Source organism: Bisbaumannia pacifica, assembly GCF_007989625.1.
Lineage (GTDB): Bacteria > Pseudomonadota > Gammaproteobacteria > Pseudomonadales > Halomonadaceae > Bisbaumannia > Bisbaumannia pacifica.
Genome location: NZ_BJUK01000003.1, coordinates 112,753 through 158,755, shown reverse-complemented (window position 1 = coordinate 158,755; position 46,003 = coordinate 112,753). Strand labels below are relative to the sequence as shown.

Annotated in this window: 41 protein-coding genes and 1 riboswitch (1 of these 42 cut by a window edge); of the genes, 33 read left to right on the top strand and 8 right to left on the bottom strand. The window is 66.4% G+C overall.

What is annotated here, in order from left to right:
• Positions 1–167 precede the first annotated feature (167 nt).
• A complete protein-coding gene (locus HPA02_RS02165; protein WP_146801429.1) occupies positions 168–749 on the bottom strand; it encodes a cupin domain-containing protein in 582 nt (193 codons plus the stop codon).
• Positions 750–984: 235 nt separating this feature from the next.
• On the opposite strand from HPA02_RS02165, the gene mobA reads away from it, so the two are divergent.
• The 7 genes from mobA to HPA02_RS02130 all read left to right on the top strand — a co-directional run bounded on the left by mobA (position 985) and on the right by HPA02_RS02130 (position 6,181).
• Positions 985–1,623, top strand: a complete 639-nt coding sequence (gene mobA / locus HPA02_RS02160; protein WP_146801428.1) for a molybdenum cofactor guanylyltransferase MobA — start codon at positions 985–987, stop codon at positions 1,621–1,623.
• Positions 1,610–2,191, top strand: a complete 582-nt coding sequence (gene mobB / locus HPA02_RS02155) for a molybdopterin-guanine dinucleotide biosynthesis protein B (protein ID WP_146801427.1) — start codon at positions 1,610–1,612, stop codon at positions 2,189–2,191. Before mobA ends, mobB begins: the two co-directional genes overlap by 14 nt.
• Positions 2,188–3,435 carry a molybdopterin molybdotransferase MoeA gene (gene moeA / locus HPA02_RS02150; RefSeq protein ID WP_146801426.1) on the top strand — a complete coding sequence of 416 codons (1,248 nt, stop codon included), beginning with the start codon at positions 2,188–2,190 and terminating at the stop codon, positions 3,433–3,435. The genes mobB and moeA overlap by 4 nt, the downstream gene beginning before the upstream one ends.
• A gap of 13 nt (positions 3,436–3,448) precedes the next feature.
• Positions 3,449–4,249, top strand: a complete 801-nt coding sequence (gene moaC / locus HPA02_RS02145; RefSeq protein WP_146801425.1) for a cyclic pyranopterin monophosphate synthase MoaC — start codon at positions 3,449–3,451, stop codon at positions 4,247–4,249.
• 2 nt (positions 4,250–4,251) lie between these two features.
• Positions 4,252–4,707 carry a molybdopterin synthase catalytic subunit MoaE gene (gene moaE / locus HPA02_RS02140; RefSeq protein ID WP_146801424.1) on the top strand — a complete coding sequence of 152 codons (456 nt, stop codon included), beginning with the start codon at positions 4,252–4,254 and terminating at the stop codon, positions 4,705–4,707.
• The gene (gene moaA, locus HPA02_RS02135; protein WP_146801423.1) at positions 4,704–5,696 is read left to right on the top strand and encodes a GTP 3',8-cyclase MoaA; all 993 of its coding nucleotides are present in this window, start codon (positions 4,704–4,706) and stop codon (positions 5,694–5,696) included. Before moaE ends, moaA begins: the two co-directional genes overlap by 4 nt.
• 197 nt (positions 5,697–5,893) lie before the next feature.
• A complete protein-coding gene (locus tag HPA02_RS02130; RefSeq protein WP_146801422.1) occupies positions 5,894–6,181 on the top strand; it encodes an H-NS family histone-like protein in 288 nt (95 codons plus the stop codon).
• Between the two features lie 69 nt (positions 6,182–6,250).
• On the opposite strand, the gene HPA02_RS02125 is transcribed toward HPA02_RS02130, so the two are convergent.
• A complete protein-coding gene (locus tag HPA02_RS02125; protein ID WP_146801437.1) occupies positions 6,251–7,834 on the bottom strand; it encodes a ribonuclease J in 1,584 nt (527 codons plus the stop codon).
• A 233-nt stretch (positions 7,835–8,067) separates the two neighbouring features.
• Here HPA02_RS02125 and purU point away from each other — a divergent pair, with 233 nt between their 5' ends.
• The 3 genes from purU to HPA02_RS02110 all read left to right on the top strand — a co-directional run bounded on the left by purU (position 8,068) and on the right by HPA02_RS02110 (position 10,442).
• Complete coding sequence (gene purU, locus HPA02_RS02120) at positions 8,068–8,922, top strand: formyltetrahydrofolate deformylase (protein ID WP_146801421.1); 855 nt, start codon at positions 8,068–8,070, stop codon at positions 8,920–8,922.
• Positions 8,923–8,934: 12 nt separating this feature from the next.
• Positions 8,935–9,606: an energy-coupling factor ABC transporter permease gene (locus HPA02_RS02115; RefSeq protein ID WP_146801420.1), complete on the top strand. Its 672-nt coding sequence runs from the start codon at positions 8,935–8,937 to the stop codon at positions 9,604–9,606.
• Between the two features lie 47 nt (positions 9,607–9,653).
• Positions 9,654–9,773: riboswitch (yybP-ykoY riboswitch) on the top strand.
• A gap of 84 nt (positions 9,774–9,857) precedes the next feature.
• On the top strand, positions 9,858–10,442 hold the full coding sequence (locus tag HPA02_RS02110; RefSeq protein WP_146801419.1) for a TMEM165/GDT1 family protein: 585 nt from the start codon (positions 9,858–9,860) through the stop codon (positions 10,440–10,442).
• 123 nt (positions 10,443–10,565) lie between these two features.
• Here the strand turns inward: HPA02_RS02110 and dinB are convergent, their stop codons facing one another.
• Positions 10,566–11,609, bottom strand: coding sequence for a DNA polymerase IV (dinB, locus tag HPA02_RS02105; protein WP_146801418.1), 1,044 nt, complete (start codon positions 11,607–11,609; stop codon positions 10,566–10,568).
• Positions 11,610–11,615: 6 nt separating this feature from the next.
• Positions 11,616–12,263, bottom strand: coding sequence for a transcriptional repressor LexA (gene lexA / locus HPA02_RS02100; RefSeq protein WP_146801417.1), 648 nt, complete (start codon positions 12,261–12,263; stop codon positions 11,616–11,618).
• 252 nt (positions 12,264–12,515) lie between these two features.
• Here lexA and HPA02_RS02095 point away from each other — a divergent pair, with 252 nt between their 5' ends.
• From HPA02_RS02095 to HPA02_RS02075, 5 genes are all read left to right on the top strand, one after another.
• Positions 12,516–13,172 carry a TetR/AcrR family transcriptional regulator gene (locus HPA02_RS02095; protein WP_146801416.1) on the top strand — a complete coding sequence of 219 codons (657 nt, stop codon included), beginning with the start codon at positions 12,516–12,518 and terminating at the stop codon, positions 13,170–13,172.
• Complete coding sequence (locus HPA02_RS02090; RefSeq protein ID WP_146801415.1) at positions 13,173–13,685, top strand: L,D-transpeptidase; 513 nt, start codon at positions 13,173–13,175, stop codon at positions 13,683–13,685.
• Positions 13,686–13,751: 66 nt separating this feature from the next.
• Positions 13,752–14,771 (top strand): beta-N-acetylhexosaminidase, encoded by a 1,020-nt coding sequence (gene nagZ, locus HPA02_RS02085; RefSeq protein WP_146801413.1) that lies wholly within the window; start codon positions 13,752–13,754, stop codon positions 14,769–14,771.
• A gap of 51 nt (positions 14,772–14,822) precedes the next feature.
• A complete protein-coding gene (locus HPA02_RS02080; RefSeq protein WP_146801411.1) occupies positions 14,823–15,401 on the top strand; it encodes a hypoxanthine-guanine phosphoribosyltransferase in 579 nt (192 codons plus the stop codon).
• Positions 15,402–15,540: 139 nt separating this feature from the next.
• Positions 15,541–16,278: an S-methyl-5'-thioinosine phosphorylase gene (locus HPA02_RS02075; RefSeq protein WP_146801409.1), complete on the top strand. Its 738-nt coding sequence runs from the start codon at positions 15,541–15,543 to the stop codon at positions 16,276–16,278.
• Positions 16,279–16,336: 58 nt separating this feature from the next.
• Here the strand turns inward: HPA02_RS02075 and HPA02_RS02070 are convergent, their stop codons facing one another.
• Together HPA02_RS02070 and HPA02_RS02065 are read right to left on the bottom strand one after the other, a co-directional pair.
• On the bottom strand, positions 16,337–18,022 hold the full coding sequence (locus HPA02_RS02070) for an AMP-binding protein (protein WP_146801407.1): 1,686 nt from the start codon (positions 18,020–18,022) through the stop codon (positions 16,337–16,339).
• An 89-nt stretch (positions 18,023–18,111) separates the two neighbouring features.
• Complete coding sequence (locus tag HPA02_RS02065) at positions 18,112–18,567, bottom strand: MerR family transcriptional regulator (RefSeq protein WP_269750139.1); 456 nt, start codon at positions 18,565–18,567, stop codon at positions 18,112–18,114.
• Between the two features lie 229 nt (positions 18,568–18,796).
• Between HPA02_RS02065 and HPA02_RS02060 the strand changes: the two genes are divergently transcribed.
• The 5 genes from HPA02_RS02060 to HPA02_RS02040 all read left to right on the top strand — a co-directional run bounded on the left by HPA02_RS02060 (position 18,797) and on the right by HPA02_RS02040 (position 25,092).
• Positions 18,797–19,963 (top strand): acyl-CoA dehydrogenase family protein, encoded by a 1,167-nt coding sequence (locus tag HPA02_RS02060; protein WP_146801405.1) that lies wholly within the window; start codon positions 18,797–18,799, stop codon positions 19,961–19,963.
• Between the two features lie 64 nt (positions 19,964–20,027).
• Positions 20,028–21,137 (top strand): enoyl-CoA hydratase/isomerase family protein, encoded by a 1,110-nt coding sequence (locus HPA02_RS02055; RefSeq protein WP_146801403.1) that lies wholly within the window; start codon positions 20,028–20,030, stop codon positions 21,135–21,137.
• Between the two features lie 115 nt (positions 21,138–21,252).
• Positions 21,253–22,599 (top strand): MATE family efflux transporter, encoded by a 1,347-nt coding sequence (locus HPA02_RS02050; RefSeq protein WP_146801401.1) that lies wholly within the window; start codon positions 21,253–21,255, stop codon positions 22,597–22,599.
• A gap of 90 nt (positions 22,600–22,689) precedes the next feature.
• A complete protein-coding gene (locus HPA02_RS02045) occupies positions 22,690–23,868 on the top strand; it encodes an acyl-CoA dehydrogenase (RefSeq protein ID WP_146801399.1) in 1,179 nt (392 codons plus the stop codon).
• 24 nt (positions 23,869–23,892) lie between these two features.
• Positions 23,893–25,092, top strand: a complete 1,200-nt coding sequence (locus HPA02_RS02040) for a CaiB/BaiF CoA transferase family protein (protein ID WP_146801397.1) — start codon at positions 23,893–23,895, stop codon at positions 25,090–25,092.
• Positions 25,093–25,282: 190 nt separating this feature from the next.
• Here HPA02_RS02040 and HPA02_RS02035 read toward each other — a convergent pair whose 3' ends face one another.
• Complete coding sequence (locus HPA02_RS02035; RefSeq protein ID WP_186809902.1) at positions 25,283–26,203, bottom strand: helix-turn-helix transcriptional regulator; 921 nt, start codon at positions 26,201–26,203, stop codon at positions 25,283–25,285.
• A gap of 309 nt (positions 26,204–26,512) precedes the next feature.
• Between HPA02_RS02035 and HPA02_RS02030 the strand changes: the two genes are divergently transcribed.
• From HPA02_RS02030 to HPA02_RS01970, 13 genes are all read left to right on the top strand, one after another.
• Positions 26,513–28,405: a TonB-dependent receptor gene (locus HPA02_RS02030; RefSeq protein WP_198056713.1), complete on the top strand. Its 1,893-nt coding sequence runs from the start codon at positions 26,513–26,515 to the stop codon at positions 28,403–28,405.
• Positions 28,402–29,442 (top strand): class I SAM-dependent methyltransferase, encoded by a 1,041-nt coding sequence (locus tag HPA02_RS02025; RefSeq protein ID WP_146801391.1) that lies wholly within the window; start codon positions 28,402–28,404, stop codon positions 29,440–29,442. The genes HPA02_RS02030 and HPA02_RS02025 overlap by 4 nt, the downstream gene beginning before the upstream one ends.
• Positions 29,439–30,767, top strand: coding sequence for an MFS transporter (locus HPA02_RS02020; protein ID WP_146801389.1), 1,329 nt, complete (start codon positions 29,439–29,441; stop codon positions 30,765–30,767). The genes HPA02_RS02025 and HPA02_RS02020 overlap by 4 nt, the downstream gene beginning before the upstream one ends.
• Positions 30,768–30,789: 22 nt before the next feature.
• Complete coding sequence (locus HPA02_RS02015; protein ID WP_146801387.1) at positions 30,790–33,207, top strand: decarboxylase; 2,418 nt, start codon at positions 30,790–30,792, stop codon at positions 33,205–33,207.
• Positions 33,208–33,232: 25 nt separating this feature from the next.
• On the top strand, positions 33,233–35,743 hold the full coding sequence (pigE, locus tag HPA02_RS02010; RefSeq protein ID WP_146801385.1) for a prodigiosin MAP biosynthesis aminotransferase PigE: 2,511 nt from the start codon (positions 33,233–33,235) through the stop codon (positions 35,741–35,743).
• Between the two features lie 148 nt (positions 35,744–35,891).
• Positions 35,892–37,064 (top strand): molybdopterin-synthase adenylyltransferase MoeB, encoded by a 1,173-nt coding sequence (gene moeB, locus HPA02_RS02005; RefSeq protein WP_146801383.1) that lies wholly within the window; start codon positions 35,892–35,894, stop codon positions 37,062–37,064.
• 37 nt (positions 37,065–37,101) lie between these two features.
• Positions 37,102–37,533 carry a M67 family metallopeptidase gene (locus HPA02_RS02000; RefSeq protein ID WP_146801381.1) on the top strand — a complete coding sequence of 144 codons (432 nt, stop codon included), beginning with the start codon at positions 37,102–37,104 and terminating at the stop codon, positions 37,531–37,533.
• 59 nt (positions 37,534–37,592) lie between these two features.
• The gene (locus HPA02_RS01995; protein ID WP_146801379.1) at positions 37,593–37,865 is read left to right on the top strand and encodes a MoaD/ThiS family protein; all 273 of its coding nucleotides are present in this window, start codon (positions 37,593–37,595) and stop codon (positions 37,863–37,865) included.
• 229 nt (positions 37,866–38,094) lie between these two features.
• Positions 38,095–39,807: a CoA transferase gene (locus tag HPA02_RS01990; RefSeq protein ID WP_244945839.1), complete on the top strand. Its 1,713-nt coding sequence runs from the start codon at positions 38,095–38,097 to the stop codon at positions 39,805–39,807.
• Positions 39,804–41,453 (top strand): class I adenylate-forming enzyme family protein, encoded by a 1,650-nt coding sequence (locus tag HPA02_RS01985; RefSeq protein ID WP_146801375.1) that lies wholly within the window; start codon positions 39,804–39,806, stop codon positions 41,451–41,453. The genes HPA02_RS01990 and HPA02_RS01985 overlap by 4 nt, the downstream gene beginning before the upstream one ends.
• Positions 41,454–41,463: 10 nt before the next feature.
• Positions 41,464–42,678: an acyl-CoA dehydrogenase family protein gene (locus HPA02_RS01980; RefSeq protein WP_146801373.1), complete on the top strand. Its 1,215-nt coding sequence runs from the start codon at positions 41,464–41,466 to the stop codon at positions 42,676–42,678.
• Positions 42,679–42,691: 13 nt separating this feature from the next.
• Positions 42,692–43,924, top strand: coding sequence for an MFS transporter (locus HPA02_RS01975; protein WP_146801371.1), 1,233 nt, complete (start codon positions 42,692–42,694; stop codon positions 43,922–43,924).
• 761 nt (positions 43,925–44,685) lie between these two features.
• The gene (locus tag HPA02_RS01970) at positions 44,686–45,021 is read left to right on the top strand and encodes a hypothetical protein (protein ID WP_146801369.1); all 336 of its coding nucleotides are present in this window, start codon (positions 44,686–44,688) and stop codon (positions 45,019–45,021) included.
• A gap of 358 nt (positions 45,022–45,379) precedes the next feature.
• On the opposite strand, the gene ppsR is transcribed toward HPA02_RS01970, so the two are convergent.
• A protein-coding gene (gene ppsR, locus HPA02_RS01965; RefSeq protein WP_146801367.1) for a posphoenolpyruvate synthetase regulatory kinase/phosphorylase PpsR crosses the window boundary here: on the bottom strand, positions 45,380–46,003 show its 3' portion. It continues 210 nt past the right edge of the window; only the last 624 of its 834 coding nucleotides appear in the window; the start codon falls outside the window, past its right edge; its stop codon occupies positions 45,380–45,382.

Below are 46,003 nucleotides of genomic sequence, written 5' to 3'. Positions count from 1 at the left end.
CCGCTGTCGGAGAAGGAGGGCGGCGGGCTTGTGTTAGCGGCGCTGATTCCGCGCGAGACCCCAGGTGTGGTCAGGCGTGATGCTGCTCGGTGCCGCCGTCGGAGCAAGGGGCGGCGAGGTGGTATCGGCGGCGCTGACTCAGCGCGCTACCGCCGATACTGCCGGACTCAGGCATGATGCTGCTCGGTGCCACCGTCGGAGAAGGAGGGCGGATTGTTCGCGCTGACGATCACGCACTCGTTGTCGCTCTTGTTGCGGAAACGGTGAGGCAGGCGGGAGTCGAAGTAGTAGGCATCGCCGGCGGTCAATAGCTGGACCTCGCCGCCCACGGTGAGCTCGATGGTGCCGGAGATGATCACTCCGCCTTCTTCCCCCTCGTGCTCGAGCATTTCCTCGCCGGTATCGGCCCCCGGGGGGTAGCGCTCATGGATGATCGACATGCTGCGATTGGGGCGGCGCGCCCCCACCAGCTTCCAGGAGAGGGTGCCGTCGCCGATCTCGGTGAGCTCCTCGGCCCGATAGAAGACCTGTTCCTGGCTGAGCTCCTCGCCGGCGAAGAATTCGCTGATGGAGACCGGCAGCGCATCGAGAATCTTCTTCAGGGAGCTGACCGAGGGGCTGACGCTGTTCTGCTCGATCAGGGAGATGGTGCTGTTGGTCACGCCGGCCCGCTTGGCCAGTTCTCGCTGGGAGAGCTGGCGGGCCAGGCGCAACTGTTTGAGACGCTCGCCGACGTCGAATCCGCCCATGGATTGGGGTCCTTATGTTGAAGATCTTTTACATAGCATACCCGGTTACGTGAGCGAACTTAAGCGCCGCGCGCCAGTGCATGGATTTCATGGGAAAAGTCGCCTGCGGTGATGAGTCCAACGGTGCCATGGGGTAGGCTGAAGTCAGCAGTCCGTCGGCCGCGGGATTTCCTCATGAGTGATTCCGTTCGACGGGCGCCTAGCCAGATGATGCCTTGGATGCTAAGTTGACCAAATGGACAAGTTTTCGCAGGTCCCCCCCCGTCATCAGATAACCGGCTTGATCCTGGCCGGCGGTCAGGGGCGGCGCATGGGCGGGCTCGACAAGGGGCTGGTGGAATTCGCCGGTCGCCCGCTGGTCGCCCATGCTCGCGCGCCCCTGGCGGGGCGGGTGGCCGAGTTACTGATCAATGCCAATCGCCACCCGGCGGCCTATGCGGCCTGGGCGGATCGGGTCGTCGCCGACCGCGAGTCCGGCTACCAAGGGCCGCTGATGGGTATCTGGAGCGGACTCTGTGCCGCGACCACGCCCTGGGTGCTCGTCGTGCCCTGCGACAGTCCTAGGCTACCGATGGACTTGCTCGAGCGGCTCTGGGCGGGACGCGGCGAGGCGGCCATCGCCACTGCCTTCGATGGCCAGCGAGATCACCCGGTGGTGGCGTTGATCCGCCGTGACCTAGCCGACGACCTGGGCCGGGCACTGGCCGCCGGCGAGCGCAAGATCGATCGTTGGTATGCGTGCCACTCCTGGGGCCGGGTGCCCTTCGACGAGGGGCCCGAGGCCTTCGCCAACCTCAATACCGAAGAGGAGCGACGATGCCTGGAGGCGCGGCGCGCGGCCGGCGACCGGGAGGTGCCCCATGAGTCGCCTTGACCGAATTGGCTTCGCCGACGAGCCCCTGCCGCTGCTGGGCATCGCCGCCTGGAGCGGCACCGGCAAGACCACGCTGCTGGAGGCACTGCTGCCGCGGCTGGCCGAGCGCGGCCTGCAAGTGGCGGTGATCAAGCACGCCCACCACGAGTTCGAGGTGGATCGCCCCGGCAAGGACAGCCATCGCCTGCGCCAGGCCGGTGCCGCGCCCATGCTGGTGGCCTCGCGGCGCCGGGTCGCCCTGATGTACGAGACCCCGGGGCAGGAGGAGCCGGAGCTGCTCGAGCTGATCGACCTGCTGCGCCCGCGTCGTCCCGACCTGGTGCTGGTCGAGGGCTTCAAGGCCTGGCCGTTGCCCAAGCTGGAGCTGCATCGCCCCGAGCTCGGCAAGCCGCTGCTGGCCCCCCAGGATCCCTGGGTCCGGGCGGTGGCGAGCCCGGCGCCGCTGGCCCTGCCGGCGGCTGTCGAGGGGCTGGATCTCAACGATCACCAGGCCCTGGCCGACTGGGTGGCGGCCTGGCCGGCCCGCTGGCCCGTGGCCGCACGCCCGGGCACGGAGGTGTCGCCATGAGCCTCTCCTGCTTCGATCTCGGCGAGCGCATGCTCGCGGTCGACGAGGCCCAGCGCCATCTCGAAGGCCTGGTCGCGGCGCCCCTGGCGAGCGAGTCCTGTCCCCTGGTCGAGCTGCCGGGACGGGTGCTGGCCGATGCCATCCGCTCGCCCATCGACGTGCCCCAGAATACCAATGCCGCCATGGACGGCATCGCCCTGGCCTGGCCCGCCGCCGCCGAGACCCTGGCCCTGGTCGGGACGGTGCTGGCGGGAAGCCACGCCGAGCGCGGCCTGGCGGTGGGGGAGGCGATGGCCATTACCACCGGTGCGCCCCTGCCCCCGGGGGCCGATACCGTGATCATGCAGGAGCAGTTGGCGTTCCCCGACGATGACCGGGTGAGGGTGACCCGCCCCGACACGGTGCGTCGCGGCCAGCATGTGCGCCAGGCCGGAGAGGATGTGTCCCGCGACAGCCTGGCCCTGGTCGCCGGCACCCGCCTGGGCCCGGCCCAACTGGGCCTGCTGGCCTCCCTGGGAGTGGCCGAGGCGCGGGTCCATCGCCGCCCGCGAGTGGCGATCTTCTCCAGCGGCGACGAGGTCACGGCACCCGGGACGCCGCTGCCCATGGCGGGCATCTATGATGCCAACCGCTACTCCCTGCGTGGCCTGCTCGACGCGCTCGGCTGCGAGATCATCGATCTGGGCATCCTGCCGGATGATCGCGAGACCATGGCCGCCGCCCTGAGTGGTGCCGCCTCCCGGGCCGATATGGTGATCACCAGCGGTGGCGTCTCGGTGGGGCGTGCCGACTGGATCAAGGCGGCCCTCGGCGAGGTCGGCGAGCTGGGCTTCTGGCGCATCGCCATGCGCCCGGGTCGGCCCCTGGCCTGCGGCTGGCTGGGGCCGGAGCGCACCCCCTTCTTCGGCCTGCCCGGCAACCCGGTGGCGGTGATGGTCACCTTCCTGCAGTTCGTGCAGCCGGTGCTACGCCGGCTGATGGGGCAGCCCGGGTGGCAGCCGCGGCGCCTCACCGCCCTGGCCACCACGCCCCTGGCCAGCCGTGTCGGGCGGGTCGACTATCTGCGCGGCAGCTACCACAGTGACAGTCAGGGACGACTCTGGGTGACCCCCACCGGCCGCCAGGGCTCGGGCATCCTCACCTCCATGGTGTTGGCCGACTGCCTGATCGAGGTAGGCGCCGAACGCGAGGGGGTGGCCGAGGGCGAGCCGGTTACCCTGCAACTCCTCAACGATTTCAGCTAGACAGGAAACAGCCATGAGCCTGACCCATCTCAATGCCCGCGGTGAAGCCCATATGGTGGACGTGGCCGACAAGGGCGAGACCCGCCGCGAGGCGGTGGCCAGCGGGCGCATCACCATGCGCCCCGAGACCCTGGCGCTGCTGGCACAGGGCGGGCTGCCTAAGGGCGACGTCCTGGCCACGGCGCGGATTGCCGGCATCCAGGCCGCCAAGCGCACCCATGAGCTGATTCCGCTCTGCCATGCGCTGCCGCTCTCCAAGGTGGCGATCGATTTCCACCTGAATGAGGCGGCCGCCTGCGTGGAGGTCACCGCCACTTGTCGCCTCAACGGCCGTACCGGGGTCGAGATGGAGGCCCTGACCGCGGTCTCGGTGGCCTGCCTGACCCTCTATGACATGTGCAAGGCAGTGGACAAGGCGATGCAGATCGAGGCGCTGCGACTGGAGTCGAAGAGCGGCGGCCAGTCCGGCGACTACCGCCGCGGGGTGACGCCCCCCGCGCCCATCGTCACCGGCAGCGGCGAGCCCGGGGTGGTGGCCCTGGGGGAGGCGGCCCAGGGTAGCCTGCTGAGGGTCAAGTGCCTGGCGGAGCTGCGCGAGCGCCTCGAGGTCAGCGAGGTGGAGATCGCCCTCGATGCGCTGCCCAGTGCCGATGTCGCCGGGCTCAAGGCGGCTCTCGAGGCGCGTGATGCCGGTTTCGCCCTGCTCAAGGAGGCGCGCATCCTGTGTGCCGTCAACCAGGTGATGGGAGGCGATCAGACGCCCCTGACCGAGGGCGATGAGGTGGCCTTCTTTCCCCCGGTAACGGGAGGGTGACGATGATTCGTGTGCAGCAGGCGCCCTTCGATGCCGGGGCGGAAATGGCGGCCCTGAGCGAGGGGCGTACCGATATCGGCGCCCTGGTCAGTTTCGTGGGCCAGGTGCGCGATTTCAATGAGCGCCCCGAGGTAGAGGGGCTGACCCTCGAGCATTATCCCGGCATGACCGAGGCCGCCCTGGCCGAGATCGTCACCGAGGCCGAGGCGCGCTGGCCCCTGCAAGGGGTGTGCCTGATCCATCGGGTGGGCCACCTGACGCCCGGCGACCCCATCGTCCTGGTGGTGGTGGCCAGCGCCCATCGCCGCGCCGCCTTCGAGGCCTGTGATTTCATCATGGACTACCTCAAGACCCGGGCGCCTTTCTGGAAGAAGGAACACACCGCCAGCGGCCATTACTGGGTGGCCGAGCGCCACAGCGACCACCAGGATGCCCAGCGCTGGGAGGAAACACCATGAGCCCATCCCTGATCGATGACTTCGGCCGGCGGGTCGACTATGTGCGGCTCTCGGTCACCGACCGCTGCGACTTTCGCTGCGTCTATTGCATGAGCGAGGAGATGACCTTCCTGCCCCGGGCCCAGGTATTGACCCTGGAGGAGTTGGCCCAGGTGGCCCGGGCCTTCGTCGAATTGGGCGTGGCCAAGATTCGTCTCACCGGCGGCGAGCCGTTGGTGCGGCGTGGCATCGATACCCTGGTGGAGGAGGTGGGGGCCCTGGATGGTCTCAGGGACTTCGCCATGACCACCAACGGGGCCGGGCTGCGCAAATGGGCGCCGGCCCTGCGTCGCGGCGGCCTGGGGCGGCTCAATATCAGCCTCGACTCCCTGGATGCCGACAAGTTTCGCCGCCTGACCCGCACGGGTGACCTGCACAAGGTAATCGATGGCATTCATGCCGCCCAGGATGCCGGCTTCCAGGGGATCAAGCTCAATGCGGTGATCCTCAAGGGGCGCAACGACGACGAGGTGCTCGACCTGGTGGAATTCGCCCGTCGCGAGTCCCTGGATATCAGCTTTATCGAGGAGATGCCCCTGGGTCAGGTCTCCGACCATGGTCGCGACGAGACCTACTGCTCCAGCGACGAGGTGCAGGCGCTGATCGAGGCGCGTTACCCCTTGATGCCGACCGCGGAAGTCACCCCGGGGCCCTCGCGTTATTTCCGCATGGCCGATCACGCCAGCCGCATCGGTTTTATCTCGCCCCATAGCCACAACTTCTGTGCTAGCTGCAATCGGGTACGTGTCACGGTGGAGGGGCGCTTGCTGCTCTGCCTGGGCAATGAACACTCCGTGGATCTACGGGCGGTGCTGCGCCGCTATCCCAGTGATCTGGAGCGACTCAAGGCGGCCATCGTGGCGGCCATGCCGCTCAAGCCGGAGCGCCATCACTTCACTACCGACGGTGACGTTCAGGTGGTGCGCTTTATGAATATGACCGGCGGTTAATCGTGTCGCCGGGTCTCGAGGAAGAAGAGACGGGGAGGCCAAGGCCTCCCTTTTTTCTTTCGCCAAGCAGAGAGAATTCCTTCTGTCATGGGCGGCTTTTCCACGGCCATATTGCTTGCTAAACCACCATAGGCGCATATACTGCCAAGTTAGTAAGGCTAACAACCCCACCCGGATTCCTGAAATGGAGGAGGCCAATGTCCGCCGAGTCTCTGGAAAAAATCGCTCGCAACAAGAATGTCGCCCGAGCCGCGGCGCGTCAGCTCAGCATGGAACAGCTGCATAAGTTGGCCGAGGTGATCGGGGAAGTCATCGAGCAGAAGCAGGAAGATGAATTGCGTCGCCAGCAGGAAGAGGCGATGAAGGAACGCAAGCTGGCCGAGATCCGCGAGGCGATCAACGAGGCGGGGCTCTCCCTGGATGACCTGGTCTCCGAGCAGCCCAAGCGCCGGGGGCGTCCGCCGAAAAAGAAGTCGGGCGCCTGAGGCCTGATGCGAGCATCGCGATCGATGAGTCACCAAGGCGAGCCACGGGCTCACCTTGGTGTTTTTGGCTCAGTCGCTCTGGGGTTCGGCGGCGAAGAGTTGCAGGTGCAGGGCGACGGGGCGGCGCAGATGATCCTGGAAATAGCGCAGCAGCCCCGGCTCCAGCTCGCCGCGCAGCGCCACCAGGGTCTCGCCGCCGGCCAGGGCCAGATGCTCATCCAGCCAGTCGCCGAAGGCCAGCTCGTCCAGGGGGAGCTCCTCCGGGGCGTCCAACAGCAGGCGGCCGATGCGTGCCCAGCCTTGGCCCTCGCGGGGCAGCACCGGCAGGGCCAGGAATAGCGGCGGGTGGCGGGACGATGAGGCGCCGCTGCCCTTCGACGGGCGCGGGCCACCGCCATGCTGAGGGACCAGGCAGGGAGGCTCGGGGTGGCGTGCCTGGCGATGCAGGCCCTCGCTATCCAGGCGAATCAGATCGCCGTTGCTGGGGATCAACGGGGCCTCGATGCCCAGGCCCTCGGCCAGCCGCCGGTGGGCCTCCTGGTGGCGATGCTCGCCATGTACCGGCAGCAGGCGCCGCGGCCTGACCCAGCCGTAGAGGGTGGTCAGCTCCTCCTGGGCCGGGTGGCCGGAGGCGTGCAGCTCGGGGTGGTCGCTCTCGTCGAGGATCGCTACGCCGAGCCGTTTGAGGCCAGCCTGCAGACGCTCGATCAGCAGCTCGTTGCCGGGAATGGCCTTGGCGGAGAAGATCACGCTGTCGCCGGCCGCCAGTTCCAGGTGCGGGTGGCGGCCCTGGGCGAGCCGGGAGAGGGCGGCCCGGGGCTCGCCCTGGCTGCCGGTGGCGATCACCAGTACCTCCTCGGGGGGCAGGTAGCCCAGGTCGCGGGTCGGCACCAGGGGCGGCAGGTCGTCCAGATAGCCCAGGCCCCGGGCCACCCCCACCATGCGCTCCATGGCGCGTCCCATCAGGCTGATGCGGCGACCGCAGCGGGTCCCGGCTCGAGCGATGGAGAGCACCCGGGCCAGGTTGCTGGCGAAGCAGCTCACCACCACTCGACCCCGGCAGTCGGGTAGCAGTCGCTCCAGGGCCTCGGCCACTTCGCCTTCGCTGCGCGAGTGGCCGGGCAGGGGGGCATTGGTGGAATCGCCCACCACCAGGTCCACCGGCGCCAGGGCACGGTAGAGGGCCTCGTCCACTGGGGCGCCGATCACCGGGGCCGGGTCGAGCTTCCAGTCGCCGGTATGCAGGATACGCTGCTGGGGGGTGGTGATCAGCAGGGCGCAGCTCTCGGGAATGGAGTGGGTCAGCGGCAGCAGGCGCAGGGTGAAGGGGCCGCTCTCGTAGGCTTCCCCCGGCTCGATCACTCGAATCGCCTCGCAGGCCAGGCCCTGTTCGACGAACTTGGCTCGCAGCAGGCCGGCGGCCAGGGGCGAGGCATAAATGGGGCAGCCCAGCTTGGGCCATAGCCAGGCGGCGGCGCCGATATGATCCTCGTGTCCATGGGTGATGTAGAGCGCCCTGGGGCTAATGCCCAGGGTGGTCAAGGCCGCCAGGTTGGGCACCTGCAGGGGAGCGTCGGGGAGATCCTGGCGGATCATCATGCCGCAGTCCACGGCGATCCAGTGGTCGTCATGCCCGTAGAGGTTGAGGTTCATGCCGATCTCGCCACAGCCTCCCAGGGGCAGAAAGTAGAGGGGCGGCTGGCTGCGAGGGCGGATCTGGACTCGAGGGCGTGACATGGGCAAGGCGATCGTCTGACGGAATCGTGCATCATACGGGAAGGGCGGCGGGGTCCACAATGCGGGCAGGGCGAGCGTGTTCCGCCGGGTCGGAATTGGTTACACTCTGCGTCCCCTATGGTTTGATTCTAAAGACGGATACGCTGTCCATGTCACACTATTATCGCCTGGTGGTCTCCTGCCCGGACCGGGTGGGAATCGTCTCCCGAGTCTCCGGATTTATCGCCAGCCAAGGCGGTTCCATCACCGAGGCCAACCAGCACTCGGACCTGGAGACCGGTCGCTTCTTTATGCGCTACGAGATCCAGGCCGACTCCATGCCGCTGGATGCCGACGGCTTCCGCGAGGCCTTCGCTCCCATCGCCGAAGAGTTCACCATGACCTGGGCGCTGACCGATACCGCCCAGCGGCGGCGGGTGGTGCTGATGGTCTCCCGGGCCTCCCACTGCCTGGTGGATCTGCTCTATCGCTGGACCGCCGGGGAGTTGGAGTGCGATATCCCCTGCGTGATCTCCAACCATGATGACCTGCGTGCCCTGGTGGAGTGGCATGGCATTCCCTATCACCATGTGCCGGTGGACCCTGTCGACAAGGCCGGCGCCTTCGCCGAGGTGGAGCGCCTGGTGGAGGCCGCCGAGGCGGACTCGGTGGTGTTGGCCCGCTATATGCAGATCCTGCCGCCGGGCCTCTGCGAGCGCTACGCGGGCCGGGTGATCAATATCCACCACAGCTTCCTGCCCTCCTTCGCCGGGGCCAAGCCCTATCACCAGGCCTATGAGCGGGGCGTCAAGCTGATCGGCGCCACCTGCCACTATGTGACCTCCGAGTTGGATGCCGGCCCCATCATCGAGCAGGACATCCACCGGGTCAGCCACTGCCATACCCCCCAGGACCTGGTGCGCTTCGGTCGCGACGTGGAGAAGGCGGTGCTGGCCCGGGGCCTGCGCTGGCATCTGGAGGATCGGGTACTGATCCACGGCAACAAGACCGTGGTCTTCGCCTGAGGAGGTCGGCGCGTGACCTTCACCGAGACGCTGCTGGCCCCCTGGATGCTGGTGGCCGGCTGGTTGTTGTCGGCGGCGGTGCTGGGGCTAGCCCTGGCGCAGCGCCCCTGGCGGGCGCTGGTCGGTCGTCCCGTCGCCCAGCATCGCCTGATGGCCGCCGCCGTGGCGGTGATGCTGCTCTGGCAACTGCGCGCCCAGGCGGTGGACTGGCTCTCCCTGCACCTGATGATGACGGCGCTGCTGACGCTGATGTTCAAGGCGCCGCTGGCGCTGCTGATCAATCTGGCCGTCAACGTCGCCATGCTGGCGGTGGGCAAGGTGGCCTGGCCACTGCTGGGGGTCAATGTGCTGGTCAGTGGGGTGGTGCCGGCCCTGGTGATGGTGGTGGCCTGGCGCCTGGTGGATCGCTGGCTGCCGGATAACCTGGCGGTCTTCCTGTTCCTCTGTGGCTTCTTCGGCAGCGCCCTCGCCACCCTGGCGGCGGGGCTCGGCGTGCTGGCGATCGTGGGACTGGGCACCACCGATCCCCAGGCCTGGTTCCTGGTCACCGAGTACGCCCGCTTCCTGCCGCTGCTGATGCCCTCCGAGGCCTTTATTACCGGCATGCTGCTCAGCCTGATGCTGGTCTATCACCCGGAGTGGGTCGCCACCTTCAACCGTCATCGCTATATCGACACCAAGTAGGGCGGGGCAAATAGGCCTTGGCGACTACCGCCTAAGTGGTTATAGTGACAAGCGTTTTGGGGGAGTAGTCACTTTCCCGCCGCCCCTGGGAGCGGCCCCGGAGAAAGGCCGGCATCAACAGCTTTGGTCACCCTCGACCATGGTGCCGGCGGCCACGTCAGTGGCTCGACGAGACTCAGGACATGGACGCTTCCGAGGCCGGCGGCGATCCATGTTCTGTCCGTGCGAGCCGGCCGTGGAGTCTAGATCCCTTGGAAGCCCTGATCACCTCGACCCTGGCAGTGGGTCTCGCCGAGATCGGCGACAAGACCCAGCTTCTGGCCCTGCTGCTGGTGGCGCGCTTCTCTCGACCCTGGCCCATCTTCTGGGCGATTCTCCTGGCGACCCTGATCAATCACGGCGTCTCCGCCTGGCTGGGTGCCTCCCTTTCCGCCTGGATCGATGCCCAGTGGATGACCCTGGCGGTAGGCCTGGCCTGTGTCGCCATGGGCCTCTGGCTGCTGCGCCCCGATGATGACGATGGCCTGGATGCCGGTGCCCCGGGCCATGGCGTCTTCTTTACCTCCTTCGTGCTCTTCTTCCTGGCCGAGATCGGCGACAAGACGCAGATCGCCACCGTGCTGCTGGCGGCCCGCTTCGAGGCGGTGCTGGCGGTGACCCTCGGGACCACCCTGGGCATGCTGGCGGCCAATGCGCCGGTGCTCTGGCTGGGGGCACGCTTCAGCGAGCGGCTGCCGGTGCGCTTGGTGCATCTGCTGGCCAGTGCGCTCTTTATCCTGCTGGGGCTCTGGGTGGTGCTGGTTGAGGCGCGGGCTTGGGAGCTGCTGCCTGCCTAGGCCGCAGGAGGGGCGGGTGCACTGAGGAGCGGCGTGGCGTTGTTTCAGGCACCTTCTTCGAAGAGTGGGAGTTGGCGTCGCGCCTTCAGGCCTGAGTTGCAGGAGAGAGGGCGGGGAGGGGGCTCAGGGGCCTTCGTCGAAGAGTGGCAGTTGACGGCGCGCCTCCGGTGGGCGCAGGCGCACGCCGACGCCGAGCAGGCGCACCGGGCGGGCGCCGCGTCCCCAGGCTTGGGTCATCAGGGCGTCCCAGGGGGCGCTGCCTTCCAGGGTGGTGAGGCTGAAGTCGTCGAAGCGTACCTTGACGAAGGCCTGGCTCGGCGGCGGATGGCCGTGGCGGGCCAGGCGAGCCTCCAGGCGATCCACCAGCGCCGGCAGGGCGGCCTGGCAGCTGGCCAGGTCCGGCAGGTCGCGGGGAAAGGTGGTCTCCACGCTCACCGACTTGCGCACCCGCTGGGGGCGCACTTCGCGCTCGTCGCGTCCCCGGCAGAGCTCGAAGAGGCGTTGGCCGAACTTGCCGAACCGTTCGATCAGTGCCTCCCGAGGCAGGTGACGCAGCTCATCGCAACGCCGAATGCCCAGGGTCTCGAGCTTGGTGGCGGTGGCCGGTCCCACCCCGGGCAGGCAGGTCACCGGCAGGGCCGCCACGAAGGCTTCCATGGCCTGGGGAGGGATCACCTTGAGGCCATCCGGCTTGTCCCAGTCGCTGGCCACCTTGGCCAGGAACTTGTTGGGGGCGGCGCCCACCGAGAGGGTGATGCCGGTACGGGCCAGGCACTGCGCCTTGAGCCACTCGCCCATCCAGGTGGCGCTGCCCCGGAAGCGGGTCACGGCGCTGATATCCAGGTAGGCCTCGTCCAGGGAGAGCGGCTCGACGCGGGGCGTGAGCTCGTGAAACAGCGCGAGGATCTCCCGGGAGACCGCCCGATAGCGCTCGAAGTCCGGCGCGCGCAGTACCAGGTCGGGGCACAGGCGCAGGGCCCGCGCGGTGGGCATCGCCGAGCGCACCCCGAAGGCCCGGGCGGCATAATTGCAGGTGGCGATGACCCCGCGCCGCTCCTGACTGCCGCCCACCGCCAGGGGCACCTCGCGCAGGGTGGGGTCGTCGCGCATCTCCACCGCCGCATAGAAGCAGTCGCAGTCGGCGTGGAGAATCTTGCGGCTCGCCATGGCGTCCTAGTTGAGGGCCTGGCCGTTGCCGCCGCGGATCACCCCGACGCCGATGCCCTCGATCTCCAGGGCCTCGTTGCGCAGGTCCACCTCGATGGGCGCGAAGTCGGGATTTTCCGCCTCCAGCCAGACCCGCGGCCCCTGGCGGCGGAACCGCTTCACCGTCACCTCGTCCTCGAGGCGTGCCACCACGATCTGGCCGTCGCGGACCCGCTCGGTGCGATGCACCGCCAGCAGGTCGCCTTCGAGGATGCCCACGTCCTTCATCGACAGGCCGCGGACCCGCAGCAGGTAGTCGGCTCGGGGCGTGAAGTACTCTGGCGGCAGCGGGCAGTAGCGATCGATATGCTCGGTGGCCAGGACGGGGCTGCCGGCGGCCACCTCGCCGATGATGGGGAGTCCCTGGGACGGGGGCTCGCCCTCGGGTTCGGCCTGCTCCTGGGCGGGCAGGCGAATGCCCCGTGAGGTGCCCGCCACCATGCGGATCACTCCCTTGCGCTCCAGGGCGCGCAGGTGCTCCTCGGCGGCATTGGGGGAGCGAAAGCCCAGGGCCCGGGCGATCTCGGCACGGGTCGGCGGGTAGCCCTGCTCGTTGAGGGTCTTGACGATAAAGTCATAGACATTCTGCTGGCGGGGGGTGAGGGGGCGGCTCATGGCGGGCTCCACGGCGTGTTCGAGGGTTTGTTCAAGTATACAGCATGGTTTTACATACAGTAAGCATTCTCCCCGGATGCCGCGTATCCTGAGTGTAACAGCGTTTTAAACTATCTCGTTTTATGCCACTATCCCGGCATTACTCGAAGATATAATGTTTTAAACAGCCGTCTTATCCGGGGCAGGCGTGCTCGCCCTCTCCCCGGCCCTCGCGGGGAAACGCCGGAGCGGACGGCCAGGGGAGCCCCGCCCATGGCCCAGACCGATACCGTCACCCGTATTCTCGATACCGCCGAGGTGCTGTTCGCCGAGCGCGGTTTCGCCGAGACCTCCCTGCGCAATATCACCAGCAAAGCCAAGGTCAACCTGGCCGCCGTGAACTACCACTTCGGCTCCAAGAAGGCGCTGATCCAGGCGGTCTTCGCCCGCTACCTGGATCCCTTCACCGAGCGCTTCCACGCCGTCCTGGATGAGCTGGAGGCGGAGTATCAGGGGCGCGAGATTCCCTTGGAGACCCTACTGGAGAGCATGGCCCGCACCGTGCTGGAGGTGCCCGCCGAGCGCAACAGCCTCAAGGTCTTCATGCGCCTGCTGGGGCTCGCCTACAGTCAGGCCCAGGGCCACCTGCGGCGCTATATCCAGGAGCACTATGGCAGCGTCTTCACCCGCTTCACCGAGCTGGTGCGCCGCGCCACCCCGGAGCTGCCGGATGCCGAGCGCTTCTGGCGCCTGCATTTCGTGCTGGGCAGCGTGATCTTCACCCTCTCGGGCCTCGATGCCCTGCGCGATATCGCCGAGCAGGACTATGGCGAGCAGGTCACCGTGCGTGACCTGATCCGCCGCATGCGCCCGGTGGTGGTCTCGGCCATGCATGCGCCCCTGCCGGCGTCCGCCGAATCGGTGGCCTAGATGCCTACGCCACGACTCGATGCCCTGCCGCCCGAGCAGGGGCCCTGGCTCGAGATCGACCTCGACGCCCAGCGCCTGACCCTTTGGCGTGGCCGCGAGGTGGTCTCGACCCATGCCATCTCCAGCGGCGTGGCCGGTAATGGCCAACGGGAGGGGAGTGGTCAGACCCCCCTGGGCTGGCACTATATCCGCGCCGTCATCGGCGCCGATCGTCCCCGCGGCACGGTATTTCGCGGGCGTCGCCCCACGGGGGAGATCTTCGACCCCGAGCAGGCGGTGCCGGATCGCGACTATATCCTCACTCGCATCCTCTGGTTGTGCGGCCTGGAGCCGGGATACAACCGCGGCGGCGACGTGGATAGTCAGCGTCGCTATATTTATCTGCATGGCACCCCGCCGGATCAGCCCATGGGGGTGGCCGCCTCCCACGGCTGTATCCGCCTGCGTGACGATGACCTCCTGGCGCTATTCGCCGCGGCCCCTGCGGGCACGCCGGTGTGGCTCCACGACTGAGTGACCCTGTTGTCGTCTCAGACATTGGTCTAGAATGCCCCACTTCTTCAGCCAAGGAAGATGAACATGACGCAACCTCTCGGCTCGGTGATGCTGGACCTCGAAGGCCCCCGGCTTCGCCCTGAGGAAAGTGACATGCTCAAGCGCCCCGAAGTCGGTGGCGTGATCCTGTTCTCACGAAATATCGAGGATGCCCAGCAAGTACAGGCCCTCTGCGCGGCGATACGCCGCCTGCGCCCCGACCTGCTGCTGGCCATCGACCAGGAGGGCGGACGGGTCCAGCGCCTGCGGGCGGGGGTGACTCGCCTGCCCGCCATGGCGCGTCTCGCCGAGGGCTTCGACAGCGATCCCCAGGCCGTGGTGCAGCGCTGTCAGGACGCCGGTTGGCTGCTGGGGATGGAGATGGCTGCCTGCGCCCTCGACCTCTCCTTCGCCCCGGTGCTCGACGTGGATGGCGGCGACTCCACGGTGATCGGCGATCGCAGTTTCTCCGCTGACCCCCGGGTGGTCAGCCTGCTGGGACGCGCCTTTATCAATGGCCTCCACGAGGCGGGCATGGTCGCGGTCGGCAAGCACTTCCCCGGTCATGGCGGCGTGGCCGCCGACTCCCATCACGAACTGCCGGTGGATTCGCGCCCCCTGGAGGCGCTGCGACGCCATGACCTGCTGCCCTTCGCCGAGCTGGCCGGCGAGCTGGACGGGGTGATGCCGGCGCATGTGGTCTACTCCGCCTTCGACGAGCGTCCCGCCGGCTTCTCACGCAGCTGGCTGGGCCTGCTGCGCGAGGAGCTGGGCTTCAAGGGCACCATCTTCTCCGACGACCTGGGTATGGCCGGTGCTACCGTGGCGGGGACGCCTGGCGAGCGCGCCCTGGCGGCCCTGGAGGCCGGTTGCGACATGGTGCTGATCTGCAATGATCGCGCCGCCGCCCTGGAGGTACTGGACGCCTGCGAGGGACGCGCTAGCAAGCGCCAGGCCAAGTTGCGGTACCGCCGCGCCCGCCCCAGCCTCGAGGCCTTGCCGGCGCTCTCGCGCTGGCGCCGCGTGCACGCCCAACTGGAATCCCTGGCCGACACTTCCCCCTGATAAGCGGTGGCGCCGAGCCGCCACCCGCCGACCCTTTTCGAGAGCGAGCCCATGACGCGACTGGCCCCCGAGCACCATCAATCCCTGACCACCATGCGCGATCTTATGGCCGATGCCGACTGTCTGATCTCCCAGGCGGCGGTGGAGGCGGCCCTGGACCGCATGGCCGAGCAGATCACCGCCGACCTGGGTGACAAGCTGCCGGTCTTCTATTGCGTGATGAACGGTGGCCTGATCACCACCGGTCATCTGTTGCCCCGCCTGGGCTTCCCCCTGGAGGTGGATTACCTGCATGCCACCCGCTACCGGGGCGGCATTCGCGGCGGCGAGCTGTTCTGGCGAGTCTCCCCGGAGATCCCCATGGCCGGACGCCATGTGGTGATCGTCGACGACATCCTCGACGAAGGCGCCACCCTGGCGGCGATCCTCGACTACTGCCGCGAGGCGGGGGCGGCCAGCGTCTCCACCGCCGTGCTGGTGGACAAGACCCACGAGCGCAAGGCGGTACCGGGGCTCCGGGCCGATTACTGTAGCCTCGAAGTCGAGGATCGCTATGTGTTCGGCTTCGGCATGGACTACAAAGGCTACTGGCGCAATGCCCCGGGGATCTTCGCGCCGAAAGGGTTGTAGGTTCCGGAGGCAGGGCTCAAGGCGCTCGATACCTTTCGCAGCGTCAAAGTCGAGGATCGCTATGTGTTCGGCTTCGGCATGCTGGTAAGGATCGACAAGGGCGGCCATCGCGACGCCCGGAGCGCCAAGGAGAGGATCGATGCTGGCAATTATCGGCGGTACCGGCCTTAGCGAGATTCCCGGCCTGGAGATCCTGCGGCGGCATGGCTGCGAGACCCCCCTGGGCAGTGCCTCGGCACCGGTGCTCCAGGGGCGCCTGCAGGATCGTGAGATGCTCTTCTTGGCGCGCCACGGCCAGCCCCGACGCCTGCCGCCCCATCGCATCAACTACCGCGCCAACCTCTGGGCGTTGCGCCAGGCGGGGGCCAGCCGGGTGGTGGGGATCAATGCGGTGGGGGGCATCGATCCCACCTTGCGCACCGGCGCCTTGGTGGTGCCGGACCAGCTGATCGACTATACCCATGGCCGGGAGGCGACCTACTTCGATGGTCGCTTCAAGCCGCTGGCGCATATCGACTTTACTCACCCCTATGACGCGGCCCTGCGCCAGGCGCTGCTGGCCGCCGGGGCCAGGGCAGGGGAGTCCCCGGTGGCCGGGGGCGTTTATGCCTGTACTCAGGGGCCGCGGCTCGAGACCGCCGCCGAAATCGCCCGGCTGGCCCGGGATGGTGCCACCCTGGTAGGCATGACCGGCATGCCCGAGGCGGCCCTGGCCCGGGAGCTGGCGCTGCCCTATGCGAGCCTGGCGCTGGTAGTCAACAGCGCGGCGGGCATCGGCGAGGGCGAGATCGCTATGGCCGACGTGGAAGCCGCCCTCGAGGCCGCTATCGTCCGGGCCCGCGGGGTGATCGAGGCGTTATTGCTCGCCGAGCCTTGAGCCTTCGTTATGAGGGCCCCGCCGTCTCCGGTGGGCTGTCTTGGACCAGGTGGGGCGATTATGCCAGCCCCAGTTCGTGGGTGGCCTCCTCACGCATCTTGAACTTCTGGATCTTGCCGGTGACGGTCATCGGAAACTCATCGACGAACTTCACATAGCGCGGGATCTTGTAGTGAGCGATCTTGCCCTGGCAGAAGGCCTTGAGGCCCGCCTCGTCGAGGCGCTCGCCGTCACTGAGCTTGACCCAGGCCATCACCTCCTCGCCATACTTCTCGTCGGGCACGCCGATCACCTGTACATCGGAGATGGCCGGATGGGTATAGAGGAAGTCTTCGATCTCTCGGGGATAGATGTTCTCGCCGCCGCGGATGATCATGTCCTTGATGCGCCCGACGATGGCCACATAGCCGTCCTCGTCCATGCTCGCCAGGTCGCCGGTATGCATCCAGCCGGCCTCATCGATGGCCTTGGTGGTGGCCTCCGGGTTGTTCCAGTAGCCAAGCATCACGCTGTAGCCGCGGGTGCATAGCTCACCGGTCGCCCCTCGGGGCACCACGGCGCCGGTCTCCGGGTCGACCAGCTTGACTTCCAGGTGGGGATGGATGGTGCCCACGGTGGTGACGCGCTTCTCCAGGGGCGCATCGGTGCGGGTCTGGAAGCTTACCGGGCTGGTCTCGGTCATGCCGTAGCAGATAGTGACCTCCTCCATATGCATCTTGTCGATCACCTTGCGCATCACCTCGATGGGGCAGATCGAGCCGGCCATCACCCCGGTGCGCAGGCTGGAGAGGTCGAAGTCGGCGAAGCCGGGGTGATCCAGCTCGGCGATAAACATGGTCGGCACCCCATAGAGGGCGGTGGCGCGCTCCTCGGCCACCGCACGCAGGGTGCTCTCCGGGTCGAAGCCGTCGCCGGGATAGATCATGGTGGCGCCATGGGTCATGCAGCCCAGGTTGCCCATCACCATGCCGAAGCAGTGGTAGAGGGGCACCGGGATCACCATCCGGTCGGCCTCGCTCAGCTTCATGGTGCGGGCGACGAAGAAGCCGTTGTTGAGGATATTGTGGTGGGAGAGGGTGGCCCCCTTGGGCGCGCCCGTGGTGCCAGAGGTGTACTGGATATTGATCGGCTCGTCGAACTGCAGGCTCGCCTGCACCTCGGCCAGGCGCTCCTCGCCCACCGCGTCGGCCCTTGCCTGGAGGGCCTGCCAGCTCAGCATGCCGGGCAGGGCGCGTTCGCCATCCAGGCAGATCACCCGCTTGAGCTCGGGAAGCCGGGCACTCTGCAGCATGCCGGGGTCGCTATCCCGAAGCTCCGGCATCAGCTCCGCCAGGGTCGCCACATAGTCCGAGTTCTTGAAGGCGCCCTGCAGGATCAGCGTCGAGGTGCCGGATTGCTTGAGGGCATACTCCAGCTCATGGGTGCGGTAGCTGGGATTGATATTGACCAGGATGGCGCCGATCTTGGCGGTGGCGAACTGGGTCAGGGTCCACTCGGCGCAGTTGGGAGACCAGATGCCCACCCGGTCGCCCTTGGCGACACCCAGCGCCAGCAGGGCGCGGGCGGTCTGGTCCACCGCGGCCTTGAGCTCGCGCCAGCGATAGCGCAGGCCCTGATGCAGGCTGAGCAGGGCCTCCCGTTCCGGGAAGCGGGCCGCGGTGGCATCGAAACAGTCGCCGATGGTCTGTCCCTTGAGGGGCGTATCGCTGATTCCACTGACATAGCTGGCAGGCTGAGGCGTCATGGTGGCTCCTTAGATGGCGGGTGCTTGTTATTGTTGCTGGGGCGGCGCGAAGCGCGTCGCCCGGTGTCCATGACGGGAGCGGGTCGGACTCAGGTGACGTCGCGGCGATCCAACTGCTCGAGAACGCTGCGACAGCGGTTCTCCACCTCGTCGAGCTCCTGCTGCATCAGGCGGATGTCCTCCAGGCGCGCCTGCATCTCGGCCCGCTTGGCACTGAGGATCTCCAGCATGCGCTGCAACTGACGGGCATTGCCATCCGGCATGGCGTCGTAGAGCTCGATGACCTCGCGAATCTCCGCCAGGGTAAAGCCCAGCCGCTTGCCCCTCAGGGTCAGCTTCAGGCGCACCCGATCCTTCTCGTGGTAGATGCGGGTCTGGCCGCGTCGCTCCGGGGCCAGCAGGCCCTCCTGCTCGTAGAAGCGAATGGTGCGTGGCGTCACCTCGAACAGCCGCGACAACTCACCGATCGAGTAGCTGCGGCGCTGAGGTTTCAGTGCCCCGGTCGCGCTGGGGGAAGCCATCGCCTCCTGGCGGGGTTTCGGCATCGTTGTCATCCTGTAGTCAGACGGTTGGCAGTGTGTCGCCTATGATCTCGCATCCCGTCCTTGCTTTCCAAAGCCTAGCGCCAAGTTTACGTTAACGTAAAGTGCGGAATCATCGACTTTTGGCGTAGCCCCCGGGGGATGCCAAACAACCTAGCAAGTGCTAGGTTGGTTTCCAGTCGTCGCCGGGAGTCTTGGCCCCGGCGCAACTTACTGCGAAAGGAGTGAAGGCATGGACTTTTCCCTGACCGAGGATCAACGAGCCCTGCAGCAGGCCGCGGCGGATTTCTCCCGCGCCGAGCTGGCCGACAATGCTGCCGACTGGGACGCGCGCTCCCACTTCCCGGTGGAGGTGATCAAGCGCGCCGGCGAAGCGGGCTTCCTGGCCATCTATACCCCCGAGGCGGCCGGGGGCCTGGGGCTCTCCCGCCTGGAGGCCTCCTTGATCTTCGAGCAGTTGGCCAGCGGCTGCATCTCCACCACCGCCTATCTGACCATTCACAACATGGCCACCTGGATGGTCGCCAACTGGGGCGGGGCATCGCTTCAGGAGGCCTGGTTGCCGCGGCTGGTGAGCGGCGAGGCGCTGGCCTCCTACTGTCTCACCGAGCCGGGTAGCGGCTCCGATGCCGCCAGCCTGCGCACCAAGGCGGTACGCGATGGCGACGACTATGTGATCTCGGGCTCCAAGATGTTTATCTCCGGGGCCGGGGCCACCGACCTGCTGGTGGTGATGGCCCGCACCGGCGGGCCGGACAGCGGCGCCGCCGGCGTCTCCGCCTTTGCCGTGCCGGCGGACGCCGCCGGCATCGAGTACGGCAAGAACGAGGAGAAAATGGGCTGGAAGAGTCAGCCCACCCGGCTGATAAGCTTCGACGGGGTGCGGGTCCCGGCGGCCCATCGCCTGGGCGAGGAGGGCGAGGGCTTCAAGTTCGCCATGAAGGGGCTCGATGGCGGTCGCCTGAATATCGCCAGCTGCTCCCTGGGGGCCGCCCAGCAGGCGCTGACCCTGGCCCGGGACTACCTGGCCGACCGCCAGCAGTTCGGGCGCCCACTGAGCGCCTTCCAGGCGTTGCAATTCAAGCTCGCCGATATGGCCACCGAGCTCACCGCGGCGCGGCTGATGGTACGCCATGCGGCCTGGCGCCTCGATCACGGCGACCCCGAGGCCAGCGCCTACTGTGCCATGGCCAAGCGCCATGCCACCGACATGGGCTTCACGGTGTGCAACGAGGCGCTGCAGCTGCATGGCGGCTACGGCTATATCAAGGAGTACCCCCTGGAGCGGCTGGTGCGCGATACCCGGGTACATCAGATCCTCGAAGGTACCAACGAGATCATGCGGGTCATCGTGGCGAGGCGATTACTGGCCGATGGGGTCGTCGAATCCCTGGCCTAAATCGTCACCGGGAATTTCGATACGATGGTACCGTGATGGCGAATAAATCCAGCGAGGAGGGAAGATGAGCGACGAGGTGGTGATTTTCGAGGAGGTCCCGCTGCGCGGCGGGCGTCGATTGGGCCTGGCGCGGCTGAATGCGCCGCGGGCCCTCAATGCCCTCTCCCGGGCGATGATCGAGGCCCTGGACCAGCGCCTCTCGGCCTGGGCCGAGGACGACGCCATCGCGGCGGTCTGGCTGGAGGGGGCCGGAGACAAGGCGTTCTGTGCCGGTGGCGATATCGTTGCCCTCTATCGCGCCATCGGCGAGGGCGCGGAGGCCGCCAGCGCCTTCACCGGCGACTACTTCGCCGCCGAGTATCGCCTGGATCACCGCATTCATACCTACCCCAAGCCGGTAGTGGTGTGGGGCGACGGCATCGTGATGGGCGGCGGCCTGGGACTGATGGCCGGCGCCTCCCACCGCCTGGCCACCGAGACCACCCGCATCGCCATGCCGGAGATCACCATCGGTCTCTACCCGGATATCGGCGCCAGCTGGTTCCTGGGACGCATGGCGCCGGGCATCGGGGCCTACCTGGGGTTGACCGGGGCCCAGCTCAATGCCCGGGATGCCCTGGATCTGGGGCTGGCGGATCGCCTGGTGCCCCGGGAAACCCGCGAGGCGCTGCTGGCGGCCTTGGGCGAGGCAGACTTCACCACCGATGCAGCGGCGGTCGTGGTGGACGGGGTGCTGGATCGTTTCGAGGCCCGCGAGCGCGCCCCGGCGGCCCAGCTATGGCCCCACTTCGATCATCTGCAATCGCTGACCGCCCGGGGCGGCTTGAACGAGGCGGTGGGGCGAATTCTCGCGGACCAGCGCGACGATCCCTGGCTGGTCGCCAACCGTCGGCGCCTGGCCGAGGGTTGTCCGCTCAGCGCCCATCTGGCCTGGGCGATGATCCAGCGTCATCGCCACGGCAGCCTGGCCCAGGCATTTCGCGAGGAGCTGTCGCTATCGGTGCGCTGCTGCGTGGAGGGCGACCTGGGGGAGGGGGTGCGGGCCCTGCTGATCGACAAGGACAAGAACCCGCGCTGGTCCCATGCCGGCTTCGACCAGGTGCCCGAGGCGCAGGTCGAGGCCCTGCTGGCACCCCTGTGGCCCGACGAGAACCATCCGCTACGGGATCTCTAGGTCGAGAGTCCTTCCTCGTCAGGCGGGGGACCGGCCCCGGCCCGGTTCCCCATTTTGCCTCTCGGGGGCCTAAGGGGGCACAATTCGCGCCCCCAGCTCCCGGACACGAGGCCCCATGACGAACGCCAATGCCCTGCTCGAGGCGCCCCTGGCCCCCACCCTGATTCGCCAGACCCTGCCGGTGATCGGCGGCATGCTGGCCATGCTCTCCTTCAACCTGGTGGATGCCTGGTTTATCGCCCGCCTGGGCACCGAGCCCCTGGCGGCGGTGGCCTTTACCTTCCCGGTGGTCTTCGCCGTGGTCAGCCTGGCCATCGGCCTGGGCATCGGTACCTCGGCGGTGGTGGGACGCCTGCTGGGGCGCGGCGAACGGGCACTGGTGGCCCGGCGCAGTACCGACGCCATCCTGCTGGCCGCGCTGGTCGGGGGCCTGGTGACCCTGCTGGGCCTGCCCAGCATCGAGGCACTGTTCGTTGCCCTCGGCGCCGGTCCCGCCCTGATGCCGCTTATCCACGCCTATATGGGCGTCTGGTACTGGGGGGCGGCCCTGCTGATCGTGCCCCGGGTGATCAACAGCGTGCTGCGGGCCCAGGGCAATACCCGCGCCCAGGGGGTGGCCATGGCCCTGGCGGCCGCACTCAATGCGCTGCTCGATTATCTGCTGATCTTCGGCATCGGCCCCTTTCCCGCCCTGGGGGTGGCCGGGGCGGCCCTGGCCAGTCTGCTGAGCTGGGGGGCCATGACCGCGGGGCTGCTCGCCTATCCGCCCCTGCGTCGTTGCCTATCGCTGGGTGGCCTGCGCGTCCATCAGGTCTGGGAGTCCTGGCGGGCCCTGGGACGGATCGCCGTGCCGGCGGCCATTACCAGCCTCTTCACGCCGCTGGCCATGGCCCTGGTAACACGCATCGTCGCCGACCAGGGCCATCATGCCGTGGCCGCCTTCGGCGTCGGTACCCGGGTCGATGCCATCGCCCAGATCGTGGTGCTGGCGCTCTCCATGACCCTCTCGCCGCTGGTCAGCCAGAACCTGGGGGCCGATCAACCCGCCCGGGCCTGGCAGGCGATCCGCGGCTGCTTCGTCTTCGTGCTGGCCTGGCAACTGCTGGTCTGGGGCCTGCTGCAACTGCTGGCACCCTGGCTGACCGGCGGCTATGCCGAGGAGCCGGCGGTGGCGGAGGTGCTGCGCGCCTTCCTGTGGCTGGTGCCCCTGGGGTTGGGTGCCCAGGGCGTGGTGATCCTCAGTGTCTCCTCGTTGAATGCCATGCACCGCCCCCGGGCCGCCATGGGCCTCTCCCTGGTGCGCCTTTTCGGCCTCTTCGTGCCCCTGGCCTGGCTGGGCGGCCAGTTGGCCGGTCCCGTCGGCATCTTCACCGGCATGCTGGTCGCCAACCTGGCCATCGGCCTGATCGCCTGGTGGCGGCTGTGTCGCATCTGGCGGCAGGCTGGTCGTCGCGAGCGTTGAGAGGCCGGATCGGGAGGGGCTGGTAGGCGGCTGGTGTTTGATCTACATTGATTGTGAATGTAGATATTTTGTATTTCTGTGGAGATCACCATGAACCAGCCGACCCCCGTGACCTGGGACGACCCCTTCCGCCTCGTCGATCAATTGGATGGCGAGGAGCGATTGGTCCAGCAGACCGCCCACGACTACTGCCAGGAGAAGCTGTTGCCCCGGGTCCTGGAGGCCAATCGCCACGAGATCTTCCACCGCGAGATCATCAGCGAGATGGGCGAGCTGGGCCTGCTCGGCGCCACCATCGAGGGCTACGGCTGCGCCGGCATGAACTACGTCGGCTATGGGCTGATCGCCCGGGAGGTGGAACGGGTCGACTCCGGCTACCGCAGCGCCATGAGCGTGCAGTCGAGCCTGGTGATGTACCCCATCCATGCCTTCGGCAGCGAGGCCCAGCGTCAGAAGTACCTGCCCAGGCTGGCCAGCGGCGACTGGGTGGGCTGCTTCGGGCTCACCGAGCCCGACCACGGCTCCGATCCCGGCGGCATGACCACCCGCGCCAGGCGCCAGGGCGACGACTGGGTGCTGAGCGGCACCAAGACCTGGATCACCAATGCACCCATCGCCGACGTCTTCGTGGTCTGGGCCAAGGACGACGAGGGGGTGATCCGCGGCTTTCTCCTCGACAAGGGCATGCCGGGGCTCTCGGCGCCCAAGATCGAGGGCAAGTTCAGCTTGCGCGCCTCGATCACCGGCCAGATCGCCCTGCAGGACGTAGTGGTCTCCGATGACCGGCGCCTGCCCGGCGTCACCGGCCTCAAGGGGCCCTTCTCCTGCCTCAATCGGGCCCGCTTCGGCATCGCTTGGGGCGCCATGGGGGCCGCCGAGGCGTGCTGGCATGCGGCCCGGGACTATACCCTGGAGCGCCGGCAGTTCGGACGCCCCTTGGCCGCCAACCAGCTGATCCAGAAGAAACTCGCCGATATGCAGACCGAGATCGCCCTGGGCCTGCAGGCGGCGCTGCGGGTGGGACGGATGATCGACGCCGGGCAATTGGTGCCGGAGGCGATCTCGCTGATCAAGCGCAACAACTGCGGCAAGGCCCTGGAGATCGCACGGACCGCCCGGGACATGCATGGCGGCAACGGCATCAGCGACGAGTACCACGTCATCCGCCATATGCTGAATCTGGAGGCGGTCAATACCTACGAGGGTACCCACGATGTCCATGCGCTGATCCTGGGGCGTGCCCAGACCGGCCTGCAGGCCTTCTGCTGATTCCCCCCGGCAAGGAGAACGCCCATGGCCGCTCCCCTGGAAGGACGCCTGGTGCTGGATCTGTCGCGGGTGCTGGCCGGCCCCTGGGCCGGTCAGCTGCTGGCGGATCTCGGTGCCCGGGTGATCAAGATCGAACATCCCGAGCATGGCGACGATACCCGCGGCTGGGGGCCGCCCTGGCTGGAGGGGGCGGGTCCCCGGGAGGCCGCCTACTACCTCTGCGCCAATCGCGGCAAGCAGTCACTGGCCCTCGACCTGACTCGCCCCGAGGGCCAGGCCCTGGTGCGCGAGCTGGCCGGGCGCGCCGATATCCTGCTCGAGAACTTCAAGGTCGGCGGCCTGGCCAGGTATGGCCTCGACTACGCCAGCCTCAAGGCGCTTAACCCCGGCCTGATCGGTTGCTCCATCACCGGCTTCGGCCAGGACGGCCCCTATGCCAGCCGCGCCGGCTACGACTTCATGATCCAGGCCATGGGCGGGCTGATGAGCCTCTCCGGCGAGCCCGACGGCATGCCGATGAAGACCGGCGTGGCCATCACCGACGTGATGAGCGGCCTCTATGCGGCGGTGGGGGTGCTGGCGGCCCTAGACGAACGCGGCCGCACCGGCGTGGGGCGGCATATCGACGTGGCCTTGCTCGACGTGCAGGTGGCGACCCTGGCTAACCAGGCCCTCAATGCCCTGGTCAGCGGCCAGGACCCCCAGCGTCACGGCAATGCCCACCCCAATATCGTCCCTTATCAGGCCTTCGCCTGTGCCGATGGGCACCTGGCACTGACCGTGGGCAACGACGCCCAGTTCGCGCGGCTGGCGCGTCTGCTGGGGCGACATGAGTGGGCGCAGGACGAACGCTTCGCCACCAATGCGGCCCGGGTCACCCATCGCGAGTCCCTGGTGCCGGCCATCGCCCAGGTCCTCGAGGCGCGTCCCCGGGACGCCTGGCTGGCCGACTTCGAGGCCCATGGCATCCCCGCCGGGCCCATCAATACCCTGAGCCAGGCCTTCGCCGATCCCCAGGTGCGGCATCGGCGGATGCTGCGCCGCCTCGAGCGTGGCGGCGGCGAGATTCCGCAGGTGGCCTGTCCGCTGTTCTTCGACGGGCACTCGGCCACCGCCGAGGCGCCGCCGCCGGCCCTCGGCGAGCACAGCGAGGCGCTGCTTGCCGAGTTGGGGCTCACGCCGGAGGCTATCGCCCGGCTGCGCCGCGAGGGGGTCATCCGTTAAGTCGGACGATAGGGTGATTCGTTAACGCGGCGAGTAGCGCCGCTGCTTCCCGGTCTCGGCGATCATCCATGGCGAGGCACTTCTCGCCGAGTTGGGGCTCACGCCGGAGGCTATTGCTTGGCTGCACCGCGAGGGGGTGATTCGCTAAGCCTCGGTACCTCTGTCCTGGGTTAGGGCTGCTTGGATCGCTTTATCCGCGCCGCTTGCCGAAGACGGCTTTGGGCGCTCGGCCAAAGAACCTGGAAAAGGCGGTGCTGAAATTACTCGGGTGACGGTATCCGACGCGATAGGCGACCTGCGCTACCTGACAGCCGCTCTCCAGCAGCGCATGGGCCTTGCGCATGCGCATCTCGAGCAGCATACGGTGAGGCGTCGTATTGAAATATCGGCGGAACCCCTCCTTGAGCTTGAATTCGTTGAGTCCCACCTCGGCGCAGAGGTAAGGGATCGTCAGCGGGTGATCCATTCGCTCAGCCATCAGGTCCCTCACGCGCTCGAGTTTCTCGATGTCCCAACAGCCGAGTCGCGAGGGGGCAGGTGTGGCAGGGCTGATCAAGCGTAGCTGTTCGGCGAGCAGCGACAGGGCATGGATATGCATATCGAGCAGGCCAGGACCGGGCTGCCCGAGGTGACCATTCAATGCCGTGGCATGACCTTGGCTGAGGGTAGTGTTCTTGCGAAATGCCAGCTGTCGTACGCCACCATTTCCCAGCAGGGCCTTGGTCCTCTCACTCCCCAGATATTTTTTCAGCGTTTCTTCGCCGACCAGTAGGCGGAGTTGCGACACCGTCTCGCCAGCCCGATAGTGGCGTTCGCCATGGTTGCTCCGGAAGGCCGTGATGGTGGTGAAGCCGGCGCGGAAAGCGAGCTCTGCGCCATCGCCCCCCTGGTAGCCGGATTGTCCCTCGAGGCCGAGGGTAATGGCCAGCATGGCGCGGCCGTGAGGATCGACGGTCTCCTCGCATAGATCGCAGCAGGGGCGGTAACGCAGACGGATCAGGATAAGATCACTCTCCAGCGCAATGCGCTCGGAATAGCATTCACCCACTTCCTTGGGCAGTTGCCGACGCTCCTTCCCCCTCTCCCGCCTGGCCAGGTTGACCTGGCCCATCGTCAAGCGCCGTGGTGACCGAACCCTCCCTGGGTAAGCCCCCATATCACACACCTCCACCGGATCTCATAAGGCTTTCTACGGAATGAATATATATCTCATATGAGATTGATTGATATTTACCGATAGAATGTCGTTCATGTCAATTGAGGTGGACCGAGAGGTCGCGTACTGACTCGAGGGGATGAGATGAGCGACGGAACGTGGAGCAGGCATAGCAGGCTGGGAGGGCTGCTTCTGCTGATGTGGGTAGGTGGAGCGCAAGCAGCGCCGGGGGCAGAGGAGCAGAGGCCGCAGGAATTGGCGTCCATGACGGTGACGGCCAATAAGATTGAGCAATGGCTGGAAGAAGTGCCGGCAAGCCTGTCGCTCTTCCATGGCGACGATCTCCGCGACGCCATGGTGGAGGATCTGGCGGGTGCCGCGCGCAGAACCCCCAGCTTTGGTTTTCAGCCGATCGGTCAGTCCGGCACCAACCTTCCGGTGGTGCGTGGCCTGACCTCCCATGTCACGGCCTTCTCCTCATCCATGTTGATGCTGGTGGATGGCGTGCCGACGCTGATGGGGCAGGGATTCGAACATAACCTGCTGGGTGTCGAGCGTGTCGAGGTGTTGCGGGGCCCGCAGTCGACCCTCTACGGGCGCAACGCCGACGCCGGCGTGCTCAACATCCACACGCGTCAACCCGGCGGTGAGTCCTACGCCCGGTTCGATGCCGCCCTGGGAAGCCGTGACAAGCGCTCTCTGCGATTCGACCTGGGCGGGAAGCTGGTCACCGATAGCCTGTCGGCCAGCTTTGCTGGGGAATGGCGCGAGCAGGACGGTTTTATCGACAACCCTCATCGGGGGCGCACGGAGGATAATCGAGAGCGCTATGCCGGGCGGGCCGCCTTGCGATGGACGCCTTCCCCGAGCAGTGACGTGACGCTTCGTTATGCTCGCCAGGCGTACCGGGACGGGGGAGCCCAATGGGGCCGCGTCGATGCCCCCTGGCGCGAGGTGCACTCCGGAACGGCGAGTTGGAATCGCTCGAGCGGCCGAGTGTTAGCCCTGGATATCGAGCACGAGCTGACGGAGAACTTGCATTTTCGCTCGCTCAGCGCCCGTCATGACTTCCATGACCACGTTCGCCAGGATGCCGATTTTCAACCACTCGATAGGCTTCACGTGGAGCGTGATCATCACCTGAGTACGCTATCCCAGGAGTTCCGCCTGGAGAGTGTGGGGAGTCGCCACCAGTGGCTGCTCGGGCTCTACGCGGATCGCGATGACCATGAGCTGGGCTTCCGGCAGCAGACGCCTTTCGGGATGCAGCACACCGATGTGGACCTGGGGGGGGACTCAAGGGCGCTATTCGGCCAGTGGACCCAGGCGCTGGCTCCCGATTGGTCCTTGACCCTGGGGGGGCGGATCGAGCGCAATCGGATCTCGCTAACAGCGGAGGACGGTGGTCGCCAGGAGCGCGACTGGCGGCGCTTCACCCCCAAGGTGGCCTTGCAGCATGAGTGGTCGTCGGATACCCGCCTCTATGCCAGCTATGCCGAGGGTTTTCGTGCCGGCGGTTTCAATGCCTTCGCTCGCGCCGATGGTTTCCCGGCCTATGATCCGCAACGGGTGGCGTCCTATGAAGTGGGTCTCAAGGGGTGGGCCCTCGATCGGCGCCTGAGATATGCCGCTGCCGCGTACTGGATGGACATCAATGACATGCAGGTGCAGCAGATCACGCAGCCCGGTGTGGTCCATATCACCAATGCCGCCGAGGCCTATTCCACCGGGCTGGAGCTCGAGGCCGACTACCTGCTCGGGACACATTGGTCGCTACAGGCCGCACTCGGTGTCAACCGCACGCGTTTCAGGGAGTTTCAGGATCTGGCGGGCGATCACCGTGGCAACCACAACCCCTTCGCCCCCGACCTGGACGGTTACCTGGGGCTGCGCTATGACGCGCCGAGTGGCTGGTACGCCCAGGCAGGGCTGAGTGGTGTCGGTCGGACCTACCTGGATGCTGCCAACGACCATCGGCGCGATGCCTACGGGCGGCTCGATCTTAGCGCCGGCTATCGGCACCGCCAGTATGGCATCACGGCCTATGTCGATAACGCCACCGACGAGCGCTACGACGCCGTCGGTTTCCTCAACGGGATGGCGAGGGTCTATAGCGAGCCGCGGGAGCTGGGGCTGCGGGTGAGTGTTGACCTATGAATTCTCTCAACGTCATGCCTCGCCATCCTCTACAGCCTTATTGGGATATCGCCCTGGCCTCGGTGCAAGCGGATGCGCTACACGAGGCCCTCGAGCTCGACCTCTTCCGCCTGCTGGTCGACCCCGGGACGGTGAAGGAGGTGGCCGCTCGGCTCACCCTGGACGTCGGCAATACCGGCTATCTGCTCGAACTGCTCTGGAGCATGAGACTGCTGGAGCGCCAGGCCGATACCAGCGTCCCTGGCAGGTGGCGCTACTGCTCGGCGGAGGTCGCCACATACTTCTTCGATTCGAACGCGCCACGCTACTGTGGCGACGCCTGGCGTTTCCGGCGGCAATCGCTGCGCCACTTCGGCGGCGAACTCGGGACGCTGGTGCGCACGGGGCGAGGAGGGAGCGCGCCGGCGGCGACCGCCTGGCGGGAGGCGGCTCGCCGTCAGATCGCCCAGGAGCAGCGTGCCGCGACCGTCGATGCGGCCTTGGCCGTCGTGGCCCGTCTGCCGGAATTCCCCCGGGTTCGCTGGCTGCTCGACCTGGGTGGTGGCCCGGGTGGGGTTGCCATCGCCCTGGCCCAGGCCAACCCCGGGCTGCGCGGCGTGGTGTTCGACCTGCCCGAAGCGGCCGAAGTGGCGCAGGCGAATCTCGAGCGAGAAGGCCTGGCCGGGCGCCTGCAGGCCCGTGGCGGGGACCTGGTCAGCGATGCCATCGGCGAGCAGGCATACGACCTGATCTGGTGCTCGTCGGTATTGCATTTCGTTCCCGATCCCGCCGCCTCCCTGCGCAAGATCCTTGCCGCCTTGCGACCCGGTGGCGTCTTGATCTGCGCCCAGGCCGAGCTTCCCGACGGCTCCACCGAGGCGCTCGAGGTCCTGCCCTACTACCTGTCGCTGTGCATGCGGGGGCGTCGGGTGACGCGGCAGGGAGAGCTGCGCCGAGCGCTGGCGGCCGCCGGCTTCACGGGATTGGAAAGCTACCCGGGCGTGCCATTCCCCATGGCGCCCGTCACCGTGCTGATTGGCCGCAGGAGTCCGATATGACCGTTACGTTTTTACGCATGCTGGGCTACCAGGCGTTGTTCGGGTGGCTACACCTCGTGCTGGCATTACCGAGTATCTATCTCCTGCTGGGATTGCCGCTGGTGATGCGCGAGCAGGGTTGGTCGGGCACCGATATCGGCCTGTTTCAACTGGCGGGCCTGCCGGCGGTGCTCAAGTTCCTCCTCGCCGCACCGGTCGAGCGCTGGCGCTTTGGAAGTGGCCACTATCGGGGCTGGGCCATGCTGCTGAGTCTGTTGCTGGCGGTCACCCTGGCAGTGATCGGGTGGATGGAGGGGCCCGGCAGCCGCGGGGGGCTATTTGCCCTGGCGTTTCTCGCTGGCCTCCTGGCGACCTGGGCGGATATTCCCGCCAATGCCCTGGCGATCAAGTTGTTGCCGGAAAGCGAGCGCCTGAGGGCCGGAGCCATCCGCTCGGCGGCCCTGTTCCTGGCGGCCATTCTCGGCGGCGGTGTGATGTTGGTGGTGCATGGCCGCTGGGGCTGGTCGGCCCCCTTCCTGCTGATGGCCGCGGCGTTGGTGGTGGGAGCCGTCCTGCTGGCAGTGCCCGGCGAGGCACCCGAGACCGGCAGGAAGAGCGCCGCCGCAAGCATGGAGGAGGGCGGCTGGCGTGGCTACTTCGCCCAACCGGGAGCGAAGCGTTGGACTTGCCTGTTACTCACCGCCTTCCCCTTCATCGGTGCCGCCTGGCTCTATCTCAAGCCCTTGATGCTCGACCTGGGCATGCCGGCCGAGCAGGTGGCCTGGCTGGTGGGTGTGGGTGGCGGGACGCTGGGCGCCCTGGCCAGTGTGATGGGAGGTCGTATGGCCCGGTACCTGGGGCCCGGGCGCGCCATGCCGCTTTTCACCGGTTTCTGCCTGTGCGCCCTGGCCGTCTTGACGACGATGGTGTGGCGCGGCGCCGGAACGATCGGCTTGCTCCTGGGGACGGCCCTGGTCGCGGTGGCCATGGGCGCGATCTCCTCGCTGCTTTTCGGACTGATGATGTACTTCACCCGGCCTCGGCGGCGCGCCGTCGACTATGGCTTGCAAGCCAGTCTCTTCGTGATGACCCGCCTCTCGGTGCCCGTGGCGGCCGGGGTGCTGCTCGATCGTCTCGGCCATGACGGCATGTTGCTCGGTCTGACCCTGGCCGCTCTCGGGGTATGGGGTCTGGCCGTGAGCAGCCGCCGTATCCTGGCGAGGGTGGCGAAGCCTGTAGGGCGGGGGGATGCGACCCAAGGGAGCGATGTGGGTGCAGTCTCCCGCCAGGTGATGGCTCCTGGGGTGGCGTCGATATCAGGAGAGCGTGGGTATCAAGCGAAATGATGCCATCTGCGCATAGGAGGAGATGATGGAAGCGCTGGGTATATGCCTCGTCACGCGGTCGCCGGAATTGCTCGATGATGTGTCCTTCGTCGTCCAACAGCTCAATCATGGGCTGGCCCCCCTGTCTGGCGAAGGGCCGACGGTGCCTGCCGATGCCGGGAAATCGTGCTGCATGATAGATGGGGGGGCGCATAGCGGCAGGGTGTTGGAGGCGTTGATGTCCCAAGCCGAGTGCTATCTGCAGGGTAGCCTGGCGGCATGGCAACAGCCGATGGAAATCGAACTGCTGCATTTCTGTACCCTGGAGGATGCGCAGGCGCAGCAGGTGTTCCACGGCAGAAGACCGCGAGTCGAGATCTTTATCATTGATGCTTCTCACCATGATGAGGTGGGAGAAGACCCATTCGATGCCTTGTTTACCGCTTATCGGCATGAGAGCGACGCAACGCCACGTTTGTCTCCGCACTCGGCTCTACTCTACTGCTCTCGCCAGGCCCTTCCAGAGTGGGTGGCGCGGACAGGCGGTAACCGGCATCTGCGCGTCCCGTTGCAAGATCGGGCGGCGAGCCGTGCCGATCTGCTGCGGATTGCCGTGGATCATCTCGAACATGCCCATTTCAATCGCATGTTGGCCCGGTCGGTTGGCCAAACTCTTCCACCGGTGAGCATCGCCTCTGAAGTAGCACGCTTCATGTTCGATCAATGGCAGGAAAACTGGGATTTCCATTCCTACACCGGGTCCATGGTGGCTGGACTGATCCAGTCCATGCAGCAGAGGGTCAAGAACACAGGAGTGCGGTGCCTGCACGGTTGCAATGAGCATAGCCTGGCGGTCAGTGCTCTGGCGGGGTGGCAGCTTTACGACCGAGCGTATGTGATAACGGTGACCTCCGGGATGCTGGACGAGTTCCGCGGCACCCTTGCTAACCTCAAGCGTGCCAGGGCTCCCGGGTTGATCATTTGTGCCGATTCCCCCGATGACACCTGGTTTGCCTTCCAGGGCACTATGGACTCGGAAAACGATGGCCGTCAGGTGATCGCCGCACGCAGGCTACGATGCGTGTTTATTCTCAAGGTGGGGGAGATAACGGCGAAACTGGCGGAAGCCTTCTCGCTGCTCGCCGAGCGTCCTGAGCCGGTGTTCATTCTGGCGACCCAGGCGGTATTGGAATCGTGTCCGCGGCAGTCTCTGGATGTTTCCCTGCCGCCACGGGCAGAGAGAGGGCTCGGTACCTTGAGCGATGCGCAGAGAGCGGCCCTGGCCGAGGCAATGCTGATGATCAACCAGGCGCCGCAGCAGATGCTCTGGCAGTGCGGCAAACTCTCTGACGCGCAGCGCGAACAGGTCTATGCCATCGCCGAGGCAGCCGGCATCGCCCTGACCGACACCATCACCCAGCCGGGCAGTGTCGGACCCTACCGCCGGGGACGGCTGGTGCCAAACTACCTCGGATCGCTGTCGCTTTACGGTTTCGGCCGGCGCATCTACCGCTTCCTGCACAAGAATCACGAGGTGCTCGGGCCGGACGAGCAGTGTCTGTTCTTCCTCAAAAGCAAGGTGGACCAGGCCGCCACACCGCTCTCCGAAGGCAAGCTGAAGCGCCAGGTCCGCGTGGTGCAGGTCAACCACGAGCCGCGCCATCTGTCGCCGTTCACCGACTTGGCGCTGGACATGCCGCTGGACCTGTTTCTCGGCCACGTTCAGGCCAACCTGGCAGTGGATCCGGCGGTACTGGCCCTACGCCGTGCCAAGCTGGCCAGCGTGCGAGAGATTCCCGAAGCGGTGCCGGTGGACCATATCGCGACGTTGCCGATGACCGCCAATTATTTCTTCCTGCGTCTGGGCAGACTGGTGCGCGAGCTGATCGAGTGCCACGACTACCGCTACACCGGCATCTACGACGTTGGTCGTTGCGGTATTTCCGCGTTGCGCAACGTGCCGCGCACCGGGCCAGGATTCTCCGGCTGGTACGGCCGGGCGCTGATGGGTGATGGCCTGATGGCGTTGCCGTATATCGCGACCACTACCGAAGGAAATGTGCTGGCCTTCATCGGTGACGGCGCGCGGGCGCTGGTGCCGGACATCGAGACACGCCTGGCCGCCAGCCTGGCCCAGGACCCGCGCGGAGCGACGAAGAACGTCACGCTGTTCTATCTGACCAACGGCGTGCTCTCGATGATCCAGACCTACCTGGACAAGCGCTACGCGCACAACGGGGCACACCAAGTGGCGGTGACCGCGCCGGCGGCGGGGCTGGCCATGGAGCGGAGCGGGGCGATCAGCGTAAATCGCAGCCGAGTGGTGCAGTTCGATCCCGACTTCCTGCGCAATGCCCTGACCGCTCCCGGTCAGCTCAACATCATTGACGTGGCCCTCGCCCATAACTCCGACGGGGACGGTCTCAGCCTGGTTTCCGAAACCGCTTGGAATCGTCAGTGATACCGATCACAAGGATTCTCGAACCATGAAATTCGGCTTTATCGCGCACCCAACCTCAATGGCGCTCAAACGCCATGTGAAACTCCTCGACCTGCTTGATCGTGGCATCGCCGAGCAGGACCGCAGCTACAGCCATGACCTCTGGCGATGGCGCAACCTGGTACCTTTCACCGACTTCGGCCGCATCGTCAGTGCCCGCGGCGCGGTCTGTGAGGGCATCGTCCACTATATGCCGCTGACCGCCGAGGAAATGCTCGCTCAGCCGCGTGCCATCGCCCGGAGGGTGGTCGAAGGGGTGAACAGCCTGAAGGAGCAGGGCGCCCAACTGGTCGGCCTCGGTGGTTTTACCGCTATCGTCGGCAGCCGTGGCCTGCAGACCCTGGAGCGTACCGGGGTGCCAGTTACCACCGGCAACTCGCTGACCGCCTACGCGGCCTACCGCAACGTGCTGGAAGCCATGGTGCGCCTGGGGGTGAATCCGGAGGACACCGAGGTGGCGGTGGTCGGCTATCCCGGCTCCATCGCCCTGGCCATTGCCAAGCTACTCGGCCATGACGGTTGCCGGCTGTGCCTGATTCATCGCGGCGCTGAGGAACAGTCACGCCGGGGCCTGGAGTACCTGCCGGAAGACCTGCGCAGTCGCGTGCGGCTGAGCAATGACATGCAGAGCTGTTACGACAGCGTGCGCTTCTACGTCGCCGCCACTTCCAGCGGCGGCGTCATCGATCCCTACCGCCTGGTGCCGGGCTCGGTGGTGGTGGACGCGGCGCTGCCGCGCGACGTGATGCCCTACCGGCAGGATCGCAGCGACATCCTGATCATCGACGGCGGGCTGGTTTCGGCCGGCTCGTCGCTGCGCTTCGGCGGCGAGAGCATGGGCCTGTCGCCGAAGAAGTTCCTCAACGGCTGCCTGGCGGAAACCCTGGTGCTGGGTCTGGAAGGGCGCGCTGAGCCTTTCTCCATCGGCCGCGAGCTGCCGCAAGACAACGTGCTGGAGATCGGCCGCCTGGCAGAAGGCCACGGTCTGCTGCCGACGCCGATGGCCTCCTATGGCGAGCGCCTGACCCAGGCCGACTTCGACGGGCTGCGGCGTTTCCACCACCCGAGCGGCCAGCCGCTGACCCTGGCAGAGAAGCCGCAACTGCGCAGCGAGGCACTACGCTGCTTCGGCGAGCACATCAACCCGATCCTCCGCGAGTTCTACACCTTCAACCACATCGAGCGGGTGTTCAGCCACGGTCGCGGCTGCTGGCTGACCGACCTGGACGGCAGCCGCTACCTTGATTTTGTCGCCGGCTATGGCTGCCTCAACACCGGACATAACCACCCGCAGGTCAATGCTGCCCTGCAGCGCTACCTGCAGCAGGAGCATCCGACCTTCGTCCAGTACGTCTCGGTACCGCTGCAGACCAGCCTGCTGGCGCAGCGCCTGAGTGAGCTGGCGCCGGGCAGCCTGGGCCGGGTGTTCTTCAGCAACTCGGGCACCGAGGCGGTGGAAGCGGCGCTGAAGCTGGCCATCGCCGCCATGGATGGTTCGCGGGTGCTGTACTGCGACAACGGCTACCACGGCAAGACCCTTGGTGCACTCTCCGTCACCGGGCGCGACAAGCACCGGCAGCCGTTCAAGCCGCTGCTGCCACGCTGTGACTCGATCCCCTTCGGTGACACCGAGGCGCTGGAAAAGGCTTTGCTGGTAGGTGACGTCGGCGCCTTCATCCTCGAGCCCATCCAGGGCGAGGGTGGGGTGGTGGTACCGCCGGTGGGCTACCTGAATCGGGTCCGTGAGCTGTGCAGCGACCACGACTGCATCCTCATCCTCGACGAGGTCCAGACCGGCCTGGGCCGTACCGGCAAGCTGTTTGCCTGTGAGTGGGAGGGCGTCGAGCCGGACATCCTGGTGCTGTCCAAGTCTCTCTCCGGCGGCGCCGTGCCCATCGGCGCGACGCTGTCGCGGGCGGACCTCTGGGACCGCGCCTACGGCAACATCGACAGCTTCGCCCTGCACACTTCTACCTTTGGTGGCGGCAACCTGGCGGCGGCTTCGGCCATGGCGACCCTGGACGTGATCGCGTCCGAGGATCTGCCGGGCAATGCGGCACGGGTCGGCGGCATGCTCAAGGATGTGCTCAGCGAGGCGGTGGCCGACTACCCGTTCATCCGTGAAGTTCGCGGGCGCGGACTGATGATCGCCATCGAGTTCCAGAATAGCTTCGGCGGCGGGGTGGAGGCCTTCGTTCGCGAGTTCGCCAGCCGCATGCCGGGCAACGCGGCGGGCACCTACCGGATGATGCCGGGCAAGGCCAAGCGGCTGATCCGCGAAGCCATCGAAGAGCTAGAAAAGAACTTCGAGGAGATGTTCGTGCTGCGCTTCGTGACCAAGTTGTCGCAGGAGCATGGAATCCTCACTTTTGTCACCGCCAACAACAATCGGGTCATGCGCATCCAGCCACCACTGGGGCTTAGCGAGCAGGAGGCATTGCATTTTGTGAAGGCCTTTGCGGCCGTATGCCAGGACATGTCGACGGTTGTGGAGTGACAGGGCCTTCACAAGGTCTTTGGCTCTTTTATTCGCCTGACTTCGAACGGCATACGAATCTCTCCTAATGACAGATCTATTGCCTGTGGCGGCAATCAGTGAAGCTGATAAGTTAATGAGACGCATTACTTTATGAGGATAGACGAACATGCAGCTTCCACCCTTGGTTGATCCCACTGCCACCTTGGGCAAAGAAGAAATATCTCGCTATAGCCGACACCTGCTGATTCCGGATGTGGGGTTGGATGGCCAGCGTCGCCTCAAGAGCGCCCGAGTGCTGGTGATCGGCGCCGGCGGCCTGGGGTCACCGACCTTGCTCTACTTGGCCGCAGCCGGGGTCGGTACGCTGGGCATCATCGATTTCGACGTGGTCGACGAATCCAACCTGCAGCGCCAGGTGATTCACAAGGTCTCCACTGTTGGCCAGCGGAAAGTCGAGAGTGCTGCCGCGGCTATCCGTGAGTTGAACCCCTATGTGAACCTGGAGCTGCACACCGACCGCCTCGAGGCGGAAATGGCCGTACAGCTGTTCTCGCAGTACGACCTGATCCTCGATGGTACCGACAACTTCGCCACCCGCTACCTGGTCAACGATGCCTGCGTGCTGGCTGGTAAGCCCTACGTGTGGGGCTCGATCTTCCGCTTCGAGGGGCAGGTCTCGGTGTTCTGGGAGGACGCACCCCGTGGTGCCGGCCTCAACTACCGCGACCTCTACCCCGAGCCGCCGCCTCCGGAACTGGCGCCGTCGTGCTCCGAGGGTGGGGTGCTGGGGATCCTCTGTGCCTCAATCGGCTCGATCATGGCCACCGAGGCGGTGAAGCTGATCACCGGCATCGGCGAACCGCTGCTCGGCCGGCTGATGGTCTACGACGCCTTGGACATGACCTACCGGCAGATCGCCCTGCGCCGCGCCCCGGACCGTAGGCCGATCACCGAGCTGAGCGACTACCAGGCCTTCTGCGGCCTGAATCGGCCCCTCGGCGTGCAGGAGTCGGACATTCCATCGATCAGTGCCGTCGAACTGAAAGCGTTGCGTGAGCGGGGCGCGCACCACGAGGTGATCGATGTCCGCGAACGCACCGAGTGGGACATCGTGCATATCGACGGCGCCCGTCATATGCCCAAGAGCTCGTCGATTGCCACCGAGATAGAAGCGTGTTTCGGCAAGGACACCCCTTTGATCCTGCACTGCAAGAGCGGGCTACGCTCCAAGGCGGTGCTGCTGGACCTGCAACGTCTGGGTTTCAGCGACGTGCGCAACCTGGAGGGCGGTATCCTCGCGTGGATTCGCGACGTGGATGCGACGCTGCCCAGCTACTGATTTGCTCAGGATCACCCGACCCGGGAGTAAGGACGCTATGCTGATCATTCTTTCCGAACTGCTCGACGCCATGCTCGCCCAGGCGTGCGAGGGTCACCCGATCGAAACCTGCGGTGTGATCGCCGGGCCGATTGGCTCGAAACGGCCGACCCGTATGATTCCGATGCGCAACGTTGCGCAGTCGGAGACCTTCTTCCAGTTCGATCCGCAGGAACAGCTACGGGCCTGGCGTGAGATGGAGGTGCTCGGCGAAGAGCCTTGCGTGATTTACCACTCGCACACCCAGTCTACCGGCTATCCCAGCCGCGATGACATCCGGCTCGCCAGCGAACCCCAGGCGCACTACGTGATTCTCTGCACCGCCGAGAATGCTGGCGCGCCAGTTCGCAGCTTTCGCATCGTCGACGGCAAGGTCACCGAGGAAAATATCCAGGCCGTGGCGCAGTACCCCACGGCTTTGATCGGCTGATCCTAGTCTTTTGCTTCTTCATCTCTCCGTTTTCGCCAACAGGCCCCAAGGAGTCAGGTATGCCCATTTCCGTTTCCATTCCCACTCTGCTGCGCCCGCTTACTCAGGATCAGAAACGCATCGAGGTAGAGGGCGCCACCGTGCGTGAACTCATCGAGCGTATGGACAACCAGTACCCCGGTATCAAGCAGCGTCTGCTGGATGGCGGCGAAATGCACCGCTTCGTCAACGTCTATGTGAACGATGACGACATTCGCTTCGTCGACAACCTGGGCACGGTGCTGAAAGACGGCGACAACGTGACGATTCTGCCCGCCGTCGCCGGTGGTTAATGGCTCCGTGCCTCTGTGCACTGCCAGCAACGCTATCGCCGATGAAATTGAAACTCTCATGGATCGAGTCGATATGAATACTACGGCCTTGCCTCTGAAGGGATGCACGCTTGCCGGTGCCATTACCTCTATTCCGCCATGCTTCACTCCCGCGGTGTCCTCCCTTCGTCACCAGGCCCGCGCCCTGGGCGTCGACCTCTCCCATGGGGCTGCTACGAGCACCTCTGGCGTGGTATTCGATTTCCTGGCTCCGGGACTGGATCCCATCGCTACCCACTTGCTCGGCTGGGCCGATGGTCGGCCGGATGGTGCCAGTGAACTGACCGTCCAGGCCGCTTCCGGGCTGATGGCCGTGCATGGCCGCGCCAGCGGCGGAGCTCGGCCGTTGGGCGTGGACTATGTCTCCACGCTGGCCGCCAGCCTGGCCCTGCAAGGCTCATGCGCCGCTGCCGTTGGCCAGTTGCGTGGCGGCGGCCACCGTCGAGTGGACGTTTCCCTGGCCGGCGCCGCGAGCCTCGCCATCGGTCAGTACCTGGCTGACGCCACCGTCTCGGAAGGGGCCGAGCGGCTGCTACCCGGCTGCACCTCACCGCACGACCGTCCACCGTTCACCTCCGCCGATGGCGTGGTATTCGAGATGGAAACCCTGGACGCCGAACCCTGGCGCCGCTTCTGGAGCGGCCTTGGTATACCCGGCGAGCTGGCCGGCAAGGGCTGGAGCGCCTTCCTGCTTCGCTACGCCAAGGCGGTCTCGCCGATGCCGGCGGAGTTGATGGAGGCGCTGTCACGGCTGCCCTATGCGCTGATCGCCGAATATTGCGCCGAGGCTGGGTTGTCAATCTGTCCACTGCGCAGCCTGAGCGAGCGCCTGCAAGACGACGACCTGCCGCTGTTGCTGGAGCAGGGACCCTGGCACTTCACCCCCGGCTCCAGTGGCTTAGCGACGACTGGTTTGGGTGGCCGCGGCGACCTGCCGCTGAGCGGCCTGAAGGTGATCGAGTCCTGCCGGCGCATCCAGGGCCCGCTTGCCGGCCACCTGATGGCACTGCTCGGTGCCGAGGTGATCCGCATCGAGCTGCCCGGCGGCGACCCGCTGCGCGGCATGCCGCCCCTGGTGGACGGCTGCTCGGTGCGCTTCGACGCACTGAACCGCCACAAGGAGGTATGCGAGCTGGACATCAAGTCGGCCCGTGGCCGCACCGAGCTGCTGGAGCTGGCCAGCCAGGCCGATGTCTTCCTGCACAACTGGGCGCCGGGCAAGGCCGCCGAGCTGAACCTGGACCATACCGACCTGGCGCGGGTCAACCCGGCGCTGATCTACGCCTATGCCGGCGGCTGGGGCGACGATTGCCGCCTGCACGCCATGCCCGGTACCGATTTTATGGTTCAGGCGCACTCCGGCGTCGCCCGGCAGATCGCTCGTCGCTCGGCGAGTGCCGGCGGGTCACTGTTCACCGTGCTGGACGTGCTGGGTGGGGTGGTTGCCGCCCAGGGCATCAGCGTGGCCTTGCTCAAGCGCTGCCTGTACGGCGAGGCGGGGCGGGTCGACAGCTCGCTACTCGGCGCCGCAACCCTGCTGTGTAGTGCCGAGCTCCAGGCCCTGCGCGACGGCAAGGCACTGGCCCAGCCGCTGGTCGCCGGTGTCTACCCCACCGCGGCTGGGCTGCTTGCCATCGAATGCCGCGATTCGGAAGAAGTGAAGCGTCTGCGCTATGCGCTGGACTACCCGCTGGACACGGAGCCGGTATTGCGTGACGAGCAGATTGTACGCTGTCTGGCATCGCACGATATGTGGGCTTGGCAAGACCACTTGCGGGAGTCTGGCCTGGCCGCTTCCGCCGTTCGAGAAGACCTATCGGCAGTTCACGAAGACGAGCGGATAACGCCGTGTTTGCGCACCGAAGCCTATACCCAGGCCAAGTCTCCTTGGAGTTTCACATGAACGACTCAGGTATCATCGATCTGGTTCCCATGGACGTTCGCCGCGAGTGGGTACGCGATGGGAGTTATCCGAACAAATCGGTGTTCCAGCTATTCTGGCAGCACGCGGAGCGCCATCCCGAGAAGCTCGCGGTGATATCGCCGGAGGAGCGAATCAGCTACGGTGAGCTGCTCGATCGCTCCCTGCGTCTGGCGGCCAGCCTGCGGGCAGCGGGCATTGTGCCCGGTGACGTGGTTGCCTATCAGCTCACCAACAACTGGCGCTGCTGTGCCATCGACCTGGCCGCCGCCGCCCTTGGTGCGGTGGTCGCGCCGTTCCCGCCGGGGCGCGGGCGGCTGGACACCGAGTCTCTGCTGCGCCGCTGCGATGCTCGTGCGGTGGTGGTACCGGCCGAGTTCGGCGGCATCGACCTGTGCGAGCTGATCGAATCCCTGCGCCCAAGCCTGCTGTCGCTGCGCATCCTCATCGTCGAGGGCGAGGCACGGCGTGGCTGGTCGTCCCTAGATTGCCTGATGGACGTCGAACCGCTGGCTGCCGAGACGCTGCCCGAGGTCTGCCCGAACTCGCCGGTGCGTCTGCTGGTGTCTTCCGGCACCGAGTCGGAACCGAAGCTGGTGGCCTATTCGCACAACGCCCTGCTCGGCGGCCGTGGCCGCTTCCTGCAGCGCCTGCATGCGGACAGCGAGAGCTTTCGTGGACTCTATCTGGTGCCATTGGGATCGGCGTTCGGCTCTACCGCCACCTTCGGTGTTCTGTCCTGGTTGGGTGGCTCCATCGTCGTTCTACCGAAGTTCGATGTGCCGGCGGCGATCCGTGCCATCGAGACTCTGCGCCCCACCCACATCCTCGGCGTACCCACCATGCTCCAGCGCATCGCCGCTGATCCACTGCTCGCCGAGGTGGACAAATCCAGCCTGGTCGGTTTGATCAGCGGCGGCTCGCTGATCGACGAGGCCAGCGTACGTCGCTGCGTCGAGGTGTTCGGCTGCGGCTTCATCAGTCTCTATGGCTCGGCCGACGGGGTGAATTGCCACAATACCCTGGATGATCCGCTGGAGGTGGTTCTGCGCAGCGTGGGACGGCCCAACCCGGGCGTCTGCGAGATCCGCATCGTCGACGAGCAGGGCGCCGAACTGCCCCGGGGCGAGGTCGGCGAGATCAAGGCGCGTGGGCCGCTGAGCCCGATGCAGTACGTCAACGCACCGGAACTGGACGCACACTACCGCGACGCCGGAGGCTGGGTGTGCACCGGCGATCTTGGCTACATCGATCGCGATGGCTACTTGATTCTGGCCGGACGCAAGAAGGACATCATCATCCGCGGTGGGCAGAACATCAGCCCGGTGCAGATCGAGATGCTTGCCACCGGTCACCCCGACGTGGTCTGCGCCGCCTGCGTGCCGGTGCCGGCCACGGACCTTGGCCAGCGTGTGTGCATCTGCGTGACCCTACGCGAGGGGGCGCCGCGCTTTTCCCTCGCCGAACTGACCGACTACCTGCGCCAGCAGGGGCTGGAAGTGAACAAGCTGCCCGAGTACCTGCGCTTCTACCGGCAGCTACCGCTGAATCCGGCCGGCAAGGTGGACAAGAAGGCGCTGGCCGCTGAAGTCGCCTTCCTAGAAAGCGGCGTGGGCATTGCCTGCTGAGGAGTCGAGCATGAACCAGCCATTGCGCTCGCGTCCCGCCGAGGACGCACAGAAACTGGCGAAGCGGGTACGGGCGTTCGTCGACGAGCGAATCCTACCCCGCGAGGCCGAGCTGTCCGGCCCACGCGAGATCGCCAGGGCCTGCCAGGAAGAACTGATCGCCGCCGCCCGCGAGCAGGAGCTGAGGGGGATCTTCTATCCAGGCCGGATGAGCAGCCTGGAGGCATACCTGGCGGTGGCCGAGCAGGAGGGACGCTCCGAGTACGGCGGTGCGATCTTCGGCACGGAACTCGCCCTCGATACGCACATGCTGACGCGCCACGGCGGCCCGGAAATCCGCGCCGCCTTCCTCGCGCCGCTGCTCTCCGGGGAGGGAGTGTCCGCCTATGGCATGTCCGAGCCGGACAGCAGCGGCTCGATCCCGGCGACCATCGCCGCCACCGCCACGGCGCAGGGTGATCACTGGCGCTTGGACGGGCGCAAGTGGTTCATCTGCCGCGCCGACCGAGCCACCTTCGTTACCGTGGTGGCGCGCACCGACGGCGCTGGAGTGGGTGGGGCGCTGTCGATGATCCTGGTGCCCTCCGGTGCCCCCGGCTTCACCATCGCCCGCGAGATGGACATCCTCGGCCGCTTCCAGGGCCAGTGTGAGATCGTCTTCGATGGCGTGCGCGTGCCCCGGCACAACCTGCTCGGCCAGCCCGGCGCCGGCCTGGCGCTGATGCAAGAGCGCCTCGGACTTGGCCGCCTGCTGCGTGCCGTACATTGGCTGGGCCTGGCGCAGCGCTGCTTCGACCTGATGTGCACGCGCGTCCGTTCGGCGCGCGGCGAACAGGTGCGGCTGAGCGACAAGCAACTGGTGCGCCTGCGCGTGTTCGAGGCCTACCAGGCCATCGCCAGCGCCCGTGGCCTGCTGCGCGACGCAGCTCGCAAGTTCGATGCCGGGGTGGCCAACACCATCGAGGTCAACGTGGCCAAGGTCGCTGCCTCCCAGGCACTCAGCCGTGCGGTGGACTCGGCGATCCAGCTGTACGGTGCCGAGGGACTGAGCAGCCTGACGCCGCTGTCCGGTATTTACCGGGCGGCGCGTGCCACGCACATCCTCGATGGCACCGACGACGCCCTGGTCAGCGCGGTCGGCCGTCGCTTGCTGGATGCCTATCAGGACGCGGACACCCTGGATTTCGACTGGCCGTCGCTGTCCGGAATCCCGGCAGCGCAGTGAACGAGGTAATGCTATGACCCTCAACGTATCCCCATCGGCCGCCGACAGCGCGCTGGACGCCTTCCTGCTGCGCACCGTGATGACCGGCGCGATGGCGCTGCCGATGCTGATCTTCTACGCGATCGGAACCCTCGGGCCGTTCCTGGTAGCGGACCTGGGCGTGGCGCCTGGCTGGCTCGGCTATCTGACCATGAGCGCCTTCGGCTTCGCCGCGCTGCTGTCGCTGTGGGCCGGGCCGCTGGTCAATCGCCTGGGCTCCCGGCGTGCGCTGGCGCTACTGTTTCTGGTGGCGACCCTGGCCTACGGCCTGATCGCGGTGGCACCCACTTTCGGCGGGGTGGTGCTGGCGGTGGCTGTGTGCGGCATCGCCCAGGCGCTGTCCAACCCGGCGACCAACCTGTTGATCGCCGAACGGGTGCCGCCGCAGAAGAAGGCGGCGGTGGTGGGGGTGAAGCAAGCGGGGGTGCAGGTCGCGGCACTGTTCGCCGGGCTGGTGCTTCCTGGCATCGCCCAGCAGTTCGGCTGGCGTGCGGCTCTGTTGCTGCTGGTGCCGCTGGGTCTGCTGCTGGCCCTGGGCGCACCGCGCATCGCGCCTAAGGTAGCAGCGGGCAAGCCGGCCAGCTCCGGCCTGACCCGGCCCAGTCGGATGCTGGCGCTGCTAATGGCGATCCAGCTCTGTGCGGGCGTCGTGCTATCGGCCTACATCACCTTTCTCGGCGTGTTCGCCACCCGCCAGGGCATGTCCTCGGTGGTGGCCGGCGGCCTGGTGGCGGTGTTCGGCGTGATGGGCATCCTCGCCCGCGTGGTGCTCACCCCCATCGGCGGGCGAATGCGCGACGAATCCTGGCTGCTGCTGCTCCTCCTGGTCCTAGCCGCCTGTGCCATCGGCGTGACCGCGCAGGCGACGCCCGAGCGGCACTGGATGCTCTGGACCGGGACCATCGGCGTCGGCCTGACGGCGGTGGCCACCAATGCCATCGCCATGAGCATGCTGTTGCGCGACCGCGCCTTCGGTGCTCCGGCCACCTCGGCGGGCTTGTTGTCGGTAGGCTTCTTCGGCGGCTTCGCCTTCGGTCCGCCGAGCTTCGGTGCGCTCTCGGTCGGACCCTGGGGCTTCGCTGGCGCCTGGGCCGCGCTGATTGGTGTTTTAGCATTGGGCGTGCTACTGGCACTGTGGCTGGCGTGGGTGCGGCATTCTTTCAACAGGGGGGGTGAGGAGCCATCCCGTGCGGTGGGGGTGAAATGAACAGTGAATCACATGACTTTCCGCCTACTGACCTCAGCCAGGTGGAAGTCGCCAGCGCCATTGACGCGCTGTTGCAACGCCTCGAGATCATTGAGCGGGCCTGCGGCGACGACTTCCCTCTGTATTTACCGGGTTCGGATGAGGGTTGGGTGGTTTCGAGAGGCGGTTCTTGGTTGGGTGGCTTCTGGGCCGGACTATGGTGGCTACGGGCTCGAGTTACCGGAGTTGGCGGGGATTGTGATAAGGCGAGGCGTATCGGACGACGGCTCGATTCCAAACTGCACGTCAGGACGCTCAACCGCAGCATGGTCTTTTGGTACGGTGCTGGGCCAGGAGCACTATGGTTCGAGGATCCCGAGGCATGCCGGCGGCTCGAGCGAGCGGGTGAGGAGTTGACCCGCGCTTTCGACCCTGAGCTGGGGTTTATCCCACAGGGGAGCGATATGGGGGGCGGGCTGGAGGGTAAGGCGTGCGTCACTGTCGACCCTCTGGCTGCGACGCTGCGGTTACTGGCTCGAAATGCCCACGGGAGATTTCGTGAAGTGTCTTGGCATCATCTGCAGAGCACATTTGATGCCTGTGGTACAGAAGGGGGGGCCTGGCACGAGCGTGCCTGCTATCGTCAAGGGCTGATGGTGGGGGAGGGAGTCGCGGGAGTATGGTCGAGGGGGCAGGCTTGGGCCATGCTAGGGCTAGTACAGGCTGCCAGGCTTTATGGCGAGCCTTTCTTGAACGGCGCTCGGCGGGCCTGCGAGTACTGGTTGGAATCTCGTCCTGAGTCGTTGCCGGAGAATCGCCTGGATCATGCTGGCGCGGGCGACGACCCCTCAGCCGCGGTGATCGCGGCCCTGGCCATGCTTGGCCTCGACGATTTGCTCGGTCAGGCCGAGCCTTGGCGTAAGCATGCCAAACGACTGCTTTCGGCGGTACTGCGTAGCCAACACCTCAAGATTGGTGGCAGGACACCGGGACTCTTCGGTGGCATGCACTACCATACCCGCGAAGGGGAGGTGTTGGTTGAGTCGGCCTGCTCTAGTTTCTTTCTCTTAAGTTTGCTGCTGGTTTTCGATGAACGGATCGGCTCAATGGATTATTGAGCAAGGCTAAATGCTATGGGACTCCTGGATGCGACCTCACTGTAGGTTGTTCATCCGGAGTCTGCTTGGAGAGCTGGAGGTCTGGTCTCCCGAGAGGTCCGGATGAGCAATCATAAACATGGAAGTTTGAAGCTCCATGGTCGGGTCCTGCTGGTCCACCGAAGCCTGAACGAAGGGCTCCAGTTAGAGTAGTCCGCTCAGGCGCCAGTGTTTGCAACAGTTTACAAGTGGCTGCGGCGGTTCCGTGACGAAGAGGCTCCGGAGCCACTTATTGTCGCCTGCATCGCGAGCCTAGCAAGTGCTATGAACATAGCATCCCAGTGGCTCCTGAAACGGCTAGCCACCATGGGATTGGTTCCTAACGGGGCGAGAAGCGCCGCTGCAGGCCGGTCTCGGCGATCATCCGGGTGGAAATCTCCTCGATGGAGAAACGGGTGGTGTCGATATGCGGGATATGCATCTGCCGGTAGAGGGCCTCGGCCTGCTGGACCTCCTGGGTGCACTGGTCGATGGAGCAGTAGCGGCTATTGGGGCGGCGTTCGCTGCGGATCGCCGCCAGGCGCCGCGGGTCGATGGTCAGGCCGAACAGCTTGTGGCGATGGGGGGCCAGGCAGCGGGGCAGCTTGAGGGTGCCGTCCTCGTCCTGATCGTCCTCGGTGAGCGGATAGTTGGCGGCGCGGATGCCGAACTGCAGCGCCAGGTAGAGGGAGGTGGGCGTCTTGCCGCAGCGCGAGACCCCCACCAGGATCACGTCCGCCTTGTCGTACTGGTGGGTACGGGCGCCGTCGTCGTTGTCCAGGGCGAAGTGCACCGAATCGATGCGATTCATATAGACCCCATCGTGACCGATGGAGTGGGTGCGTCCCACCGTGTAGGTGGAGTGGGTGGCCAGTTCCTCCTCCAGGGGCGCCAGGAAGGTGGAGAAGATGTCCACCTTGAAGCCCGGGGCGGTGCTGATGATGGAGCGAATCTCGTTGTCGAC

Bases quoted from the DNA above. Each gene is read 5' to 3' on its own strand.
- HPA02_RS02035 (WP_186809902.1), bottom strand. From the start codon at position 26,203: ATGGGCCAGGTCAACCTGGCCAGGCGGGAGAGGGGGAAGGAGCGTCGG.
- HPA02_RS02065 (WP_269750139.1), bottom strand. From the start codon at position 18,567: ATGCCGAAACCCCGCCAGGAGGCGATGGCTTCCCCCAGCGCGACCGGG.
- HPA02_RS02060 (WP_146801405.1), top strand. From the start codon at position 18,797: ATGGACTTTTCCCTGACCGAGGATCAACGAGCCCTGCAGCAGGCCGCG.
- moaE (WP_146801424.1), top strand. From the start codon at position 4,252: ATGATTCGTGTGCAGCAGGCGCCCTTCGATGCCGGGGCGGAAATGGCG.
- purU (WP_146801421.1), top strand. From the start codon at position 8,068: ATGTCACACTATTATCGCCTGGTGGTCTCCTGCCCGGACCGGGTGGGA.
- moeB (WP_146801383.1), top strand. From the start codon at position 35,892: ATGCAGCTTCCACCCTTGGTTGATCCCACTGCCACCTTGGGCAAAGAA.
- HPA02_RS02040 (WP_146801397.1), top strand. From the start codon at position 23,893: ATGGCCGCTCCCCTGGAAGGACGCCTGGTGCTGGATCTGTCGCGGGTG.
- HPA02_RS02050 (WP_146801401.1), top strand. From the start codon at position 21,253: ATGACGAACGCCAATGCCCTGCTCGAGGCGCCCCTGGCCCCCACCCTG.
- HPA02_RS01980 (WP_146801373.1), top strand. From the start codon at position 41,464: ATGAACCAGCCATTGCGCTCGCGTCCCGCCGAGGACGCACAGAAACTG.
- pigE (WP_146801385.1), top strand. From the start codon at position 33,233: ATGAAATTCGGCTTTATCGCGCACCCAACCTCAATGGCGCTCAAACGC.
- moeA (WP_146801426.1), top strand. From the start codon at position 2,188: ATGAGCCTCTCCTGCTTCGATCTCGGCGAGCGCATGCTCGCGGTCGAC.
- HPA02_RS02015 (WP_146801387.1), top strand. From the start codon at position 30,790: ATGATGGAAGCGCTGGGTATATGCCTCGTCACGCGGTCGCCGGAATTG.
- HPA02_RS01985 (WP_146801375.1), top strand. From the start codon at position 39,804: ATGAACGACTCAGGTATCATCGATCTGGTTCCCATGGACGTTCGCCGC.
- mobA (WP_146801428.1), top strand. From the start codon at position 985: ATGGACAAGTTTTCGCAGGTCCCCCCCCGTCATCAGATAACCGGCTTG.
- HPA02_RS02055 (WP_146801403.1), top strand. From the start codon at position 20,028: ATGAGCGACGAGGTGGTGATTTTCGAGGAGGTCCCGCTGCGCGGCGGG.
- HPA02_RS02025 (WP_146801391.1), top strand. From the start codon at position 28,402: ATGAATTCTCTCAACGTCATGCCTCGCCATCCTCTACAGCCTTATTGG.
- moaA (WP_146801423.1), top strand. From the start codon at position 4,704: ATGAGCCCATCCCTGATCGATGACTTCGGCCGGCGGGTCGACTATGTG.
- HPA02_RS01995 (WP_146801379.1), top strand. From the start codon at position 37,593: ATGCCCATTTCCGTTTCCATTCCCACTCTGCTGCGCCCGCTTACTCAG.
- HPA02_RS02045 (WP_146801399.1), top strand. From the start codon at position 22,690: ATGAACCAGCCGACCCCCGTGACCTGGGACGACCCCTTCCGCCTCGTC.
- HPA02_RS01975 (WP_146801371.1), top strand. From the start codon at position 42,692: ATGACCCTCAACGTATCCCCATCGGCCGCCGACAGCGCGCTGGACGCC.
- HPA02_RS02165 (WP_146801429.1), bottom strand. From the start codon at position 749: ATGGGCGGATTCGACGTCGGCGAGCGTCTCAAACAGTTGCGCCTGGCC.
- HPA02_RS02080 (WP_146801411.1), top strand. From the start codon at position 14,823: ATGACGCGACTGGCCCCCGAGCACCATCAATCCCTGACCACCATGCGC.
- dinB (WP_146801418.1), bottom strand. From the start codon at position 11,609: ATGGCGAGCCGCAAGATTCTCCACGCCGACTGCGACTGCTTCTATGCG.
- HPA02_RS02095 (WP_146801416.1), top strand. From the start codon at position 12,516: ATGGCCCAGACCGATACCGTCACCCGTATTCTCGATACCGCCGAGGTG.
- nagZ (WP_146801413.1), top strand. From the start codon at position 13,752: ATGACGCAACCTCTCGGCTCGGTGATGCTGGACCTCGAAGGCCCCCGG.
- HPA02_RS02125 (WP_146801437.1), bottom strand. From the start codon at position 7,834: ATGAACCTCAACCTCTACGGGCATGACGACCACTGGATCGCCGTGGAC.
- HPA02_RS02130 (WP_146801422.1), top strand. From the start codon at position 5,894: ATGTCCGCCGAGTCTCTGGAAAAAATCGCTCGCAACAAGAATGTCGCC.
- lexA (WP_146801417.1), bottom strand. From the start codon at position 12,263: ATGAGCCGCCCCCTCACCCCCCGCCAGCAGAATGTCTATGACTTTATC.
- HPA02_RS02000 (WP_146801381.1), top strand. From the start codon at position 37,102: ATGCTGATCATTCTTTCCGAACTGCTCGACGCCATGCTCGCCCAGGCG.
- HPA02_RS02075 (WP_146801409.1), top strand. From the start codon at position 15,541: ATGCTGGCAATTATCGGCGGTACCGGCCTTAGCGAGATTCCCGGCCTG.
- moaC (WP_146801425.1), top strand. From the start codon at position 3,449: ATGAGCCTGACCCATCTCAATGCCCGCGGTGAAGCCCATATGGTGGAC.
- HPA02_RS02020 (WP_146801389.1), top strand. From the start codon at position 29,439: ATGACCGTTACGTTTTTACGCATGCTGGGCTACCAGGCGTTGTTCGGG.
- HPA02_RS02090 (WP_146801415.1), top strand. From the start codon at position 13,173: ATGCCTACGCCACGACTCGATGCCCTGCCGCCCGAGCAGGGGCCCTGG.
- HPA02_RS02030 (WP_198056713.1), top strand. From the start codon at position 26,513: ATGACGGTGACGGCCAATAAGATTGAGCAATGGCTGGAAGAAGTGCCG.
- mobB (WP_146801427.1), top strand. From the start codon at position 1,610: ATGAGTCGCCTTGACCGAATTGGCTTCGCCGACGAGCCCCTGCCGCTG.
- HPA02_RS02070 (WP_146801407.1), bottom strand. From the start codon at position 18,022: ATGACGCCTCAGCCTGCCAGCTATGTCAGTGGAATCAGCGATACGCCC.